Annotated in this window: 61 protein-coding genes and 1 tRNA gene (1 of these 62 running past the window's edge); 28 read left to right on the top strand and 34 right to left on the bottom strand. The window is 55.9% G+C overall.

The genetic code is table 11. From position 1 onward, the window contains the following. From H5T64_09360 to H5T64_09420, 13 genes are all read right to left on the bottom strand, one after another. Positions 1-183 (bottom strand): type I glyceraldehyde-3-phosphate dehydrogenase (locus tag H5T64_09360; GenBank protein MBC7264542.1); only part of this gene is annotated, 183 nt, incomplete at its 3' end. A 75-nt stretch (positions 184-258) separates the two neighbouring features. Then, positions 259-329: transfer RNA gene (locus H5T64_09365), tRNA-Gln, on the bottom strand. A 76-nt stretch (positions 330-405) separates the two neighbouring features. Beyond that, complete coding sequence (locus tag H5T64_09370) at positions 406-1,890, bottom strand: glutamate--tRNA ligase (GenBank protein ID MBC7264543.1); 1,485 nt, start codon at positions 1,888-1,890, stop codon at positions 406-408. A gap of 68 nt (positions 1,891-1,958) precedes the next feature. Then, on the bottom strand, positions 1,959-3,071 hold the full coding sequence (gene rodA, locus H5T64_09375; GenBank protein ID MBC7264544.1) for a rod shape-determining protein RodA: 1,113 nt from the start codon (positions 3,069-3,071) through the stop codon (positions 1,959-1,961). Positions 3,072-3,156: 85 nt separating this feature from the next. Continuing rightward, positions 3,157-3,441 carry a cell division topological specificity factor MinE gene (minE, locus tag H5T64_09380; GenBank protein MBC7264545.1) on the bottom strand — a complete coding sequence of 95 codons (285 nt, stop codon included), beginning with the start codon at positions 3,439-3,441 and terminating at the stop codon, positions 3,157-3,159. Between the two features lie 52 nt (positions 3,442-3,493). Then, a complete protein-coding gene (gene minD / locus H5T64_09385) occupies positions 3,494-4,291 on the bottom strand; it encodes a septum site-determining protein MinD (protein ID MBC7264546.1) in 798 nt (265 codons plus the stop codon). A 52-nt stretch (positions 4,292-4,343) separates the two neighbouring features. Continuing rightward, positions 4,344-5,027 (bottom strand): septum site-determining protein MinC, encoded by a 684-nt coding sequence (gene minC, locus H5T64_09390; GenBank protein MBC7264547.1) that lies wholly within the window; start codon positions 5,025-5,027, stop codon positions 4,344-4,346. Positions 5,028-5,038: 11 nt separating this feature from the next. Then, entirely contained in the window at positions 5,039-7,009 is a 1,971-nt protein-coding gene (gene mrdA / locus H5T64_09395; GenBank protein ID MBC7264548.1) for a penicillin-binding protein 2, read from the bottom strand. Between the two features lie 70 nt (positions 7,010-7,079). After that, positions 7,080-7,544: a rod shape-determining protein MreD gene (gene mreD, locus H5T64_09400; GenBank protein MBC7264549.1), complete on the bottom strand. Its 465-nt coding sequence runs from the start codon at positions 7,542-7,544 to the stop codon at positions 7,080-7,082. A 42-nt stretch (positions 7,545-7,586) separates the two neighbouring features. Further along, positions 7,587-8,405, bottom strand: coding sequence for a rod shape-determining protein MreC (mreC, locus tag H5T64_09405; GenBank protein MBC7264550.1), 819 nt, complete (start codon positions 8,403-8,405; stop codon positions 7,587-7,589). A 143-nt stretch (positions 8,406-8,548) separates the two neighbouring features. Beyond that, entirely contained in the window at positions 8,549-9,589 is a 1,041-nt protein-coding gene (locus H5T64_09410; GenBank protein MBC7264551.1) for a rod shape-determining protein, read from the bottom strand. 41 nt (positions 9,590-9,630) lie between these two features. Next, complete coding sequence (locus tag H5T64_09415) at positions 9,631-10,293, bottom strand: 50S ribosomal protein L25 (protein ID MBC7264552.1); 663 nt, start codon at positions 10,291-10,293, stop codon at positions 9,631-9,633. A 77-nt stretch (positions 10,294-10,370) separates the two neighbouring features. Further along, on the bottom strand, positions 10,371-10,910 hold the full coding sequence (locus H5T64_09420; GenBank protein ID MBC7264553.1) for a hypothetical protein: 540 nt from the start codon (positions 10,908-10,910) through the stop codon (positions 10,371-10,373). Positions 10,911-11,200: 290 nt separating this feature from the next. Between H5T64_09420 and H5T64_09425 the strand changes: the two genes are divergently transcribed. The 6 genes from H5T64_09425 (at position 11,201) to H5T64_09450 (ending at position 20,564) form a co-directional block, all read left to right on the top strand. Further along, the gene (locus H5T64_09425; protein ID MBC7264554.1) at positions 11,201-12,751 is read left to right on the top strand and encodes a DUF348 domain-containing protein; all 1,551 of its coding nucleotides are present in this window, start codon (positions 11,201-11,203) and stop codon (positions 12,749-12,751) included. Beyond that, on the top strand, positions 12,748-15,660 hold the full coding sequence (locus H5T64_09430) for an O-antigen ligase family protein (protein MBC7264555.1): 2,913 nt from the start codon (positions 12,748-12,750) through the stop codon (positions 15,658-15,660). The genes H5T64_09425 and H5T64_09430 overlap by 4 nt, the downstream gene beginning before the upstream one ends. 11 nt (positions 15,661-15,671) lie before the next feature. Continuing rightward, positions 15,672-16,385 (top strand): glycosyltransferase family 2 protein, encoded by a 714-nt coding sequence (locus H5T64_09435; GenBank protein MBC7264556.1) that lies wholly within the window; start codon positions 15,672-15,674, stop codon positions 16,383-16,385. 11 nt (positions 16,386-16,396) lie between these two features. Continuing rightward, the gene (locus H5T64_09440; GenBank protein MBC7264557.1) at positions 16,397-17,332 is read left to right on the top strand and encodes an SDR family oxidoreductase; all 936 of its coding nucleotides are present in this window, start codon (positions 16,397-16,399) and stop codon (positions 17,330-17,332) included. Between the two features lie 116 nt (positions 17,333-17,448). Next, positions 17,449-20,019: a CBS domain-containing protein gene (locus H5T64_09445; GenBank protein MBC7264558.1), complete on the top strand. Its 2,571-nt coding sequence runs from the start codon at positions 17,449-17,451 to the stop codon at positions 20,017-20,019. 92 nt (positions 20,020-20,111) lie between these two features. Further along, a complete protein-coding gene (locus tag H5T64_09450; protein MBC7264559.1) occupies positions 20,112-20,564 on the top strand; it encodes a hypothetical protein in 453 nt (150 codons plus the stop codon). Here H5T64_09450 and H5T64_09455 read toward each other — a convergent pair. Genes H5T64_09455 through H5T64_09490 form a run of 8 tightly spaced genes read right to left on the bottom strand, consistent with a single transcriptional unit; the run spans position 20,561 to position 26,386 of the window. Then, positions 20,561-21,577 carry a hydrogenase expression/formation protein gene (locus tag H5T64_09455; protein MBC7264560.1) on the bottom strand — a complete coding sequence of 339 codons (1,017 nt, stop codon included), beginning with the start codon at positions 21,575-21,577 and terminating at the stop codon, positions 20,561-20,563. The genes H5T64_09450 and H5T64_09455 overlap by 4 nt on opposite strands. Before the next feature lie 60 nt (positions 21,578-21,637). Beyond that, entirely contained in the window at positions 21,638-22,372 is a 735-nt protein-coding gene (rpiA, locus tag H5T64_09460) for a ribose-5-phosphate isomerase RpiA (GenBank protein MBC7264561.1), read from the bottom strand. Between the two features lie 3 nt (positions 22,373-22,375). Continuing rightward, positions 22,376-23,311, bottom strand: a complete 936-nt coding sequence (locus H5T64_09465) for a DMT family transporter (protein ID MBC7264562.1) — start codon at positions 23,309-23,311, stop codon at positions 22,376-22,378. Next, complete coding sequence (locus H5T64_09470) at positions 23,308-23,862, bottom strand: LOG family protein (protein ID MBC7264563.1); 555 nt, start codon at positions 23,860-23,862, stop codon at positions 23,308-23,310. Before H5T64_09470 ends, H5T64_09465 begins: the two co-directional genes overlap by 4 nt. Continuing rightward, positions 23,852-24,844, bottom strand: coding sequence for a DUF4032 domain-containing protein (locus H5T64_09475; protein ID MBC7264564.1), 993 nt, complete (start codon positions 24,842-24,844; stop codon positions 23,852-23,854). The genes H5T64_09470 and H5T64_09475 overlap by 11 nt, the downstream gene beginning before the upstream one ends. Continuing rightward, complete coding sequence (locus H5T64_09480; GenBank protein ID MBC7264565.1) at positions 24,837-25,490, bottom strand: metallophosphoesterase; 654 nt, start codon at positions 25,488-25,490, stop codon at positions 24,837-24,839. The genes H5T64_09475 and H5T64_09480 overlap by 8 nt, the downstream gene beginning before the upstream one ends. Before the next feature lie 45 nt (positions 25,491-25,535). Beyond that, the gene (locus tag H5T64_09485) at positions 25,536-25,946 is read right to left on the bottom strand and encodes a hypothetical protein (protein MBC7264566.1); all 411 of its coding nucleotides are present in this window, start codon (positions 25,944-25,946) and stop codon (positions 25,536-25,538) included. An 8-nt stretch (positions 25,947-25,954) separates the two neighbouring features. After that, positions 25,955-26,386 carry a cupin domain-containing protein gene (locus H5T64_09490; protein ID MBC7264567.1) on the bottom strand — a complete coding sequence of 144 codons (432 nt, stop codon included), beginning with the start codon at positions 26,384-26,386 and terminating at the stop codon, positions 25,955-25,957. A 173-nt stretch (positions 26,387-26,559) separates the two neighbouring features. Here H5T64_09490 and radC point away from each other — a divergent pair, with 173 nt between their 5' ends. The 4 genes from radC (at position 26,560) to glpK (ending at position 30,227) form a co-directional block, all read left to right on the top strand. Then, positions 26,560-27,261 carry a DNA repair protein RadC gene (gene radC / locus H5T64_09495; protein ID MBC7264568.1) on the top strand — a complete coding sequence of 234 codons (702 nt, stop codon included), beginning with the start codon at positions 26,560-26,562 and terminating at the stop codon, positions 27,259-27,261. Beyond that, the gene (locus H5T64_09500; protein MBC7264569.1) at positions 27,251-28,057 is read left to right on the top strand and encodes a phosphohydrolase; all 807 of its coding nucleotides are present in this window, start codon (positions 27,251-27,253) and stop codon (positions 28,055-28,057) included. Before radC ends, H5T64_09500 begins: the two co-directional genes overlap by 11 nt. 12 nt (positions 28,058-28,069) lie before the next feature. After that, on the top strand, positions 28,070-28,606 hold the full coding sequence (locus tag H5T64_09505; GenBank protein ID MBC7264570.1) for a DUF4416 family protein: 537 nt from the start codon (positions 28,070-28,072) through the stop codon (positions 28,604-28,606). Positions 28,607-28,709: 103 nt separating this feature from the next. Then, positions 28,710-30,227, top strand: coding sequence for a glycerol kinase GlpK (gene glpK, locus H5T64_09510; protein ID MBC7264571.1), 1,518 nt, complete (start codon positions 28,710-28,712; stop codon positions 30,225-30,227). Between the two features lie 72 nt (positions 30,228-30,299). Here the strand turns inward: glpK and H5T64_09515 are convergent, their stop codons facing one another. Genes H5T64_09515 through H5T64_09525 form a run of 3 tightly spaced genes read right to left on the bottom strand, consistent with a single transcriptional unit; the run spans position 30,300 to position 33,397 of the window. Beyond that, positions 30,300-30,668 carry a DUF1667 domain-containing protein gene (locus H5T64_09515; GenBank protein MBC7264572.1) on the bottom strand — a complete coding sequence of 123 codons (369 nt, stop codon included), beginning with the start codon at positions 30,666-30,668 and terminating at the stop codon, positions 30,300-30,302. A gap of 6 nt (positions 30,669-30,674) precedes the next feature. After that, positions 30,675-31,940: an FAD-dependent oxidoreductase gene (locus H5T64_09520; protein MBC7264573.1), complete on the bottom strand. Its 1,266-nt coding sequence runs from the start codon at positions 31,938-31,940 to the stop codon at positions 30,675-30,677. A 5-nt stretch (positions 31,941-31,945) separates the two neighbouring features. After that, the gene (locus tag H5T64_09525; GenBank protein MBC7264574.1) at positions 31,946-33,397 is read right to left on the bottom strand and encodes an NAD(P)/FAD-dependent oxidoreductase; all 1,452 of its coding nucleotides are present in this window, start codon (positions 33,395-33,397) and stop codon (positions 31,946-31,948) included. Between the two features lie 326 nt (positions 33,398-33,723). Here H5T64_09525 and H5T64_09530 point away from each other — a divergent pair, with 326 nt between their 5' ends. The 3 genes from H5T64_09530 to H5T64_09540 are packed head-to-tail and all read left to right on the top strand — an operon-like array spanning position 33,724 to position 35,097. Continuing rightward, entirely contained in the window at positions 33,724-34,197 is a 474-nt protein-coding gene (locus H5T64_09530; GenBank protein ID MBC7264575.1) for an aminoacyl-tRNA deacylase, read from the top strand. Between the two features lie 4 nt (positions 34,198-34,201). Further along, entirely contained in the window at positions 34,202-34,858 is a 657-nt protein-coding gene (locus H5T64_09535; GenBank protein MBC7264576.1) for a radical SAM protein, read from the top strand. Positions 34,859-34,884: 26 nt separating this feature from the next. Further along, positions 34,885-35,097 (top strand): hypothetical protein, encoded by a 213-nt coding sequence (locus H5T64_09540; GenBank protein MBC7264577.1) that lies wholly within the window; start codon positions 34,885-34,887, stop codon positions 35,095-35,097. 6 nt (positions 35,098-35,103) lie between these two features. On the opposite strand, the gene H5T64_09545 is transcribed toward H5T64_09540, so the two are convergent. The 10 genes from H5T64_09545 to H5T64_09590 form a co-directional block, all read right to left on the bottom strand. Continuing rightward, positions 35,104-35,412: a hypothetical protein gene (locus H5T64_09545; GenBank protein MBC7264578.1), complete on the bottom strand. Its 309-nt coding sequence runs from the start codon at positions 35,410-35,412 to the stop codon at positions 35,104-35,106. A 36-nt stretch (positions 35,413-35,448) separates the two neighbouring features. Further along, positions 35,449-36,912: a glycosyltransferase family 39 protein gene (locus H5T64_09550; protein ID MBC7264579.1), complete on the bottom strand. Its 1,464-nt coding sequence runs from the start codon at positions 36,910-36,912 to the stop codon at positions 35,449-35,451. A 106-nt stretch (positions 36,913-37,018) separates the two neighbouring features. Next, positions 37,019-38,764, bottom strand: coding sequence for a methionine--tRNA ligase (metG, locus tag H5T64_09555; GenBank protein ID MBC7264580.1), 1,746 nt, complete (start codon positions 38,762-38,764; stop codon positions 37,019-37,021). 45 nt (positions 38,765-38,809) lie between these two features. Further along, the gene (locus H5T64_09560) at positions 38,810-39,583 is read right to left on the bottom strand and encodes a glycosyltransferase family 2 protein (GenBank protein MBC7264581.1); all 774 of its coding nucleotides are present in this window, start codon (positions 39,581-39,583) and stop codon (positions 38,810-38,812) included. Between the two features lie 134 nt (positions 39,584-39,717). After that, positions 39,718-40,683: a glycosyltransferase family 2 protein gene (locus H5T64_09565; protein ID MBC7264582.1), complete on the bottom strand. Its 966-nt coding sequence runs from the start codon at positions 40,681-40,683 to the stop codon at positions 39,718-39,720. Positions 40,684-40,693: 10 nt separating this feature from the next. After that, positions 40,694-41,320 carry a DNA alkylation repair protein gene (locus tag H5T64_09570; protein MBC7264583.1) on the bottom strand — a complete coding sequence of 209 codons (627 nt, stop codon included), beginning with the start codon at positions 41,318-41,320 and terminating at the stop codon, positions 40,694-40,696. 3 nt (positions 41,321-41,323) lie between these two features. Beyond that, positions 41,324-42,175 carry a dTDP-4-dehydrorhamnose reductase gene (gene rfbD, locus H5T64_09575; protein MBC7264584.1) on the bottom strand — a complete coding sequence of 284 codons (852 nt, stop codon included), beginning with the start codon at positions 42,173-42,175 and terminating at the stop codon, positions 41,324-41,326. Positions 42,176-42,213: 38 nt separating this feature from the next. Next, positions 42,214-43,998: an alkaline phosphatase family protein gene (locus H5T64_09580; GenBank protein ID MBC7264585.1), complete on the bottom strand. Its 1,785-nt coding sequence runs from the start codon at positions 43,996-43,998 to the stop codon at positions 42,214-42,216. 10 nt (positions 43,999-44,008) lie between these two features. Then, positions 44,009-44,926: a diacylglycerol kinase family lipid kinase gene (locus H5T64_09585; GenBank protein MBC7264586.1), complete on the bottom strand. Its 918-nt coding sequence runs from the start codon at positions 44,924-44,926 to the stop codon at positions 44,009-44,011. A gap of 181 nt (positions 44,927-45,107) precedes the next feature. After that, entirely contained in the window at positions 45,108-46,241 is a 1,134-nt protein-coding gene (locus H5T64_09590; GenBank protein MBC7264587.1) for an MFS transporter, read from the bottom strand. 577 nt (positions 46,242-46,818) lie between these two features. Between H5T64_09590 and H5T64_09595 the strand changes: the two genes are divergently transcribed. The 15 genes from H5T64_09595 to H5T64_09665 all read left to right on the top strand — a co-directional run. Further along, complete coding sequence (locus H5T64_09595) at positions 46,819-48,351, top strand: PLP-dependent aminotransferase family protein (protein MBC7264588.1); 1,533 nt, start codon at positions 46,819-46,821, stop codon at positions 48,349-48,351. Positions 48,352-48,472: 121 nt separating this feature from the next. After that, a complete protein-coding gene (locus H5T64_09600; GenBank protein MBC7264589.1) occupies positions 48,473-49,441 on the top strand; it encodes a GntR family transcriptional regulator in 969 nt (322 codons plus the stop codon). Between the two features lie 36 nt (positions 49,442-49,477). Next, the gene (locus H5T64_09605) at positions 49,478-49,828 is read left to right on the top strand and encodes a hypothetical protein (GenBank protein ID MBC7264590.1); all 351 of its coding nucleotides are present in this window, start codon (positions 49,478-49,480) and stop codon (positions 49,826-49,828) included. A gap of 31 nt (positions 49,829-49,859) precedes the next feature. Continuing rightward, positions 49,860-50,099: a hypothetical protein gene (locus H5T64_09610; GenBank protein MBC7264591.1), complete on the top strand. Its 240-nt coding sequence runs from the start codon at positions 49,860-49,862 to the stop codon at positions 50,097-50,099. 56 nt (positions 50,100-50,155) lie between these two features. Continuing rightward, positions 50,156-50,617, top strand: a complete 462-nt coding sequence (locus H5T64_09615; GenBank protein MBC7264592.1) for a DUF3795 domain-containing protein — start codon at positions 50,156-50,158, stop codon at positions 50,615-50,617. After that, positions 50,614-51,120, top strand: coding sequence for an HAD family hydrolase (locus tag H5T64_09620; protein ID MBC7264593.1), 507 nt, complete (start codon positions 50,614-50,616; stop codon positions 51,118-51,120). The genes H5T64_09615 and H5T64_09620 overlap by 4 nt, the downstream gene beginning before the upstream one ends. Positions 51,121-51,145: 25 nt before the next feature. After that, a complete protein-coding gene (locus tag H5T64_09625) occupies positions 51,146-52,084 on the top strand; it encodes an epoxyqueuosine reductase (protein MBC7264594.1) in 939 nt (312 codons plus the stop codon). A 91-nt stretch (positions 52,085-52,175) separates the two neighbouring features. Next, positions 52,176-52,493 (top strand): cupin domain-containing protein, encoded by a 318-nt coding sequence (locus H5T64_09630; GenBank protein ID MBC7264595.1) that lies wholly within the window; start codon positions 52,176-52,178, stop codon positions 52,491-52,493. A gap of 72 nt (positions 52,494-52,565) precedes the next feature. Next, on the top strand, positions 52,566-52,946 hold the full coding sequence (locus H5T64_09635) for a VOC family protein (protein ID MBC7264596.1): 381 nt from the start codon (positions 52,566-52,568) through the stop codon (positions 52,944-52,946). 67 nt (positions 52,947-53,013) lie between these two features. Then, positions 53,014-53,724, top strand: coding sequence for a CPBP family intramembrane metalloprotease (locus H5T64_09640; GenBank protein MBC7264597.1), 711 nt, complete (start codon positions 53,014-53,016; stop codon positions 53,722-53,724). 4 nt (positions 53,725-53,728) lie between these two features. Beyond that, the gene (locus H5T64_09645; GenBank protein ID MBC7264598.1) at positions 53,729-54,451 is read left to right on the top strand and encodes a hypothetical protein; all 723 of its coding nucleotides are present in this window, start codon (positions 53,729-53,731) and stop codon (positions 54,449-54,451) included. A 159-nt stretch (positions 54,452-54,610) separates the two neighbouring features. Continuing rightward, positions 54,611-55,420 (top strand): class I SAM-dependent methyltransferase, encoded by an 810-nt coding sequence (locus H5T64_09650; protein MBC7264599.1) that lies wholly within the window; start codon positions 54,611-54,613, stop codon positions 55,418-55,420. Positions 55,421-55,476: 56 nt separating this feature from the next. Beyond that, entirely contained in the window at positions 55,477-56,292 is an 816-nt protein-coding gene (mutM, locus tag H5T64_09655; GenBank protein MBC7264600.1) for a bifunctional DNA-formamidopyrimidine glycosylase/DNA-(apurinic or apyrimidinic site) lyase, read from the top strand. A 37-nt stretch (positions 56,293-56,329) separates the two neighbouring features. Continuing rightward, positions 56,330-57,055: a response regulator transcription factor gene (locus tag H5T64_09660; protein MBC7264601.1), complete on the top strand. Its 726-nt coding sequence runs from the start codon at positions 56,330-56,332 to the stop codon at positions 57,053-57,055. Continuing rightward, positions 57,052-57,671 carry the 5' portion of a HAMP domain-containing histidine kinase gene (locus tag H5T64_09665; GenBank protein MBC7264602.1) on the top strand. Its footprint extends 277 nt past the window's final position, so only the first 620 of its 897 coding nucleotides appear in the window; its start codon is at positions 57,052-57,054; its stop codon lies off the right edge, out of view. The genes H5T64_09660 and H5T64_09665 overlap by 4 nt, the downstream gene beginning before the upstream one ends.

Genomic DNA, 57,671 nt, shown 5'->3' on the forward strand with positions numbered 1-57,671 from the left:
CTCCACACTGCCTGGGAAGCGTCCGTAGTTGGAGTCGTACTTCAGCAGGTGGGCGTTGGTTTGAGCGTCGAAGAGGTCGTTGACGGCCACTACGGAAAGGTCATCGGGATAGTAATCCAGCATGGCCTTGAAGGCCTGCCGTCCGATCCTGCCGAAACCATTGATGCCGATTTTCACTGCCATGATCTCCTCCCGGTAATGGATTGGATGCTCATAGGGTTGTATAAAGTGGCAACCAGTCTAATTCGTCACCAGCAACTGGGGGACGAGGATTCGAACCTCGGTACGCAGATCCAGAGTCTGCTGTCCTACCGCTAGACGATCCCCCAGCGCGTCCGAAATATTAGCACAAATCTTGTCAATTGGCAAATAGGAGTGGTGCACTCCGAATTAAAGCGAATGCTATCAGATCTCTAATAGCCGTGTCTCGGCCTGTTCTAACCTCCGCAGGGTTCGCTCCTTTCCTAAGATGCTCAATGTTCCGAATAGCGGAGGTGAGACTTCTTTTCCAGTAGTAGCCACCCGAATGGTCCCGAATACTTGTCGCGCTTTCATGCCCAGTTGTTCCACCAACGGCCGCAGCGCTCTCTCCACTGTCGCCTCATCAAAACAGGGGAGCCCCTTCAGTGCCTCCCGCGCTGCCCGTAACACTCGCAGTGCATCTTCCTTCGTCATATCTTTTTCGACAAGCCGTGCTGGATTATACTCGAGGCTTTCAGAGAAGAAGAAATCCACCATTGCCACCGCATCGCTCAGCCTTTTCAATCGTTCCTGAATGAGCGGCGTGATGCGCCGAAGCATTTCACGATCGGCATCCAACCCCGCTTTCCTTAGAAAGGGCATGAGACGGTCTGTCAAGTCATCGGGTGCGAGGTTGCGAATGTACAGACCATTCATCCAGTCCAATTTATCGTATGAAAAAGCAGCAGGCGATTTGCTCACTCGATCCAGATCGAACCGGGCAATGATCTCTTCACGGCTCATCACCTCGGTCTTATCATCATAAGACCAACCTAAGAGTGCCAAAAAGTTGAACATGGCTTCGGGTAGATATCCCAGGTCACGGAAATCGTGCAGGAGCACCACATATTCTCGCCCGTCCTCGCCGATGGTCTTGCGTTTGCTCATCTTGCCTTTGCCGCTGGGATTCAGTACCACTGGCAGATGAGCGTACTCTGGAGGCGTCCACCCAAAGGCGCGGTATAGGACCACGTGGCGTGGAGTGGACGGTATCCACTCGTGGCCACGCATGATGTGGGTGATTTCCATCAGATGATCATCCACTACGTTTGCCAAATGATATGTGGGATAACCGTCGGATTTCAGTAGTACCAAATCGTCCATCTGGTCGTTGCGCATCGTGATGAGGCCGTGGATACGATCGTAAAAAGAGGTTTCTCCTTCCAGAGGCACCTTGAGCCGGATCACCGGAACAATGCCCTGGGCTTCGTAGTCGGCGATTTCTTTGCGGGTCAGATTACGGCAACGCCGATCGTAGCCTGGTGGTTGTTTGCGTCGGCGTTGTTCTTCCCGCATGGCCTCTAACCGTTCGGTGCTGCAATAGCATTTGTAGGCTTGGCCTTCCGCCACCAGTTTTTGGGCGTATTCCTGATAAATCGGTAGTCGCTCAGACTGAAAGTATGGCGCGTATGGTCCACCGACTTCTGGGCCCTCATCCCAGTCCAAACCCAACCAGCGCAATCCATCGAGCAGGTCTTGGAGAGCCGCAGGCACATAACGGGATCGGTCGGTGTCCTCGATGCGCAGCACAAACACCCCCCCGTGTCTTCTGGCAAAGAGCCAATTGAATAGCGCTGTGCGTGCTCCCCCAGCATGAAAATATCCTGTGGGGCTTGGGGGATACCGCACACGAACTTTGTTGGTCGTCACAAATCCCGCCTCCAATCAAGAGTAGCGGCTGTTTAACGATTCGTCTATCTGCCTCAGAGTAATGGCAATCACGCGAAGTCCAACTTCCGGTAACGCATGACCACGTTTTCTACCAAGCCAACCCCAATGAGCATGGTGGTAAGGGCACTACCACCGTAACTGACGAAAGGCAAAGGTAGCCCAGTCACAGGGAGCAGGTTCACGTTCACGGCAATATTGACCACTGCCTGGAAAAAGATCATGGTTGCGACCCCGACGGCAATCAGCCGGCCGAAGGCGTCCTGGGCCAGGCTTGCTGCGCGGAGGATACGCCATAGAAGCACCGCGAAGAGGGTCAGGAGTAGTATCGCACCCATGAAACCGAATTCTTCTGCCAGAACGGAAAAAATGAAGTCCGTGTGACGTACGCGCAGGAAGTAAAGTTGGCTCTGCGTGCCCTGTCCATAGCCCTTGCCTAACAATCCCCCGGACCCGACGCTGATCAGTGCCTGCTGCACATTGTAACTGATGCCGGAAACATCACTGGCCGGGTTCAAAAACACGAGGATACGCTCTCGCATATAACCTTTCATTGAGGCCCAGATAGCCGGTGCGCTCACGGCGCTGATGGCTGCAAAAACGGCTATATGTGCAGGACGTAGCCCGGCCGCGAAAACCACCCCGAACCAGATGGCTAATATTACCACAGCGGTTCCTAAGTCAGGCTGGAGGTAAATAAGCCCTATAGGTGCAGCAACGAACAGGAGCGACACAAGTACAGGGACAATGGAGGTCATGTGTTCTTGGTGATCAGACAAATATTTCGCCAGGAAAATAACGACTACGATTTTGGATAGTTCCGACGGCTGAATAGGAAAAAGGCTGAGGTGAAACCAACTGGTTGCGCCAAAGGAAGTGTGACCAACGACGAAAAGCGCGGCCAGCGTTACTAACATCCCCACATACAACAGCCAGTGCATACTTGCCAGGTAGCGATAATTAAATCCAGCCACAAGAAACAATATCACCAGCCCAGCAAACCCGTAGATAGCCTGCCGTACTGCAGCCTGCTCCCACAGCCCGGCCTCGCTATCGAGTTGGGCAGTGGCGCTGTGGATCATCGCCACGCCAATGAACATCAAGACCATTGCTGTCAGCAAAAGCAGAGGGTCGAAGTTTCGCCAGATGCGTCGATCTAACATAATCTAACCTAAACAGCGCTCATTTGGGCTCTTCGTCTGCACAGGAGCCATTTAACCATTCCCAAAAGCATCGCCAAGGTATCTGCTAAGCGTCATCAGGGCCGTAACTAGGGAAATCACGTCGTGGGATAAGGGGAATCGTGGCCATTAACCGGCTGTGTCCGCGAGAGTGAGATAACTGGATCTTGATGCCTTCACGATCCACAGGTACATGTTTCGAAATCACAGCGATGATCTCCGTTTTCAGTATTTCCATCACCCGTGGCGAGATGTCCGTGCGGTCATAACTAAGTACCAAACGAAGGCGCTCTTTGGCTATCTCTTTGCTCGACGGCTCTCCCCTGCCCAGTATTCGGTTCAAGAAGCTCATGGTATTCCCCCGATCTGGCCCTTATCATGGGCCTTCTCAATAACCTGCGCTGTTATGCTCCTATCAGACGCTTCAAGCGGGACAAGAGGCTAACTGGTTCCTCTGTAAGGTCTGGAAAAGGCACGGTCTCGCCTAACAGCCTATGGGCAACGTCGTGGAACGCTTTACTGGCAGGCGAATTCTGCTCGTGGGCAATTGGCACACCACGGTTCGTGGATACGATGACCCCTTCATCTTCGGGTATGACGCCGATCAACTCAATGGCCAATATCTCAATCACGTCCGTCGTATCGAGCATGTCGCCTCGTTTCACCATGGCCGGCTTGATGCGGTTGATGATTAACCTGCCAGGTCCTTTACCAGACGACTCCAGAAGACCGATAATGCGGTCTGCGTCGCGCACTGCCGATACCTCGGGCGTGGTGACCACAAGTACCTCATCGGCTCCCGCGATTGCATTGCGGAAGCCCCGTTCAATGCCTGCGGGAGAGTCAATCAGCACAAAGTCGGCCAACTCCCGCAATTCCGCACATAAACGGGCCATGTCGTCTGGGCTGACAGCAGTCTTGTCGCGGCTTTGAGCAGCGGGCAAAAGGCTCAATTCAGAAATTTTCTTATCGCGGATCAAAGCCTGTTTCAGCCTACAGCGGCCCTCTACCACGTCCACGATAGTGTAGACGATGCGGTTCTCTAGTCCCATCACCACATCTAAATTGCGCAACCCAATGTCCGCATCCACGGCAATGACCCGCTGCCCGTTCAGAGCCAAAGCCACGCCGATATTGGCAGTAGCCGTCGTCTTACCGACACCTCCTTTTCCCGATGTGATTGTAATGACCCTACCTGGCATAGTTGCCTCCTTGTTTTCTTCTTCGGGCGGTGTCGTGCTATCCACTTTTCCCTCAAATGCTCTCCCAAGAATCCACTACGATCGTGCCATCTTTCACGTAGGCTACCTCGGGGCGTGCTCTATGCTGGGCTTGTTCTTCGGGTGCTCGTGCGATATAATTTCCAATCCGGAGTTGCGCAGGGGCCAGGTTCAGCGCACACACAACCGCCTCATCGTCGCCGATTGCGCCTGCTTGCACTACACCGCGCACCTTGCCCCAGACAATCACGTCGCCCCCGGCGACGACTTGTCCCCCGGGGTTCACATCGCCGACGATGACCACGTGGCCAGGATGTTGGACGACCTGGCCGGAGCGTACTGTGCCACGCAAAAGGATGCCCTCGCTTAGGACGGGCCGCTTCACTTCCGCTTTGGCTCCCCGGCGGTGAGGACGTGGCCGTGGCGGCTGGGCTCGCAACCCCAAGCCGTGAGCAACGGAGATCACGTCTTCGTTTGCGCTCACCACCGCGTGTAGTTCAATATCGTGCTCTCTCAGAAGAGCCATTACTGTTTTCAGCATCTCGGCGGTGAGCAGGTGCGTGCCTGGGTCCAAGCTCACCTCCGCTCCACGGAAAAAGGCAGCCGTATCTTTCAATCGTGACTGCAGTTCAGTTAGTAACGCTTGCCATTCTCCGTCTCCTAAGGAGATGAGTAGCCCTTCGCCTGTGCCCTTCAACATAACCTGATTCTCAGCCATTCGCCACCCCATCAACTGCCTGGCTCTGGTGTGGGCGAGGGTTGCGGCAGGCCGAAATAATAGCGCAGTATCTGAGCCGCGATCGGTACGGCAACTGTCGCGCCTGATCCCCCGCCGGCAACAAAGACCACGATAGCAACTTCCGGCTTCTCGTAAGGCGCAAAGCCCGTAAACCAGGCGTGAGTGGGGAGGTTGCCCTTTTCGTCGCGTGGGCCGGGGTACTCTGCTGAGCCCGTCTTGCCCGCCACACTCACCTCCGGAAGATTGATACGGTGCGCGGTGCCACTGGTAACCGCAAGTCGCATCCCTTTGCGCACGATGTCTAACGTTTTGGGCGAAAGCGGCAATTGGTGGATCACTTTTGGGGTGAATGGAACCACTGTTTTGCCTGCTGCATCCACTATTTGGTACACAAGTTGTGGTTGGAGAAGCGTCCCGCCGTTAGCCACTGCGGCGGTCATGTTGAGCACTTGGAGTGGTGTAGCCAGGATATACCCCTGGCCAATGGCGGCGTTGTAGGTATCGCCTGTTACCCAGCCCTCGCCGTAGTTAAGCCGCTTCCATCTCTCGTCAGGCACCAGACCCGCGTTTTCACCAGGCAATGCAATACCAGTTTTCTCTCCGTATCCAAACTGCTTGGCATAATAGCCCAATTTGGTTATTCCTAAGCCAGCGAAATCCCCGTAGCCGCCAGTGACTTGGTAGAAAAAGATGTCGCATGACTGTGCAATAGCCTCATAGATGTTCAACCAGCCATGTCCCCATTCATTCCAGCACTTAAAGGGTGTTGCTTTCTCAGGGTCATCTGGGAAGTACTTGTTGGGTAGGTATAGCATGCCCTTGCATTCGAATTTGGTACTCTCATTGATGAGCCCTTCTTGCAACACTCCGCAGGCCGAGACGATCTTGAATGTCGAACCGGGCGGGTAAAGGCTGCTGATGGCGTGATTAATCAGTGGGTGTTCCGGATCATTGCTTAACCGCTCGTAGTCTTCTGACGAAATGCCTTGGGCGAACAGATTGTTGTCATAGCCAGGCAGGGAAACCATGGCCAATATTTCGCCCGTTTGTGGGTTCATCACGATCACAACACCGGACTTGGAGTTGACTTGGTGCATTGCCTCACGGAGGGTTCGCTCAACGTACTGTTGTAGATCCAGGTCAATGGTGAGAATAAGGTTATTGCCTGGCGTGGGTGGGTCAATGGCCAGCACATTGACCTCCCGTTCGAAGGCATCTACCTCGATATGCTTTTGTCCTTTGATCCCGCGTAACTGGCGCTCGTAAGTCAATTCCAGCCCAGTCAGTCCCACCTGATCAGTCCATTCGTAGCCGGTGTTTTGATCGCGGAGATAATACTCAGCGTTTTCCGCAGGGATGCCGCCCGTGAAGCCTAAGATATGCGCCATCAAAGAACCGGTGGTGTATTCGCGTCGAGGCTCTACAGTGACAACTACGCCGGGCAGATCGAGCCGCTCTTCTTCCAAGATAAAGGCCGCCTCCCGTTCTACGTTAGAGGCTATCACCACCGGAGCATAAGGACTACTCGTCTGCTGATCCAGGATATCCAGAATACCTGGTCGGGTCTGGTCAAAAAAAGGACCGCCTAGTCCGGCCACCTTGGGGCTGGTGTCGGTGGCCAGGCTACGACGCACTGGCATGCGTAGCACCTCTGAGAGACGAGCGACAACTTGTGCGCGTTGGTACTCGTCTTTTGGCAGCCGGGCTGGGATTACGGAGACGGTAAAACTACCTACGTTGCGCGCCAGGAGCCGGCCCCTGCGGTCATAGAACACACCGCGCGGTGCCTCTATGGATATCAGACGATAGCGGTTTTGCACGGCGTGCTCTTGGTAAACCGCTGCATCGATAATTTGCAGCTGCCATAACCGCAGACTGAGCACGACGAAAGCGAGCAGAACGACAATCTGCATAACCAACAATCTCAGTCTCGCTTGCGCAGCGGCGGCGTTCTCATCCACGATTGCTTCACCATAATGTAACGTACATAAAATATTTTACATCAGAAATTCAAAAACGAAAAAGCGTTTCCTATAGTTCCCTCCCGCTATCTTCTGGGCGTGAACACGCCCAACGTATTATCCAATAAACCGGGATCATGAAAAGGGTATTCAGCACCGCGGAGGGTAGTATTACTTGCCCGATACTGCTGCCCCAGACAGTGGGATGACCAAGCGCTTGCAAGAATGCCAGAATGACGATATCGTAAACAAAAGTGGATGTGGTGGCTGCGACGATGGGTAAAAAAATCCCCATTCCGAAAAAGAAACTCTGCATTGAGCCAACGAGGAGACTCGTAGCCAGCAAAGACACGGTAAATGCACCGAAGGGTGCGCTGGATAGGAGATCCAAAACAAGCCCGCCAATCAGTGCCCACCCTAGACCTTCGCGGTAGCCCCGCGAGAGCGCCCACGAAACCACGACAATCAGCATTAGATCTGGATGGACCCCCCAAATAGCGAAACGGGGCATCAGAGAAGTCTGCATGATGCCCACGCTAAAGAGAATGGCGAGGGAGACGTAGAGGTTAATGATGACTCACTCCGTTGGCAGAAAATTCAGGATCACCATGACCATTTCCAAGCGGCTGAAATCGACGGCAGAACGTATTTCTGCCTCCTGAAACATCTCATTGTCGCGTTGATGCACCGCGATAACTTGTCCGATGACCAGGCGCTTCGGAAACTTGCCTCCTAACCCGGAGGTCAAGACAATATCACCCACGTTTACCGCGTCGCCTTGCTGAATGTAACGCATCAGCAAGACTGCCGAAGATTGCCCTTCCACAACGCCTGTAGCCCGCGAACTCTGGATGAGTGCACTTACAGAACTAGACGGGTCGGTGAGCAACATCACCTGCGCCGAGTTAGCCGTGGTGTGCGTCACACGCCCCACCAATCCCGCTGCAGTGATGACTGGCATTCCTGGCGCTACACCATCTCGGCTCCCACGGTCGATGATCAGATAGCGCAAGATGTTGCTAGGGTCACGTCCGATGACTTCTGCGGAGAGCAAGGTGAAAGTTGGATGCGCTTGCTTGAAGTTCAGTTGTTCGCGCAATGTGGCGTTCTCGATAGCGGCTTCTTGCAGACGAACATTTTCGATCATGAGCAGATCTACCTGTTCTTGCAATTCCTTGACCCTGGTCCGTAGTGTCCCAATATCGCGCATTGTGGCCCAGAGTTCTCCCACGCTGTCACTTAAGCGGGTCAGGCTGTACTGAAATGGGGCTACAAAGACAGAAACCACATCCTCTACTGGGCCGAGTCGTCCGAATTGAGACAGGACCATCAGGGCGGCTAAAGTGACCAGAATGAGGAGGCTGGCTGTCTGCCTACTTCGCATAAGTTTTCGCACTCGACTCCTTAATTACCCAGGTCGCACGACGTGTCTCCCAATACAGAAAAAGGGTCGGGCGACAGTGGCGCGCTGGGATGTCCTTATAGGAATCACGCGCTCGCCTCGCCCGGCCCTCTCGGGTTTGATACTTTGGCGTCTCTCTATCTGACCCGGCGAGGGCGTTGTGCCTCCGCCAGCACGTGTCCCAGCGTGTCCAGGCTTTCCAGCACCTGACCAGCCCCACGCACTACACAAGTCACTGGGTCATCCGCCACATACACGCGCATCTTGGTCTCTTCTGAGAGCCGTTGCGCCATTCCTGGCAATTGAGCCACACCGCCGGTGAGGGCTACGCCTCGCTCAATCAGGTCGGCCACGAGTTCCGGCGGCGTCTCGTCAATGGCGTTTTTGATGGTTTCGACGATCAGATCGAGTGGCCCGCTAATCGCCTCCCGGATTTCGACACTGGAGGCCTCAACGGTTTCTGGCAAGCCGGTGATCAGGTTACGGCCATAAAGGGTCAGGGTTTTCTCTTCAGGTAGAGGATAGGCCGAACCAATGGCGATCTTGGTGCGCTCGGCCATGCGCTCACCAATGAGCAGGTTGTATTTTTGTCGCGCATACTGGATGATTGCCTCGTCCATCTCATCACCAGCCACGCGTAGAGAACGGCTGGTGACGACGCCTCCCGAGGAGAGAACAGCCATTTCTGTGGTACCCCCGCCGATGTCCACCACCATACTGCCTACAGAGTCGTTAATAGGCAGCCCCGCTCCAATAGCTGCGGCGATGGGTTCCTCGATCAGATAGCACTCCCGCGCCCCAGCACTCAAAACCGCATCGTGGACCGCCCGCTTTTCCACTTCTGTCGCGCCACTAGGGATGCCAATTACCACCCGGGGCCGAGGAATGGGCATCCGGGTCATCTCATGAGCCTTGTTGATGAAGTAATGAAGCATACGTTCCGTTACGTCGAAATCTGAGATGACCCCATCACGTAGCGGGCGGATGGCCACGATGTTACCTGGAGTGCGCCCCACCATTTCCTTAGCCTCAGAGCCAATGGCCAATACTCGTCGGGAACGCTTCTCGATGGCCACCACTGAGGGCTCATGGATGACGATGCCTGCGCCTTTCACCAGCACCAACACCGTCGCTGTCCCCAGGTCTATGCTCATGTCGCGGGAGAAAAGACCAAACAGGCTATTAAGTGGGCTAAACAAGCAGTGTCTCCTCTATCAGATTATTTTCCTGGCTCCTCAGCCGCCTCTTCCTTCTCTTTGCCCTTGCCGATCACTTCCACTTCCGCGGGGGCAGCCTCGGCTACGACTTCCTCGATCTCTTCCTTTTCCATTGGTAGGATCTTGACCACAATTTCCTCGGGCTCGGTCAGAACCTCGATGGCCGGACCTAACTGCAGGTCTTTCACCATGATGGTCTGGTCTACCTCTGTAAGAAGGCTCAGGTCCACTACAATTTCCGGGATGAGATCGCTGGGCAGGCATTCCACCTCGATCGCATCTAAGCCTTGGAACAGAAGTCCTTGGCCTTTCTTCACAATGGGCGACTCGCCACGCAGTTCGATGGGCACTTCAGCAGTGATCCTCTCGGTCATCACGACTTCATAGAAATCAACGTGCAGTAAATCCCGAGTGATTGGGTTACGCTGTATCTCCCGCGCCAGGACCATGTGTGGCTCATCGCTGCCTTTGACCCGCAAACTGATGAGTCGCGTGCCTCCTGCCTCCTTGAGCAAGTGTTGTAAGGAGCGTGCTTCTACTTTAAGGTTCAGTGTCTTGGTCTTGTGCCCATACATTACCGCCGGTACCCACCCCTCGCGGCGCATGCGTCGCACTTGTTTGCCAGTGATATCCCTGGTTTCAGCTTCCAGAATCAATTCTTCCATATGCTTTTATCGCTCTCCTCGAGATATAGAGTTTCTTGATGATAGTACAGCGAGAATCGGGCTTCGTCTAACAGTCACTATTCCTCCGAGACCAATAATCTGCGGAGAATGAGGAACAGGCCCAATATCGCACCGATAGTGCCACCTAATACAGCTGCCGTGCGCGTATCTAACGCCGTCTGCACATCACCATGTACCTCACGGGCCAATAGGATGGCTGTCTTTCCACCATTCACGTGCACACTCCGTCCCGCGACGAGCCCAACACCCGAATCTTGTAGAGTCATCTCCTCACCGATGGTCGCCCCCACGGCTGAGTTGTGCACGGTTATGTGGGTTCCCTGAACACCACAGGCCAGACTTCTCTTTAGCGACACTTCGGTAGCCTGGATCCCCTGGACGGCGCACTGTTCGAGATTCGATGTCTCGGCCGAGAATGTGCCTGCAAAAGACTGGTGTAGCTCGGCACTGCCTGCTTCGATGGTTTCAGCAGCGCTTTGGCTTAGGACCACCGATTGGGCTGTCACATCGCCGACTACCTCTCCCTCCAATTCACGCGAAATTTCTTCCTCCGGGGTAGGCGCAGGCTGCTCTACACTCCCTTTTCTCTTGGCCATCGGAACCCCCTTGTCAAACATATATGGGCCTTCTCGCCCAGTGGTGATATGATACATCAGAGGCTGGATAATGTCAAACAACTTGCCCCCTTGACCTGCTTGTTACGCTCTATGTTCAGGGAGGCTAACCTCTTGCCAAATGCCCCCTACGCTATCCGGAATGCCCCCATAAGCAATTTGGGGATAAGTGTTCTAACCTCACATTTTGTCAAGAGAAGAACTTAGCATAGAATGAATTTATTCTTTATGAAACGACCCAACTAGTCCTGCACACATCGCAAGGAGCGCATGTGGAAAGTCACCGCTTTCGGAAGGCACTGTCTTTTACCTTTTTGGTTTTGCTCTTGTTATCCTGTGCTCACAGGGCTACACCACAGGCCCAGGAGGTTATACTTCACGTAGATGGCCAGGACTTCGTTGTGCAGGCCGCTGGCCCCACTGTACGCCAAGTGTTGGAGCAAGCAGGAGTGACACTGGGTAGTCTGGACCGTGTGACCCCAGACCTCTGGGCAGCAGTGGAACCGGATATGCGCATCGAAATCATCCGGGTGCGTGAAGAACGCCAGACACGCGTCCTGGCTTACCCTCGCCAGGTAGTTAAGGATGAGGGAGTTGCGGTGGGTGAGCAGCGCCTCTTGCAATTGGGAGCCAATGGCACGGAAGAATTGCTCTATCAGATCAGTTATGACGGGACTGTGGTGTTAGGCAGCGAGTTGATAGCCTCGCGAGTTATCACTCCTCCTCGGCCGGAGATCCTGATGGTGGGTGTCGCCCCACCTACCGTTACAGTTTCATTCAGTGGCACACTTGCTTACATTGCCAACGGTAACGCGTGGGTAATGCGTGGCTCCAGTGCCAGCCGGACACCACTGACCTTCTCTGGCGACTTAGATGGGCGTGTCTTCGCTCTCTCGCCTGACGGCAACTACCTGCTCTATTCCCGACGGCTTCCACAGGGCCATCACAGTGGTGCCTTCAATGAACTTTTCGTGATAGACACTCAGTTTACGGTGCAGGGAGAGCAGTCGCTTGGCTTGCGTAACATTCTGTATGCCAGTTGGTCACCTGACGGCGAACGGATAGCCTACTCAACAGCCGAGCCGGCTGACGGGGCGCCGGGTTGGATAGCGCATAACGACCTGCAAGTCATGCGGCCCGATGGCTCGATGAACCACGTTATCTTGCCGCCCTCTTCCCAAGGATTATACAGTTGGTGGGGTACGCGCTTCTTTTGGTCACCTGAGGGCTCGCAATTTGCCTATGCTAATGGCAATGAGGTGGGTTTGATAGATGCGAAATGGGGAACAAGGGTAATACTGACCCGTTTTCCGCCTTATCACACTTATAGCGAGTGGGTGTGGACACCCACACTGGCCTGGTCCCCTGATGGGCGTTACCTTTTGGCCGTGGTCCACGGCGGTGAGGGAAGCACAGTGCCTGAGGAGAGCCCTGACTTCGATCTCTGGCTGTTTGACATAGAAGGCGGAGGACGTTATCTTCTAGCGAGAGGGGTGGGGATGTGGTGTGTGCCCGCCTGGTCGCCGATACCGGGCGGACGAGGGCATCGGTCGATCGCGTACACCGCGGCTGTCCACACCGAGAGTTCGGACAGCAGTCCTTATGCACTTTATTTGGTAGGCCGGGATGGCACCGGTGCGGGGCGCGTATTCCCCCGCCAGAATGAACCTGGGACAGTTGGGCAAGGGCTGGCTTGGGGGCCTGATGGTCGTACATTGGCCTTCCTCTGGAATGGTGACATAGTCTTGTGGGATATGCACGCTGAACCGCAAATTCTAACGGCCTCTGGTGCTTGTACTGCATTGGTCTGGGGAGGACCATGACGGAGATAAGCGTGGGTATCAACAGAACCCCCAGAGTGAAAGGGGTGTTGCGAGCACTGGCGGGTCTAATAGGGCTGCTCAGTGTGTTGCTTCTGGCCTGGGCTGGGGCCAACGTATCCAGCATTGTTTCTACACATCGAATGGCGGTGCGAGGCATTACATTCGGTTTGCCCGAGCGGCTTCCTGCCACTGTCGCACCGCTCTGGGGCGTGAATACCGCCCTGGAGCAATACGACGATGCCGAGATAGAACGCGCCTTGGATATGATCCAGGAAGGTGGTTTTGTATGGGTGCGCCAATCTTTTCCCTGGGCGAGCATTGAGCCAGAACCCGGCGCTTTCGAGTGGGGGCCATGGGATCGCATTGTGGAGGCCGTCACCAGCCGGGGCCTGCACCTCGTAGCAGTGCTGCATACCGCACCGCCTTGGGCTCGGGCGGTCATAGATCAATCCAATCCATTCGCTCCTCCACAGTATATGGCGACATACGCGCTTTTTGTGCGAGCCTTTACGCAGCGCTATGGTGACCGGATAGACCATTATGAGATTTGGGATGAGCCCAACATCTATCCGCATTGGGGAGAGCGTCCTATTGATCCCTCTGCTTATGCGCGTCTTTTACATTTGGCAGCAGCGGAAGTGCGAGCCCATGATCCGAAAGCAGTAGTGTTGGCCGCAGGGTTAGCGCCGACCTCGGAATCCGGCGGTCGTAATATGAGCGACATACTTTTCCTCCGCGGTTTGTACGCGGCTGGTGCAGGACCTGATTTCGATATCCTGGCTGCAAAACCCTACGGTTTCTGGTCTGGTCCAGACGACCGGCGTGTGGATGCCAATGTGCTCAATTTCTCACGGGTCATACTCTTGCGCGAGGAGATGGAGCGTCATGGCGATGTAGATAAACCCCTCTGGGCAGTAGAGTTCGGCTGGAACGCGCTGCCGCCTGATTGGACAGGCCAACCCTCACTGTGGGGTACGGATATTGCAGAGAAACAGGTAGAGCGGGTAACGAATGCCATCCGCCGCGCCCGCGAGGAATGGCCGTGGATGCATGCTATGTGCTGGGCTGAATTTCAGCCTGTTGCCCCGGACGACGACCCGGTTTGGGGATTCGCTCTGGTGCGACGCGACTTCTCACCCACACCTTTCTATGTAGCCCTACGCGACTTGGCGCTGGCTCCGCCGGTGGCCTACCCCGGCCGCTACCCTGCCGATGCTTGGAGAGACGGGTTGGTGAGCCGGTCCGGCGATGCACTGCACCTGCGCTTCTGGGGGACAGACTTGACCGTAGAAACCGATGGGCACCTCTCTGTAACCGTGGATGGCGAACCCACAACATCTAACCTATCCCTGGGCGAGCACGAGGCCGTGCTGAGGGGGGAGGGAACACTGCGCGGGTTCACCATTTGGAGGCGAGCACAGTTCAGCGGTTTTTACAAGCAACTCTCTATTTACATCGGGCTGCTGGTTTTGGCGCTCACGGGAATAGGCGGAACAATCTGGGCTCTGCGACTGGATGGCTGGGCGATGTGGCTAACCAGTCAATACCGCGATTTATCCGATACAATGGCCCTTGCGCTCATGACCTTGCTGCTTGTGGGCTTTTACCTAGTTCCGTACGTCTGGCTGAGTCTGATTTCGCTGGTGCTCCTGGCTTGGATGGCGTATCTGCGCCTTGAACTGGCCTTGCGCCTCCTGGTGTTCAGTGTGCCCTTTTTCCTGTATCCCAAGGCTATCCTCGGCAAGGCCTTTTCGCTGGTCGAGATATTGACCTTGCTTTCTTTTGCAGTATTGGCTTTGCGCAATCTCGAGAGGTTTAGAACTCTTGCCCTTTCCAAGGCTGGGCCAGTGAAGTGGCGGCTTTCCGCGTTGGATTGGGCCGTGTTTACATTCGCAGTCATCGGGGCGCTCTCGCTCTTGACGGCCGTATTTCGAGGAGTTGCTATTCGGGAATTCCGCGTGGTGGTATTAGAGCCCGTTCTGCTCTACATTCTGTTGCGCTTCGGTCGCTGGCGCGAACGCGATCTGCTGTTGTTGGGCGATGCACTGATGTGGTCAGGTCTGGCTGTCTCATTCATAGGTCTCTATCAGTATTTTCTAGCCGGTGATGTGATTGTAGCAGAGGGTGTGCGGCGCATGCACAGCGTCTATGCCTCTCCCAATAATCTAAGCCTGTTTCTGGGGCGTGTCTTTCCAGTGGCGTTTGCCATCGCCTGGCTGGGTTACTCACGAGGACGACGGTGGCTCGGCGCTGCTACTGCATTGATTATGTTGCCCTGTCTGTTCCTCACCTACTCGCGTGGGGCGTGGCTATTAGGCGTGCCTTTGGCCCTGTTGACCATTGGCCTGATCCGTGGCCGGAAATCGCTTATCGCCATGACAGGGGCAGTGGTGGCTGCCCTCTTAAGCCTTTTGCCATTGGCGGGGACGCAGCGCATCGCGTCGCTGTTCAATTTCTCGGCCGGCACATCCTTCCTGCGCCTTAAGCTCTGGCAGGCTGCCATTGCCATGATCCGTGACTATCCCCTCACAGGCATCGGGCTGGACAATTTTCTGTACCTCTATCCTCGTTATATACTATGGGAAGCCAGAGATGAGCCCAACCTCTCACATCCGCATAATATTCTGCTGGACTTCTGGACCCGGTTAGGCATCTTGGGTGTGTTGGCAGGCATCTGGCTGCTCGTCGCCTTTTTTGGGGCAGCAACCCGTCTCTACCGACGCTTGGCGGAAGGAGACATGCGAGCATTGGTGTTGGGGCTGATGGCGAGCATGGTGGACTTCTTAGCCCATGGATTGGTGGATAATTCCTACTTCCTGGTGGATTTGGCTTTTGTATTCATGTTCACCCTAGGTATCGTACGGGCTGGGGAATTCATAGTGACAGAGAAGGAGGCTATCCCTTGGTAGATCCGTCCAAGATCAGGGTTGACGTAGTAATTCCCGTTTACAATGAGGAGAAGGACCTACCGACCAGCATAGAAACTCTACATAAGTTTATGACGGACAACGTGTCCTATGACTGGCGTATTGTGATTGCGGACAATGCCTCTGTGGACCGCACGTTGGAAATCGCTAAGGCATTATCTGAACGTTATCCCCGCGTGAAATATATCCATCTGGATCAGAAGGGTCGTGGGCGGGCACTGCGCAAGTCCTGGCTGGAAAGCGATGCCGATATTGTCAGCTACATGGACGTAGATCTCTCCACCAACCTCGATGCCTTTCCGCCCCTCATCGCCGCACTGAGCACAGGTGTCTATGATGTGGCGATCGGCTCGCGCTTGTTGCCTGCCTCGCGGGTGACACGCCAACCCAAGAGAGAGATCATCTCCCGGATTTACAATTTGCTCATCAAGTTGATGTTCCGGAATCGCTTTTCCGATGCCCAATGTGGTTTCAAGGCCCTCACACGCCGCGCCGTACAGACCCTGGTACCCTTGGTCAAAGATCAAGCCTGGTTCTTCGATAGCGAATTGCTCCTTTTGGCCGAGCGCAAGGGGTTCCGCATTTTCGAGGTGCCGGTGGAATGGGTGGAGGACCCAGACACCCGGGTGAAAATCCTTAGCACGGCCTGGGAGGATATCAAGGGGTTGGTGCGAGTGAGATTCAGCAAAGAGTATAATCGAGGATAGGAAGGTGGGTCATGCGCGTACTCATCACTGGCGGGGCTGGTTTCCTCGGCTCTCATCTGTGCGATCGTTTTTTGGCCGAGGGGCATGAAGTCATCGCCATGGACAACCTCATCACCGGTTCTACGCGCAATATTGCGCATCTGGCTGGCCACGAGCGGTTTCAGTTCATCAAGCATGATGTGACCAACTATATTTTCATTGACGGGCCGGTGGATGCCATCTTGCATTTCGCTTCACCCGCCAGTCCGATTGACTACCTGGAATTGCCTATCCAGACGCTGAAAGTTGGGGCACTGGGCACGCACAAAGCCTTAGGTCTTGCGCGGGCGAAAGGGGCACGGTTCCTGCTGGCCTCGACCTCCGAGGTCTATGGCGATCCGCTAGTACATCCCCAAAGCGAGGACTATTGGGGCAATGTGAATCCTATCGGTCCCCGTGGTGTATACGACGAAGCCAAGCGCTTTGCTGAGGCCCTGACCATGGCATACCATCGCGTGCACGGCGTTGATACCCGCATTGCTCGCATCTTCAACACCTACGGGCCACGTATGCGCTTGGATGATGGGCGCGTGGTGCCCAATTTCATCGGCCAGGCCCTCCGTGGTGAGCCTCTTACCGTTTATGGCGACGGCTCACAGACGCGCAGCTTCTGCTACTCTGACGATCTCATCGAGGGCATCTACCGACTACTCCTCTCCACAGAGACGGAGCCCGTGAACCTGGGCAACCCATCTGAGATGACCATTCTGGAGTTCGCACATCGGATCAACGAAGCGGTGGGCAGTAAAGCAGGTGTGGTGTTTAAACCGCTACCGGCAGACGACCCGAAGAGGCGCCAACCTGACATTACGAGGGCGCGCCGTATTCTGGGGTGGGAGCCCCGGATATCCCTGGATGAGGGATTACGACACACCATCGCCTATTTCCGCACCCAATTGATGGTCTAAGAGTTTCGCCCAGGGAAACTTTGCCGGCGTACCCCTTTGTTCCTTGCTTGCGTATCTCCTCCTCTTGACTATAATACTATTTGAGATGTTCTGATCCAGGGATGGGAATCGCGCAGATGAAAGTGATCCTGACCCACGAGCGTGCCGATGGAGATGCGATTGCCTCCATGTTGGCCGCATCAAAACTATATCCTGATGCGATCCCTGTTCTGCCGCGCTTGGTAAACCGCAATATTCAGGAGTTCTTGACCCTCTACGGCGAGCAGTTGCCCTTTGTGGCAGCGAAAGACCGGCCCCATGGTCGCATTACCGAAGTGATTTTGGTAGACACACAGACCATTGTGCCAATTAAAGGCATGGGCCCGAAAACACGTATCACTATCATTGATCACCACCCGCCAAGCGAAGAACTAGATAAGCGCGCTACCTACATAGGTAGGACAGTTGGCGCAACAGCAACCATCCTTGTCGAGCGGTTGCGTGATGCTCGCATCTCCCTGTCTCCGGTCGAGGCTACACTGCTACTGATAGGCATCCACGAGGATACGGGTTCGCTTCTTTACTCTACCACTACTCCCGCTGACTTGCGCGCCGCAGCCTGGCTAATGGAGCAGGGGGCGAACTTAAATGTGGCAAATGCGACCTTGCACCATCCCCTGGATAGTCGCTATCGTGCTGTTTACACGGAGCTAGCCAAAAACGCGGAACTCTTTGAGTTCCACGGCCACAGCGTTTTGATTGCCACTGCTCGGCCCAACGTGTACTTAGATGAGCTCTCCAGCCTGGCGCACAAGTTGGGAGATCTTTTCGAGCCCGATGCAACTTTCCTGATCATTCAACTGGACAGCAGCATCCAACTCATCGCCCGCAGTTCCACCGATGACATTGATGTGGGTGAATTAGCCAAAGCCTTTGGAGGTGGTGGGCACTCCCGGGCCTCAGCGGCCCTTATCAGCGGCCATAGCATCGGTGAGATCCGTGCCCGATTGCTCCAATACCTACAGAGTGCCGTTAAGCCGATGATAACCGTTCGTGACATCATGTCTTACGGCGTGCACACCCTACCAGCAGACCTTTCCTTGGCCGAGGCTCAGTCTCAGGCCCGCCGTTACGGTCATGAGGGATTCCCAGTTGTGGACGAAGGACAAGTGGTGGGTGTGGTCACCAGCCACGAGATTGATCGTGCCATGCACCATCGGCTGGGCCATGCCCGGGTGAGCGCCTATATGCACAAGGGCAACATTTATGTCAGTCCCTCAGATTCGGTAGCGCGAGTGCAACAAGTGATGATGGAATACGGCGTCGGTCAGGTACCGGTGGTGGAAAATGGTCAGATTATTGGAGTGGTCACTCGGACAGATCTGATCAAGGCGTGGGGCGGGGTGCCCGAGCCTGCGAGGCGAGCCGAGATACAGGACCGGCTCAAAGCCGCCCTGCCCGCTCCCCTGATCGAACTACTGCTGCAGGCACGGGATGTTGCCAATGAGATGGGCTATTCGCTTTACGTCGTGGGCGGGTTCGTGCGTGATTTACTTTTGGGGGTCCCCAATCTGGACCTGGACCTGGTGGTGGAGGGAGATGCCATTGCCTTGGCCCGCGGTCTGGCACAGCGCGTCGGTGGGCGAGTCCGGGGACACAGCCGTTTTGGCACCGCTAAGATCATCCTGGGCGAGAAGCGGGCCAAGGGTTTACCGCCCTCGCTGGACTTCGTCACCGCACGCACGGAGTTCTACGAACATCCAAGTGCTTTGCCTGAAGTAGAACGCAGTTCCATCAAGCAGGACCTTTATCGCCGTGACTTCACCATCAATACGATGGCTATTTGCCTCGACCGTGATCGCTATGGCGAGTTGCTGGATTTCTATGGCGGCGAGCGAGACCTACGCAACAAACTGATCCGCGTCTTGCATAACCTGAGTTTTGTTGAAGATCCCACCCGGATGCTACGGGCAGTGCGTCTAGAACAGCGGCTGGGCTTCCGCATTGAATCGCGCACCGCTGAACTAATCACCAACGCTCTTGACCTGCTTGATCGTGTGACGGGTGACCGGCTGCGCCACGAACTCAACCTTATATTCGCTGAGCGTGAACCGGAGAACAGCCTCCGTCGTCTCGCTGAATTGGGCATCCTCTCACGACTGCACCCAGCCCTGCGTTGCGATACATGGTTGATGCGAAAGTTCCGAGACCTACGCGAGCGAGCCACCATGACCGGGGCCCCGGGTATGTACATGGCACTGATGTGCTATCGCCTTTCGTCAGAGGAGTTAAAGAATTTCGCTGCCCGGTTGCATATTTCTAGAGAGGACCTACGCCTCTTGGAGGAAGTCAACGCCTTGAAGAGCCAAGAGGAAAAACTGGCTGCACGCTCCATGTCCAATAGCACCGTCTATCGTATCCTGGAGCCGTATCGAGACGAATCCGTTTTCGTTTTCGGTGTGGCGACCGACCAGCGCATGGTGCGGAAGCGGGTGGATCTATATCTCTCGCGACTGCGCTACGTCCAGGCCGAGGTGAGTGGTGATGATTTGCGACGTCGAAAGGTGCCGCCAGGGCCGCTCTATCGGCAAATATTGGATGCAGTGCTCGACGCACGACTGGACGGACGGGTGCGAACACGAGAAGAAGAGGAACGCCTGGTGGATGCGTTGCTCACCAGTGCGGGGTGGAAGCCTATGCCTATCTGATCAGAAGGGCTCCCGCTCATTCTTTGACGCCCCATTATTACGAGTGACCCAATAGCAAGTTCTGCCTATTGCTTAGCGATGCGGAGAGTGCGTTGGCCAAAAGGACGTTGAACGGAAAGTGCGCGATCTGTGGTGCGGAGCGAGCGACGCGATTTATCCATCCGTCTTTGCGCGACCGGATCTTCAGCCGCTTAGGCCACTGGGAGTATCCTGATGTGCCCGTCTGCACGTCCTGTGAGCGTGGTTACAAAACCCAGCGGGCACGTCAACTTCATACCTGGCTCTTTTTTCTCGTGGCTTGGAGCCTTTTCCTCGGATATGTTTTCTGGCAAAGTGAACTGCCTTTTCTCATCTATGGACGTCAGGTTGTGGAAATACTGCCTCGTCTGCTCGTTCATGGCAGTATCATCCTGCTCATCGCGTTAGTGTGTGCGACATGGGTTTGGTATGTGGCCTATGCCCTCTACTTCCGACCCGTGGAGCGTGAATACCAGACCCGAATCCTTGATTGGATTGCGCGGCAGAAGACAGAGGAGGAAACCTAAAACAAGCGAGTGATTTCGTCAGCGTCAAAACGGGGGAGATCGCGCGTAACTCCCCCGTTTTTGATTCGGATGCCCTCTTCAGGCGGGGTGACGTGGCCGATAACAGAGCAGGGGATACCTGCCTGGGCATACAGATGTTGTAGCCGTGCACTGGTGTCGGGCGGCACGGCCACCAGAAGGGCTCCGGAAGCAATGAGTCCCAATGGGTCTAAGCCGAACTCTCGACAAAACTCTATACATTCTGGGAGGATGCGGATACGCGCCCTGTCCACCCACAGGCCGGTGCCCGAGGCATAGGCTAATTCATGCAAGCCCATTGCCAAGCCACCCTCGGTGGGGTCATGCATAGCATGGACCTTTTTGGTCTCTGCGGCGATCTGTGCCGCGGCCACAACGCTAATGCCCGGATCAAATAAAAAATTGCGGGCCCGGCCAATGACATCCTCGGAATAGCCGCGAGCGCGCAGTTCGTCCCCGCGTTCGCGAGCGATAATGGCTGTGCCCTCAATAGCAATGGACTTAACGAGCAGGATCTCGTCGCCGGGTTGTGCGTTGCCCGTATGAATTAGCCGGTCTTTCTCTACTTCCCCAAGCAGCGTGCCCACCACAATGGGCCGCGGCAGTGCCGGCGTTACCTCAGTGTGCCCGCCGACGAGAGCGATGCCCAAGTCTTTACAAGCAGCATCCATTTGGGCGAAGATACCCTCTACCAGACCGAGGCTGGCTTTGCCCTCGGGCAGCAGGATGGTAGCCATCATCCAACGGGGTGTTGCACCCATAACGGCCACGTCGTTAGCATTGACATTCACGGCGTACCAGCCAATTTGATCCGTAGCGAAAGTAATGGGATCTGTCTTAGCGACAAGATAACGATCACCAATGTCTAAGATAGCAGCATCTTCGCCAATGGCGCCACCCAGGATAACATGCTTATCGTCTGCGCCGCGATAACGCGCCAATAGCCGCGCCAGAATCTCCAAACGTAATTTGCCCAACGGAAAGATGATGTCCACACGATGCCTCGGGATCAGTAGGGTGTCACAGCGAACAGGGAAATTGGATTGCTCGGGATCTCAGATGCCTGTGGTCACGCTGTTTTTGGCACGCTCCAGCGTTCGAATACCCTCTGCCGATGCGACGATAACCCGATGTGTCAGGTCCAAGAAGAGGCCATTCTCTATCACCCCCGGGATCAAGTTTAGGTCTCGTTCCAGCAGGTACGGGTTATCTATTCGAGCGAAATGGCACAAATACAGGTAATTACCATTGTCTGTAACATAAGGCCTGCCATTGGCTAAGCGTAGTATGGGGTCCGCGCCAAGGCTGCGTAATCTGTCCTCGTAAGTGCCTAATCCAAAGGGGACGACCTCTACAGGCAGAGGGGAACGCATGCCCAACACATCTACTAATTTAGAGTCGTCCACTACAATGATTTCCAGGCTTGTGGCTGCTGCTACGATTTTCTCCCGCAAGAGTGCGCCGCCCATGCCTTTAATGAGATTTAAATGAGGATCTACCTCGTCCGCCCCATCAATAGTCAGATCCAGGCGAGGGTGCTCGGCTAACGTGCTCAGCGGGATGCCGACCCGACGGGCCAGCGCGGCTGTTGCTTCTGAAGTGGGAATGCCAATGATATCTCGCAGCCTGCTGCGTTGGAGTGCTTCTCCAATCAATTCTATAGCGTAGCGGGCCGTGGAGCCGGTGCCCAGACCTACTACCATGCCACTCTGCACATACTTGACCGCCTCGGCGGCAGCCTGTTCTTTCAATCGCTCGACATTAGCGTCTTTTGGGGTAGATGGATGCATATGTCAACCCCGATGGTAATGGGTTAGGACAATTCCTATTAGGATCACAAATGCGCCGATTAACTGAGACGGGCGTAGGCTCTCCCCAAGCAGCAGCGCCGACGACACTAAGGTCACCACGGGGGTGAAGTTCGAATATATCGCCGTCCGGGCACTGCCAACGGCACGGACACCTGTAAACCAGGCCAGGTAGCCGAGGGCAATGGCGAAAACTGACGAGAAAATTAACCCCAACCACCCACTCTGTGAGACAGCCGCCCAGTTCTGGGAGAAAAGACTGGGTAGACTAGCGAGGAAAATGAGTCCCGCCCCGGAGGCCATGGATAGAACGGTGACGCTCAGAGTAGAATAGCGTCGTACATAAGGCTTGGAGAGAATCGTGTAGGCTGACCAGCACATCATCGCGGCGAAGACAAGCAAATCGCCTACCAGATGATTCTGTGCCTGGCCATCCTCTACCCCGTTACCCAGGATGAGGAGGCACAGGCCTGTGAAAGAAAGTGCAATGCCAACCCAGGCCCACCAGGGGATGCGTTCCAGACGCAAGGCCGCCCCCATAATGGCCACTGTGATGGGCACCATGGCTAGGATGAGCGAAGAATTAGTTGCGGTGGTGAAGGCAATACCGCTGATGAAGAGGAGTTGATAGATCCCGTTGCCAAGTAAGCCCAGCAGAGCGATGCCCAGTAGATCGGGTCGGTGTACTGACACCGTCTGGCCCGTCAAGCGCACGAGCAGATAGAGTAGGATCGTCGCGCTGATGAATCTCAGCGCGTTGAAGGCCAGCGGCTGCATCTCCGCCAGCGCCCCTTTCACGACCGGGAAATTGACTCCCCAGATAAGTACCATGCTGAGTAGCAGTAGATCAATGCGCCCGAACCGGCGCGCCTCCTTGTTCTCCGATTCTGAAGACAGAGCCGTAGGCAGTAGCGATCTCATAAGCGAACCTCGTTTGGTGGAGGTAATAAACTCACAGCCTCAGGAGCACTGGCCACCCATCGTAAAAGGGCGAAATCTTGCTCCCGAATGATAAGGCGACGGCGGAAAAAAGCCAGTGCTTCGGCCCAGACTTCACCCACTACAATGCACGGTCGACCATGCACTTCGCCGATCTGCAAGAGGCTCCATGTCAGGCCGAGTTCGGCCAGTGTGCCAATGCCGCCGGGCAAAATGATGTAGGCCCGACCCATTTCAGTCATCGTGCGCAGCCGTGTGATGAAATCAGGTGCCTCGATCACTTCATCTATCCACGGGTTTGCTCTTCCCCACACAAAGGTCTTTACAGTAACGCCGATGGTGTGCCCTCCCGCTTCTTTGGCCCCCCGGCTTACGGCCTCCATCAGCCCCCCATAGCCACCAGAGCACACCGCATATCCCCGCTGAGCCACCGCTTGCCCCAGAGTGCGTGCTTCTTCGTAAAGATTCGCCTCATCAGGTATTTGAGAACTTCCGAACACGGTGACGATAGGTCTTTTAGGTCTATTGCTCATCTTGTTCGCTCTTTGAACGGGATTTTTTCGCGATGGATGTCGGCTTGGGTTGGGGCAATATGCCGTTTTCCCGTGCCCCTTCCTGCGCCTGCTTTCGGAGATCCTCGAAGAAATCAGCCAATTCGCGAGCCACTGCTGACCATAAACTGTGCTGGCCGAATTTTTCAGCGTAATCGCGGATGGCCTCCTCTGCGCCCACATCTGCCCCATAGGTTTCACTCAGATAATAGCGGTGATCCATGATCCACAGATAGAGATCAGCCTCGGTGCGTCCAGGGAACTGGGACAAGACATTCTGCTCCCGAATCAGGCGGATAATAGGCATATACACCGTATCGTACCAACTCATCACTGCCTCATCCTCAGGAATGTGGCGGCCCTGGTGTTGACCGAGGAAATAGCGGTGCACAGCGATGTGCTCTTCGAGTGCCTGATAGCGGCCAATGGTGGTGAACTCGATGCTTTGATCGGGCCGCAATTTGTCTAGTTTGGTCCGCTCCAAGAATTCGGCGTATTCGCTTTTGATGAGTAATTGTTGGGGAGTGACCTTCTCGTCGAAAGGCACGGAGGTGTAAAACTCAGTTACCTCAGCATCAATGAACTGCGCGCCATGTTCCCGGGCTACAGAGACGCGGTGGTTGCCATCGCGCACGAAGTACACGTCGCCGACCTTGTAGAGTTCTACTGGTGGGAGTGCCTCATCGCGGTCCATGGCTGAATCTATGCGCACCCATCGCTCCTGGGTATGCAACTGAGTGGGCAGGAAAGCGCGGTCGAAATCCCGGTAGCGGCTGACACTGCCCACGATTTTGTCCAGAGGTACCGATTGAAGCCCACGGTAGCTCTGGCTGTAGGCGCGCAGTCCCTTGCGTACCTCTTCGAACGAGAATAGTTCATTGGGTTGCCGCAGCAATTCGGACGTGATATCGCGCAGGAATGCTTTGAAAAGAGCACGGTTGAAGTCGGCCTTGTGGTCAGACATTCCGGCCCCCTGAATTGGCCAGCGGTACGTCTATTAGCCTGTGCCCATATGCATTGATAACCCTCGTTTCCCGGTACATCGATTCCATTGGGTTAGTATTGTAATGCGAGTGCGTGTGTCCGTGTATCAGGAAACGCGGTTTGAACACTTGCATAACTGTGAGGTAGGTTTTGAAGCCTTGATGACAGAGGTCACCCTGATCATGGATGCCGCGCGGCGGGGCGTGAGTAACGAGGATGTCCAAATAGCGTCCATAACGGATCCGATTCCAGATCAAACGGGGGACCAGTTCGAGCGCGTTTAGTGCCATATCGGTTTCCGTGTACTGAAATTCACCTCGCTCTTTATAGCGCATGGAGCCTTCTAACCCGGCGATGATTAGCCCACTGTGGTGGATCACGCGTTTATGCAAATTGACGCAACCCCCAGGGTATTGAGGCTGATTGTGAGGTCCATACTGCAACTCGGTTCCGTGGTTGCCAATCACATAAAACACCGGCACCCTCAACATAGTGACGATAAATTCCAAGTAGAAATAGGGTAGGTCGCCACAGCTCAACACGAGATTCACATCGGTGAATCGTTCTGCAATTCTCACATCATATACGATTTCGACCACTCTGTCGCTGATCGCCAGTATCTTCACGTTGCCCTCTCGTGCCATTTGAAAAGCACTGACTCCATAAGGACTTCACTGCCTGCCATGCTCTTGCGCATAGGCGTCTAATAACTCGCGATATTCCATCAGCCGACTAATCCCCCAATCTACCATGAAGTTAGCCTCGGCTACCAGCACGTTGTCTCCTGGCGCGGGCAGAAGCGAGAGCCCCTCGTAGATATAATTGAACGCTTCCAGCGCTTGCAGGTGCAACTGGCGCAGATCAGGTGGCGGAACGATGGCTTGCATGGCCATCTCCATACGTTGTATTTCGTCCGGGGCTCGGTCCCGCATTTGGACGATGGTATTCAATGAAGTGTAATCGTCCACCAGTATCAGGTAGATGCCGAGTGCGTCTGGGGTAGGAATAGGAGTAGGGGTGGGTTTTAACTGGCATCCTACCAGGGCAAGTCCCAAGCCCACTACTATTAACGCCTTTCGCATGGGTTTGCCTACGCTGCTGTGCTCTGACTGGCACTCATCGAGGTGCTTTGGGTGAAAACGGTCAGCAATTCCAGAAGGCTTTCGCCAGCATTCGCCAACCCGTGGGGAATTCCCGCTGGGGCATAGCCACATGCGCCCGCCGGGAATGGCATTTCCTGGCCTCCCATAGTACAGACACCGTTCCCAGAGATGACGTAGAATATCTCTGCTTCTTGCTCATGGGTATGCACTGTGATCTGGGCCCCGGGTTGCAGGTGTACTACTGCCACACGCATAATGGGATTATCCTGGTGAGTGAGCAGATTCCGAACGCTCACACCACTGTAATTGCGATGGGGCGCCCACTCGCTATCCGTAGGATAAATGACTTTGCCTTCCATCATATCTCCTCTTTGGCCCAGCATTGGCCTCTGCGCGAACTCATCCCGTTCGGTTGCCATTATACTGTTCTCCTGGGAGAGGAGCAAACGATGCCCCGCTCGTGCATTCCGAGTGTCTCGCCTTTGACAACTCTCCCGAATCTGGGGTATAGTCCAGTCCAGGCGATCCATATTTGGAGGAGAATATGCCAAAGCAAGCGACTGGTGAGGAACGTGTGGAATATGGCCCGTTGATGAAGGACACCCCGACGGGCGAACGCCCCCGCGAGCGTTTAGAGAACTACGGGCCTGGCGCTCTTTCCAACGCCGAACTGTTGGCCATCATCCTGCGCACGGGCGTGGGAGGCGAGAGCGTAGTTGCCGTGGCCCAGCGCGTCCTGGCCAAATACGGCGGGCTGGCTGGCTTAGCCCAGGCCACGATCGGCGAACTCTGTCACGAACACGGCCTCGGCAAGGCGAAGGCCGTCACTCTAAAGGCCGCTTTCGAACTGGGCCGCCGTCTCCTCGCTACTGCGCCTGAGGAGCGACCCCAGATACGCTCCCCTGCCGATGCTGCCAATCTGCTAATGGCCGATATGAGCCTGCTAACGCAGGAACACCTCTGCGTTCTCCTCCTGGATAGCAAGCACCGCGTTTTGCGCCGGCACGAGGTCTACGTCGGCAACGTCAACACCTCTGTTGTGCGCATCGGGGAATTGTTCCGCGAGGCGGTGCGTGATAATTGCGCCGCTCTTCTGGTTGCTCACAATCATCCCAGCGGCGACCCCACGCCCTCACCAGAGGACGTAGCGGTTACTGAACAAATGATCGAGGCCGGCAAATTGCTTGGCGTTGACGTGCTGGATCACCTAGTTATAGGCCACCAGCGCTACGTCTCCCTCAAAGAGCGTGGCCTGGCCTTCGACAAAGGAGGGAAGATCTCCCATGCCCATTAATATCCCTACGAAGGAGAATGACAAATTACGCCAAGTTGTGGAACGTATCAACCAGGATGCAGAATTACACCAGTTCTGGCGATGTGCCAATATTACTGCTGTGGATCGGCTGGGTCTCAGCGACCACGGTGAGGTGCACGTCCGCATCATCGCCAATATTGCCCTGAAGTTGCTGCGCTTGCTCCTCGAAGCCAATATCCAACCAAACGTCGTCCATAATTACGGGCTGACAAACGATGACGCCGAGGTAATTGTGGTGACAGCATCTTGTCTGCACGACTTGGGCATCAGCATTCACCGTGACCACCATGAGGGTTACAGCCTATGGCTGGCCTACCCCAAACTCAAGGAACTCTACGCCGAAATCTACGACGTCTCAACCTGCACGATTATGATCTGCGAGACACTGCACGCTATCATTGCACACAGCCGCGAAGAGCAGTGCTTGACCCTGGAGGCAGGCGTAGTGAAGGTGGCCGACGCACTGGACATGACCAAAGGTCGCTCGCGCATCCCCTTTGAGGCGGGCGTGGTCAATATTCACTCGGTGTCTGCGGCTGCCATTGACCACATCGAGCTGAAGAAAGGAGAGACGCGTCCGATTCGCATCGAGGTGCAGATGAACAATTCTGCCGGTATCTTTCAGTTAGACGAACTCTTGAAAAACAAATTGGAGCGGTCGAGCATCGCGCCCTACGTAGAGGTCGTGGCACGCATTGAGGGCGAAGTGGAAAAGCATTTGATCGAGGTCTACAGTCTGGGCGCTGGAGCGAATCCGACGCCGCCACATTCCTGACGTGGGGCAGTGATGGGGCAGATCAGACAACCGGAGCCAGTGAAACTATTCGCCAGCCTGTTCGCCGGGCGAGTCGAACTGTTAGACGAGGCCATCGTGCATCTGGCCGCGGAATTCGGGTCAGTGGACTTCTGCAGCGACATCTTGCCATTCGACCACACCGATTTCTATACCCCGGAGTTCGGGCCCGATCTGGTGCGCCGCTTCGTAACCTTCGAGCCACTGATGGACCCTGGTGATCTGGCGGCTGTAAAGCGACGCACAAACGAGATCGAACTCCTGTGGGCGGTGAATGGACGGCGGCAGGTGAATATTGACCCCGGCTACATCTCGGCTGGCAAGGTGGTGTTGGCCACCACGAAAGACCATGCCCACCGGCTATATTTGGGTGGGGGCATCTACGCCGAGGTCACGCTCCACTATCACAAGGGCACCTTCGAGCCCTGGTCATGGACCTACCCGGACTACGCCAGCCCTGGTTACATCGCCCTATTCAACGATTTGCGACAGCGATATATGAAACAGTTGCGAGGCAGCAGCAGGCACTGACCCCACATAAACATCGAACATCCGTTCACTGGAGTGAACAGTTCGTCACTCACCACTATGGAGAAGATTTCTTCTGTTTGCAGACGAAAGGCGGGTTAGACTGATGCAAGGAGAATACGCGGCAGCAGTGGATCAGGGAACTACAGGCACTCGGTTCATGATCTTCAGTCGAGATGGCCACGTCGTGGCGTCAGATTATGCTGAACACAGGCAGATTTACCCGCAGCCTGGGTGGGTGGAACACGATCCGCTGGAGATATGGGAAAAAACGTGCCAGGTCATTGCTGGAGCACTGGCGAAAAGCAAGATAGATCCCAGGCGGATTGCGGGCATCGGGGTCACGAACCAACGCGAAACAACAGTCATCTGGGACCCTGAGACAGGTCAGCCGTATTACAATGCCATCGTGTGGCAATGCACACGCACTCGTGAGATCTGCCAGCGCTTGATGGACGATGGTCTGGAAGCAATGATCCGCAGGATCACCGGCCTGCCTATCGCCACTTACTTCTCCGGGCCTAAGATCAAATGGGTTTTAGACCACGTGCCGGATGTGAGGCAACGGGCCCAGCGAGGGCGCGCCCTTTTTGGCAATATAGACACCTGGATTATCTGGAACCTCACTGGCGGTCCGAGAGGCGGAGCCCACGTGACGGACGTTACCAATGCCTCGCGCACTATGCTCATGAACCTGCAAACCCTCGATTGGGACGAGGAATTGCTACGCCTCCTTGATATCCCGCGCCAGATGTTGCCCTCCATCCGGCCGTCAAGCGACGTAAATGGCTATGGTATCACCGAAGTCCAGGGACCAGCGAGGGCCGCCATCCCTGTTTCTGGTGACCTGGGCGACCAGCAGGCTGCGCTTTTCGGTCAGACTTGTTTTGACCCCGGTGAGGCAAAGAATACCTATGGCACCGGGTGCTTCATGCTCTTGAACACCGGCCAGCAAGCCGTTGCCTCTAAAAGCGGTCTCTTGACGACAGTGGCCTATGGACTGGCTGAGGGCAAAGCTACGTATGCCCTGGAAGGCTCCATCGCCATCACTGGCGCAGCCATCCAGTGGTTACGTGACAACCTGGGGCTGATCAAGGACGCTGCCGAAACAGAAATCGTTGCCCAGTCTGTAGAGGATGCAGGGGGGATTTACTTTGTCCCGGCATTCTCTGGGCTTTTCGCGCCTTATTGGGATATGTACGCGCGTGGAGTGATCGTTGGTCTCACCCGATACGTGACTAGGGCTCATCTGGTTCGGGCCGCACTGGAGGCTATCTGCTATCAGACCGCCGATGTGTTGCACGCTATGCGTGCTGATTCCGGCATTAGACTAAAGGCACTGAAAGTGGATGGTGGGGCGGTGGTCAATAACTTCCTGATGCAACTCCAAGCGGATATCCTGGGCGTACCGGTGGTCCGCCCGGTGGTAAATGAAACAACGGCACTGGGTGCGGCCTATGCAGCGGGCTTGGCCACTGGCCTGTGGGCCAATCTGGACGAACTGCGAACTAACTGGAGCGTGGACCGCATCTTCCAGCCGCTCTGGCCTGAGGAAAAGCGGGCTGCCGGGTACGCAGGTTGGCAGAAAGCCGTCGCCCGGGCCCGTGGCTGGCTGGAGAAATAACCAGCGTGGGTGGGTTCCTTCACCACTCGTAATCCCTCTGTACGGCCTCGTTTCCGTATATTGAGGGTGGCTCTATCTAACCGGCATGTCTCGGCTGGCAATCACATCAATCCCGGTCCCTGCAGCATCGGCGAGAATGACCTGGCCCAGTGTAACCGGCGCTTGTACCTCGATCTCTCTCAGCAAGTTCAGTATGGTAGGGATGCCGGCTTTTGGCACAGGAGCCGCAGTGCGCACTGGCACAAGGGGCCAGCGCCCGCCACGGACGCGTACGGTTGTCGCGACCATGCGACGAGGATCGGTTAACTCCGTGCGGACGTATTCCAGGCCGCGCTTGCAAGCCTGACCCTCGGCATCCCGCAACTCTCCGTTTTCGCAAATGGCTCGAATACGGCAGCCCATCGGGCAAGTAGTGCAGATAAATTCTCGTACTTGGCTCATGCTCTCTCAATCTGCCTTAGCGATGTCCACCACTACGCTATCTGTATTCTCCAGCCATCGACCTACTCGCGGCTCCATCTCAATCTGGATCATCTCACCCGGGCGCACGTAACGGAGCGTTTTTCGAAATAACTCTTTGGTTTCGGCAGTGACAGTCAACCTCGTCTTTTCCTCGATGGGTTGCCGGACACGCAACTGAAGTTGAACTCCTTGCTCTAACAACGCGTCAAGTCCAAAGACCTGGGGCACGACGAGCCGTACATTCTTGCCGGCCACAGTTCGTATTCTCTTCCCACTCGCCCGGTCTAAGCCCAACACATGCTCAGCGGCACTGCGCCCCGCTACTTCTCCAGCCCGGGTTACCCAATCCACTAGGTCATAGACGTGTACCACATTGCCTGCTGCGAATACCCCCCTTAACGACGTTCCCATCCGCTCATCTACTATCGGCCCACCTGTTGCCGGATCCATGTGTATTCCCATACGCCGTGAGAGTTCGTTCTCCGGGATCAAGCCCACCGAGAGCAACAAGGTGTCGCAGGGGATAACCTCTTCGGTACCAGGGATCGGACGTCTTTGCTCATCCACTGCGACACTGACCACAGCCTCCACCCGCTTGCGCCCTCGGACTTCTGCAACCGTGCGACAAAATTCCAGCGGGATGTTGTAGTCGCGTATGCACTGGACATAATTACGGCTGAGGCCATTTAGGTAGGGCATGTTCTCCAACACGCGCTCTACCACCGCGCCCTCAAACGTCAGTCGGCGGGCCATAATCATGCCGATGTCCCCAGAGCCTAGGATAACGAAGCGCCGGCCTGGCATATAGCCCTCGATATTGACTAGCCGCTGTGCTGTGCCCGCCGTATATACCCCCGCCGGACGGGTGCCAGGGATGGCAAGTGCGCCTCGTGTCCGTTCGCGGCAACCCATTGCCAGCACAATGGCCTTGGGATGTACCTCCACGATGCCATCGCGGGGGTTGGTAACGTAAATGCGTCGGTCAGGTAGGACATCCAGCACCATTGAGTCGAGCAGTGCCTGGACACCAGCCTGTCGCGCGCGTTCGATGTAACGTTGGGCGTATTCTGGCCCAGTTAAATCTTGGGCGAAAATCTCAACCCCAAAACCATTGTGGATACACTGCTGGAGGATGCCGCCCAACTCGATTTCGCGCTCGATGATCAGAACGCTAACCTCCCGTTCCGCTGCGGCTGTGGCAGCGGCCAGACCCGCAGGTCCGCTACCGACCACGGCGACATCAGTAGTCATGGTCTTCAATGATCCACCTCCTTTGTGCCGCGCACCACGAGTTCTGAGCCAGGTCCGTTCAATGTTACTTTCGTCGCAGGACAACCCAATTCCCTGGCCAGGATCTCAAGCACGCGGGGGGTGTCGAAACCGCCTTGACAGCGACCAGAACCGCACCGTGTGCGCCGCTTGATAGCGTCGTAATTGCGGGCTGGGACAAGGCCATGAATGGCTGCTACGATCTCGCCCTCCGTGACGGTCTCGCAACGGCAAACGATGCGCCCATAGCGTGGATCAGTGGCAATCAGAGCCGCCCGTTCGCGATGCGAAAGTTCGCTGAAGTCGGGCGGAGGAACACGGATGGGGTTGTAATCCGATTTCGGGTATAAAGCCAGGCCCTCCTCTCGCAAGATCTCCACCACCCTCTCTGCAATGGCTGGTGCAGCCGAAAGCCCGGGTGATTCAATGCCTGCCACGTTGATCAGCCCAGGTGCTTCCCGCGCAGCCTCGATGAGGAAATCACCCGTGCTACCCACTGCACGTAGCCCGGCGAAAACTCGGATGACCGCTCGTGGGTCGAGAGAAGGCACGAGCCTTTGTGCGCCGTGAAGGACTTCGTCCAAACCCTCGGCAGTGACTCGTGTATCCTCTTTACTTTCGATATCCTGCGCGTTGGGGCCGACCATAGTGTTGCCGTGGGTGGTGGTGGTTACCACAATGCCTTTGCTAACAGGTGTGGGACAGGGGAATAGGACGCTACGCACCGGGCTCATTTCGCGATCGAAAACGAAATATTCGCCCCGGCGTGGACGGATGGTGAATCCGTCCAGCCCGGCCATGCGCATGATCTCATCTGCATACACTCCAGCGGCATTGACTACAAAATGCGAACGAAATGACTGCGTACCAGCAACCACACCCTTCACACGCCCTTCGTGGCGCAGTAGGCCGGTCACTTCGGTTTCCAATCGGACTTCGACTCCGTTTGCTACTGCGTTCTCCGCCGCGGCTATCGTCAGGCCAAATGGATCTACAATCCCACCACTGGGAGTATAAAGTGCAGCCCTGACCTCTGGGTTGATGTGAGGTTCGGCCCGGATCATTTCCTCTCTTGAGATAATGCGCAGCCCCGGCACACCATTGCGCTGGCCACGCTTGAGTAAATCGTCAAGCGTCTGCACATCGTCATCTGAGAAAGCCACGACATAGGTGCCACAGCGCAGGAAATGCACGCCCAGTTCTGTACAGAGTTGGTCATACATTGCGTTCCCGCCCACATTCAGGATGGCTTTTTGTGTGCCGGGCTTGGGATCATATCCTGCGTGGACGATGGCTGTGTTGGCTTTGGAAGCGCCACAGCAAACGTCTGCCTCTTTATCCAAAAGCAGGATTTTGAGTTGGTAGCGGGATAGGGCGCGGGCGATCAGACAACCCACGACTCCAGCACCAACAACGGCGACGTCATAGACCTCGGACATAATTACCTGACTCTCCACCGGAGGGTGATCTCGAGCTCCGTAATTGGGCAGTATGAATGTGGGATGACCAGAGGGTCCTTTTGTTCTTGAGTGTATTCCTTGCTACGCGGGATTGTAATCGGAGGGAGCAGGAACGTCAATAACCCATAGGTGCGCAATGTGACTCCTCTAGGAGTCTGTGTGCATCGGCCCTTTGACACACCCGAAACTATAAATTACAATTCGTTTACGTAGGGGGATGAAGCCGTAAGGCAATTGTGGACTCTATATATGGAGTGTCTGCGGCAGAGAACCTCCTAAAGGATGTTTCTGGTTGTAGCGACGCAATGGCCGAGAAGACCAACTCTATGCGCCTACTGGAAGCGCGGAAAGTATCCTACGAAGTCTATACCTTTTCACCAGATATCCACTCCGCTCAGGGACTGGCTGAAGCGATAGGCCTCCCCGCCAGCCAAGTTTTTAAGACATTGGTGGTACAACGCGAACGAGGGCGTCCCCTCTTGGTTATGGTACCTGGGGACAGAGAACTCGACCTCAAACGTCTGGCCCAATCCATCGGGGAGAAGAAACTGCGGATGGCGACACAAAAAGAAGCCGAGACGCTCACCGGACTGCAGGTGGGGGGTATCTCCGCACTGGCACTGCTCCACAAAGGCTTCGAAATATATATTGACCGCTCGGCTCTAGCGCTCTCTCGGGTGGTGGTGAGCGCCGGACGACGCGGCATCAACCTGGGGCTGGCGGTGAGTGACCTGATTCGCGTGACCGGCGCGAAAATGGTGGATGCGGCGGAGGGATGAGAATATGCTGACCGGAATCCATTTCCTCCTGACGTATGCTTGCAATCAAGAGTGCGACCATTGTTTCGTCTACTCTGGCCCAAATGCCAAGGGGACGTTCACTTTGGACCAGCTGGAACAGGTGTACGAGGAACTGGTCCGCTTGGGAACTATTGACTGGGTCTATTTTGAGGGTGGTGAGCCTTTTCTCTTCTATCCCTTGATGGTAGAAGGCATCCGAATGGCCCGTGACCGCGGCTTTAGGACTGGCATTGTTACCAATTCATACTGGGCCACGTCGGTAGAAGACGCGGAACTTTGGCTTCGTCCCATCCAAGCGCTCGATCTGGCTGATCTCAGCGTGAGTGATGACGCCTTTCATAGCGACGATGTCGAGCATAGCCTGGCCAAGAACGCGCTGACAGCAGCACGGAAGATGGGTCTACCTGTGGGCTCGATTTGCATCGAGGAACCCCGAATCGAAATGCCAGTGGGCGAGGCCAAAGGGTCACCGGTGGTCGGGGGCGGCGCAATGCTGCGCGGCCGGGCGGTGGAGAAACTCGTCGGTGGCCTTCCCACCCGGCCGTACACCGAGTTCACCGAATGCCCCTATGAGAACTTGCGGGACCCCGAACGGGTTCACCTGGATGCTACGGCCACGTACATCTATGTCAGGGACTGAGTATGGGCAACATGTGGGAGACTCCATTGTCACGTCTCGTTGCTGCCTACGATCCCGATGCCCACCCCATTTGCGGTCCCCTCTTACGCGGCGGGCCAGCCAGACTTATTAGTGAATACGACGTTGAGCATACTGCCGAGTATGTAGATGCTTGCCATTGTTGCTACGTGACCCGTTTGGCTCTACTCGATCGCTTCCCGGAGTATCTGGCACCGCGGCAGGTATACGGGTTGGAGTAGGGCAATTCAACCCGCCTTTGCTTTCTCGTACTCATCCTGGGTGATAAAGGTGCCGCCGCTGATCTCTTGCGCGTCAATGCGCATGTTCTCATCCAAGTGTATCTCCGCCCGCATCAGTTGGTAGCACCGATCGTCCATGATCTCCTTGACGAGCGTGTAGCCGGTGCCCGTTTCATCTGGATTCAGGTCATAGCGGCAATCAGCGCGCACGCGGACTACACTACCACATCGTTGGCACCGCACATAGAGCCAAATCACGTCAGCGTTCTCATCCTCGCCGCCGAATAATGCCCCCAAACGCTTCAGAAAACCCATGTTCTACACACTCCTCATCTGGACTCCGCAGCGATCTCACGCGAACGCCGGGACTACGAAGCCGAAAAGACACACAACGTCGAGCACCGCCAGGGCGAGGTAGCCAAGACCAAGCACTACTGGCCGGGCGCGCTCTGGCAACGCACTGATCACCGCGAAGCCCACACTCAGGCCGCCTAACATAGCAATAGCCCATCCGCCTATGTCATCTCGTGCCATGCCCCATAAAGCCAGCACCGCTACAGTCATGCACCCGAGCGCTGCTATCATCCGCGCTGGCTTCGGACGTAGCACCTCCCGTGCCCCCAGGGCTCCAAAGATGCTCAGCGCGGTCAGGGCGGGGAAGAGATAGCGACCCTGGTGTTGCACAAAGCCAAGGTTGTACCAGAGATAGGCGATGGCAGTGAACATGATGGATAGCAGAAGCAAAACGAGGGCGCGGCGCTGACTATCTGAGAGGAGATTTGGCTCGTGGCAAGCGCGGGCCAAGAAAAAGGCCAGGCCACCCATCATAGCGGCGCTGGTCAACGCCAGTGCTATGTAGATGCGCTCATCCACCAAGACGCCCATCCAGCCGAACTGGGCCCAGAAACTGCGAAATGTGGTCAGCGCGAAGCGACTGAGATAGCCCTGCATCCCATACTGAGCCAGCCATTCGGCAGTGCGCGGTTGACCTGTAACCACCTGACTATGTCGCCCCAAGGCCAGTAAGTCATTTGCTCCGTACACCAAAGCGTTCCGGACCAACCACGGTCCGGCCAGGAGCAACGCCGGTAGGAATATCCATGATAGAACCTGCACGAGCCGCCGGCGCCGCCCGGGAGCAACGCTGCCCGGCGTGAGCAGGATAGCACACAGGGCCAACGGAATGGCGACATAGGCTGTGGTTTTGGTGAGTAGGCATAGCCCGATCAAGAAGCCCAGCGCCAGGCACTCTTGTCGCCGGTTGCGGCCGTTCATTATGCGCAGAGATTGCCAAATAACTAGCGCTAACAGCAATTCGGCCAGGGCGTCATTGTTCACGGCCGCGGTCATGGCCACATGTTGGGGAACAAAGGCAACCCCCGCTGCTGTTGCCAGCGGCATGAAGGTATCGGTAGGGAAGATAGTGGCAGCAACACCATAAGCGACTAGGATGAGGAGCGCGCCCAAGACCACGGAGAACACACGGAGCACCAGTACCGAATCGGTGAGTTGGTAGAGAGGCGCAGTCAGGAGGTAATAGAGCGGCGGCTGGTGAGACTCGTAGCGGAGCGGATCAATGCTCATACCAGGGGGGAACTGTCGTGACACGATGGCTTTCAGGTAGGATTGGTCATAGTCGCCCACCTGAAGAACGGGGAGACGGCTGTTTTCCGTAATGTATTTGACATAATTGAAATGTGCAGGCTCATCTGGCGCTTCCCAGAGGGGCGTGAAAACAGCGTAGAGCACCCCCAGCACAAAGTAAGACATGACAATAGCAACCAGCGCATGTCTGGTGGCTATTCGGATGCTCACAATATCGCTCCTTTTCTCCCCCGGATGACTACTGAGGTCATAAAGACGGCCAGATTCTCCAAAAGGAGAGGGAGCGGCAAGGCCCTCTCGCTCCCTCTCATACCTGTCACAGTGCTGTTCTCCCCAGCCTCGCTACTTCTTGCTCTACGATCTCCTCGTCCAGTTTCTTGAAAAGCGGGACGGGCTCACGTAACCTCTGGCCAACAGGCAACTCACTTGGCGCCCATTTCGCATGGATGGGGCGCGGGTCGTAGCGTAACACCTGGTGGGTTCTGGTCGTCTCCTGGTGAGTCTCAGTGAACTGTCGGCCCAGCAAGTCATTTTCGTAACCCAGCATCTCATGCAGCCGCTGTGATGAGAAGGGCAGGAAAGGATAGAATAGCATTTTGAGATTGTCCACCACACGCAAGGTGACATAGCAGGCAGTAGCAGCACGAGCCCGATCCTGTTTGATCACCAACCAGGGCGCGGCTTCGTCCAGGTATCTGTTCGCCTCATGGGCCACGGCCATGACCTCAGTAATGGCTGCCTTGAATTTACAACTTGCAATCAGTTCGCCCACCGGCCCAAAAGCGTTCTCGGCCCGCGCCAGAATAGCCTGATCCTGCGCCGTCAACTCTCCAGGCTCAGGCACGCGCTCATCGAAGTTGCGGAAAGTGAAAGTGAGCACACGATGAGCGAGATTGCCATAGGTGGCGACTAACTCATCGTTGTTCCGTCGTAAGAACTCGCCCCAGGTGAAGTTTGTGTCAGCCTGCTCAGGCATGTTGATAGTCAGTGTATAGCGGAGTGGATCAGGGTCATAGCGGCTTAGGTAATCAGGCAGCCACACGGCCCAGTTTCGACTGGAGGAGAATTTCTGCCCCTCCAGATTTAGAAACTCATTGGCAGGCACATCGTACGGCAGGTTCAGTCCACCATAGCCCATAAGCATACTGGGCCAAATGATGGTGTGGAAAGGGATATTGTCCTTGGCCAGGAAATAATAGGCTCTGCTGGGCCCCTGCCACCAATCCCGCCACGCCTCCGGTTGGCCGATGATGACTGCCCACTCTTTGCTCGCTGCCAGGTAGCCGATTACGGCGTCGAACCAAACGTAAATCCGCTTGTGTTCGAAGCCCTTCACCGGCACCGGGATACCCCACTCGATATCACGGGTAATGGCTCGACCATGCAGACCCTCCCGCAATAAATTCAGGGAGAAGTTGAGAACATTGGGCCGCCAGTGGGTCTGCACCTCAATCCAGGAATGAAGTCGCTCGCTAAATTGCTGTAGATCGAGGAAGAAATGCTCGCTCTCCCGGACCACAGGGGCATGGCCACAGATTTTGCAGCGCGGATGGATGAGTTCGGTCGCATCCAGCGGCTTGCCGCATTTATCACATTGGTCGCCACGTGCATCCTGGAAGCCGCAGTAAGGGCAGGTGCCCTCCACATAACGGTCTGGCAGGAACTTCCCGCAAGATTCACAATAGAGCTGGCGCGTTTTATCGCGGTAGATGTAGCCCTTTTCCAAGAGGCGGAGGAACATATCTTGTGTCACTGCCCAGTGGTTCTCGGTGTCGGTGTGAGTGAAAAGATCGAAGGTGATGCCCAGATCCATCCACGATTTCAGGAATCTCGTGTGGTATCGTTCCACCACTTCCGCTGGGGAGATTCCCTCCCTCTCGGCTGTGATAGTGATCGGCGTACCGTGGCTGTCGCTGCCTGATACCATTAACACCTCATTGCCAATCAGTCGGTGGTAGCGGGCAAAAATATCAGCGGGGAGGTAGACGCCCGTAACATGCCCCAGGTGGATATCGCTGTTAGCATATGGCCAGGCCACTGCGACCAATATTCTCTCGCTCATTTTCTCCTCAGCACCTCTTCAAAAATAAGAGCCGTGGGTCTTTTACTATGCCTCTGCTGCCGAAATACGGTGGTAAAGGCCCCGCCGATCGTTTATCCGCACTTGGGCCAGGTCGCGAAGCATGGCGATAGCATCCTGCAATGGGCGAACGCGACTGCCAGGCATATAATACCAGTGGATAGGAACCTCCACAACCCGGTATCCCCTCTTCCGAGCGATGTAGAGTACCTCCACATCGAATCCCCAACCGTCTAGACGCTGCACTGCGAACAAGTCACGAGCCACCTCGCGCCGGAAACATTTGTAGCCACACTGGCTGTCTTGAATACCAGGCAAAGCCAGCAGACGGACCACGAAGTTGTAGATGCGACCCATGATATGCCGATATTCGGGCTCATTGTATCGAACCGCACCCGGGGCCTCGCGAGAGCCAATGGCCACATCATAGTCGTTCAGTTGAGGGGGGAGGAACTTAGATAGCCCCTCGATGGGCATAGACAGATCTGCATCGCAAATGAATAGATAATCGCCACGGCCATTCAGCATGCCAGTGCGCACTGCGTAGCCTTTACCTCGATGCACGTTACACAATAGGCGAACACAGTCTGCATGTTGAGCAACACTCTGGACAACCTCCGTGGTGCGGTCCGTGCTGCCATCGTCCACGACCAACACTTCCGCAGGATACGGCTGCTGCTGCAGGTAACACAGGATCCTATCCAGACTCTTGGGTAGCCGCTTCTCCTCATTGTAGGCTGGGATCACCAGAGTCACGAGAGGTGTTCCGTTACTCAGATTATGAGGGACAGAGTTGATCATGATCCTTCATAAGTGTAACCGCACCGTCACGGTGCGGCCCTTTCCGATGCGACCTAATGATACTTGTGACTGTGTTTTCAGTCAACCACGGTGCTAACTTTAGGCCCCTTGCCAAGCACCTGGGACCGCCGAGGCTAAGTTCTACTCACTGGACGCGTTAGGATTGCATCCACATAGTCAACGGATACCCGGCGCGTGGCTTGGACTTTGGGGCGCGCCTGCAGGGCACGCGGGAGAAGCAGCAAGCCTGCTATTTGCCCACGCAACCGCGCCCGTGCCGCTTCTCCTCTCCAGGCCCGCAGTGCCTCTATGAAAATGCGCCATTGTGCCCGCGCCATCTGCCCCCAATACCGCCGCAAGATGGGGCTGGGCACATCTTTGAAAAGTACATACAGCGTGTTACGTCCCACATAGAAACTGGCAATGGGCCCACCGCCAGTTGCACTCAATTTGTGGTAGACGATGGCTTTTGGAGCGAATACGCAGCGATACCCCGCCAGTTGTCCGCGCCAGGCTAAGTCCACATCCTCCAGATACATGAAAAGGCTTTCGTCGAATAAACCCACCTCATCTATCATTGCCCGGCGGTAGGCTGCTGCTCCCCCACACGCGCCAAAACAGTAGGTATCACCATCGAATTGCCCCTTGTCCACTTCCCACACACCCCGGTTGATGGGTATGCCATCGATCCCATAGCCGTCACCTGCGGAGTGCAGCGTATTTCGGCGATCGAAGAGCAGCATCTTGCTGGCTGCCATCCCGGCCTCAGGATGCTCTGCGAGTGCTCGCTCTATTTCTTCCAACCAATGTGGGTCGGTCTCGGTGTCGTTGTTCAGTGCTACTAAAATATCGCCTTTCGCTGCAAGGAAACCCGCGTTTACGCCGCCCGTTAACCCGCGGTTCTCTGGCAGGGGCACGACACGCACCTCAGGGTAATAGTTATACACCAAGTCAAGTGACTCGTCAGTGGAGGCATTATCTACCAGGATGACCTCGAAGTTGGGGTAAGTCTGGGCGCGTAGCGAGGATAGGCAGGTTGGCAGATGAACTGCACCGTTCCAATTTGGTATGATGACAGAAATAAGCGGGTGGGCCGCCATCGCGCTATACCTACTTGTAGATGTGTGCCAGGGCAACTTCGGCGGGGGCGCGGCGTGTATCATCGGCCAGCCAGTCTTCGAGCAGCGGTACCACTCGGCGCGGATAGGTCCGGCCGATATTGCGCAGACTCGAAGCCACGGCCCGCCAAACGAAGCGGCGTGGGTCAGTGGCTAGAAGTCTAAGAATAGCCAGCCCCACGTCTGGGTAGCGTCTGCCGAGTGCTTGGGAGAAAGCCATTGCTACGTTCCAGCGCACGACTTCCTCCTCGCGGTGGGCCCATTGGGCAATACGTGGCAAGGCTACATCAGGTTGCACGTGAGCCAGGCTGGCCAAGGCGAAAGGGCCCACATTGACCCGTACGTAGCGCTCCCGTTCTAACAGCGCAGGCTCCATAGCCTCTAGGAGCAGTGCCACTTGGCGTGGGGTGCAGCGACCCCGGCGCATCCGGCAGACGACTACACCGGCGCGACGTAGATACGGATGTGAGTTGGCGATCCACGAGCGGACGACGGGAAAAGCGCGATCGAAATCGGCTTCCAATTCATCCCGCAGACCGAAAGCCCCACCCTCGCGAGCCTCCCAACGCTCGCTCAAGGCCCATGATTTCAACTCGGCAACACGACTCCGCCAGTCCATCGATCAGTTCCCCCATTCCGCTCCCCGGTATTGAGCAAACCAATCCGCCAGTGCCTCTTTCCATGGGCGCAAGGTAATACCTAGTTGCGTCGCCCCCACGAAATTGCGCAATTCACATCTGGCAGGCACCTTTGCCGCTCGCGTGTAGCCTTGTGTCGGGTAAATGGGATAATCAGGCTTGCCGGCCAGGCGTAATATCTCGACCGCCCACTCGTAACGGGAACACGTCCCTTGGTTGGTGAAATGATAGATACCGTAGAGGGGATGTTCGATCAGTTTAGTGATGGCCTGGGCCAAGTCAGGAGCGTAGGTAGGCGAGCCCACCTCGTCAGTGACATATTGCAGGGTTGGGTGCTCCGCAGCGTTGCGTAGTACCTTGGCCACAAAATTGTTGCTGCCTGTGCCATAGAGCCAGGCTGTGCGCACGATGTAAAATTGATGTAGGAGCAGCTGGGTGATCAATTCCCCCGCGTATTTAGACTTCGCGTACACGCTCTGGGGATTGGGAGTATCCCATTCCAGATAAGGCTCACCCTTGGTGCCGTCGAAGACGTAATCGGTGCTGATGTACACCATCGGCACATTGGAGCGCTGACAGGCCAAGGCTATGTTTTGGGTGCCTAGCGCGTTCACTTTGTAAGCGGTGTCCGGTTCACCCTCGCAGCCATCTACGTTGGTAAACGCCGCTGCGTGGATCACCAGGTGGGGTTCGAAGGATGGGATAAGACGGGTCATTTGATCGTAGTTCGTGATGTCGTATTCTGGCAAATCTATGTTGAGTAGGGTGTGGTGGTGTAGAATCGCACGCAGTGCTCGTCCCAATTGCCCTTCGCTGCCCGTGATGACAATGCGCATTTTCCTTCCTCCCTTTGCTCCCTGGGTATGCGCTTTTCTCAGGTATGTCTTCGGTGGAGCAGAAGATTCGCCAACCGCCGTGTGCCGAGGTTCGCTTGATATGCTGTCCAAAGGATGACCAGCGCTAACCATGGCACCACCAGACCCGCCATCGCGACCAATATGGCTTGCAACAATAAAGTGCCTTGGACGAAAACCAACCGGAAATCGGGCAGATACCAGGTGATAAGCGGCCCGTTGAGGTACACCGTGACGGCCAGGCCAAGTGAGAGCAGGTACAGGCTCAGCCCGTTGAAGCCCAACCCGCTGTAGATGACGTCCACCACAGTGATCTTAGGATCGCGTCCGGTTTGCCACAGTAAGATCGCCAGACCGGGGAGCAGAGCGATGGCCTCTCGCCTAATCGCTGCCTCGGCGAAACCCCTCAAATCTCTGAGGCCACTTAGTGAGTACACAAGGCCCTCGTTTACATAAAGCAGGTGGAGGGCTATTACGGATAAGGTGGCGGCTACGATTAGCCAGAGGATCCGCCTGCTCCGTGCTCGCCAGATGAAAAGCAGTGGGAGTAACACGGCAATTGTGATTGGTAGAGCGCGCCGCCGCCGTTCAGCCAAAATGCGATCTTCGCGTGCCTCGCTCATCTCGAGGTCTGCCTGTTCGACCGAGAACCTGGCTAACCAATACGCTGAAGGATAGTTCCGCACTTCTACTGAACTACGTGCTACTAGAGCATCACCCTCGGCAGTCTCGCTGAGCGTACCCATGCCGATGCTATACAGATACATGTTCGCTAATCGCACCCGCTGCTCAGCCAGGATAACAGCTTTCTCGGCCCGATTTTTCTCATCCAGATCAAGCATATCAAAGAGTATGTGACCGTTTGCTGCACTGGGAACCGAGGTGCCCAATATGGCTGCAATCGTGGGCGCGATATCCTCCCCAGTAATAGGACCGTACTCACCCGGCCGGACCCCTTGACCGAGCATGACGAAAGGCACTCTGCTTACTACAGGCTCATCACCGCCGCGCCCCCCCTCGTCCAGGTGGCCGTGGTCGCCTACTACTATGAGCACGCTACGGCGTAAATTCAGTTCACTCGCAATCTGACTGACAATGGCGTCGCAGACCAGAGCCGTTTCCAGATACTCCTGGCTCGCCCCTCCATGGGCAAGACCCACCGGATCGAGCTGCCCTAACTGTACCACTAACAAGTTGGGGCGGAAATAGCGCAGGAAGCCAATGGCCCGTGAGGCTACCCAAGCATCCGCTTCCGCATCCCTGGTTTGGACGTAAAAACGCGTATATAAAAACTCTGGGGACACGAGTTTTGCCCAAGCCTGATGTCCTACTATGCCGCTATTCAGACCAGCCCGCTGGGCAGCAGCGAACAAGTGATCCACCTTGATCGGTTGGATGTAGTCGTGATCCTTCTCCATTTGTGGAGCATTGCTAATCTCCGGGTGTGCTCCCGTCACCAAAGTTGTCCAAGTGCTGTAAGGGTAGGTTGCTGGGTGCTGAATCATGGTAGCCCACGCCCCGTTCTGTCGCAGGGCTGCCAAGCCAGGTAACTGTTGCGACACATCCTCCCGCAGGCCACTGACAATGACCAGCACCACCTGAGGGCTCACTGGCTCGGTCTGGCCCTCTTCCACAGGGTGCGGTAGCCCCCGTAGGGGTGTGCGGTATGTATAAAGCGAATCCACATAACTGAGCAGCCAGTAACACGATGCGGCCCCAATTGCAGCAAAGGCCAGTAGACTAATGACGACGAGGGAGAGGCGAGCCAAAACGGCACGTCGATGCCGACGTAGCGCTTTCTGCATAGAAAATTCCTTATACCTTCACTCGAAGTGCCCGCGGAATCACGCGGAAAGAGACCGGGGTTTCACCGATGAGTTCGCCTTCCGCTTGGAGCAACATGCGTTCGCGAGACGTTACTGTGACCTCTTTTGAGCGATAGGCATCCACTTTCGGGTGGGTCAGGTGCGTGCCGCGGTAGATGCGAGGCAGGTTCGCGATCAACTCGGCTTTGGACACATCACCTATCACAATCACGTCGAACATTCCATCGTCGAGGACAGCGTTTGGACCCACATACATTCCACCACCAAAGTAACGGCCATTGCAGACCACGATCGAGTTGACTCGCTGGTGAAGGTGTGCGCCGTCCAGTTGTACTTCCGCTTCTTTGTTTTGGTAAGAAACCAGGGTCGCAAACAGACCGACGAGATAGGGTATCGTCCCTCCCAAAATTTTCGTGCTGGGGTTGACACGCTCCCAAACTTCACCATCAAAGCCCAGCCCTGCTACATTTGCGAAGTAGCGGCGCTCTTGCTGTCCCCCTCGCATGTAGACCATCTCGCCCAAATCAATGACCCGCTCACCTGTACCACAAGCACAAGCGATAGCCCCCTCGGTTGTGTGGGGGATACCCACCGTTTTCCTAAAATCCGCGCCCGTCCCACTTGGGATGAGGCTCAGGACAACCTCGGGGTTTACCTGTCCATCGTCCACCAAACCGTTGACCACCTCATTCAGCGTGCCATCACCGCCGACAGCGACGATATGCCGGTATCCTGCTTTCATGGCCTCGCGTGCCAGTTGAGTGGCGTGGAGTGGACGCTCGGTGTGCACTGCCTCAAACTGAAGGCCCGCTGCCAGTAGCCCATCTGCTGTACAGGGCCACTGCCTGCCAACTTTGCCATTTGAGGCCACCGGGTTTACAATGACAAACGTTTTGGGTTGGTTCATCTCCATTGCTTACGCTACGATCCTCGATTCTTTGATGCCAAACTTCCCTGTGCTCTCATCGTTAATTCTAATGATAAAGCAAGGGAATGCGAAACCATCGCCCGATCTACGACTCCACTGCGCTAAACCCAAATGGGAGCGAGCGAACAGGACCCTGTTCGCCCCCCACTCGAATTGAGGACTAGATTACAATCGCCAATCCCACTGCTGCTATTACCCCCATCAACCCGCCGAAGTAGAACGGCGCCTGTGGCCCCAACCAATCCCAAAGTAACCCAGCCAGCGCCGATGCTGGAAGCAATCCGATGCCCACTACTGTTGCATGCAGGCCGATCATTGTTGCTCGTAGTTCCTGTGGCGCGATATCTGTCACTAATGCCTTCTCTACCCCCTCGGTGAAAGCCATATACAACCCGTAGACCGCGAAAAGAAGCCAGACTTGAAGCGGAGCTTTCACCAGTGCGAACCCAAGGTACACTAAGCCGTAGACCACATAACCTGCCACAAGCAAGGTCTTGCGCCCAAGGCGATCTGACAACCGCCCCGCTGGGAGAGAGACCGTCGCAAAAATGATGTTATAAGCCAGATATAGCAGAAGTACTGTCGGCGCATCGAAGCCAACATTCTTTGCTCGCAAAAGGAGAAACTGGTTGGATGAATTGCCCAGGGTAAAAGCGAGGACAACGAGTAAGAACGCTTTGAGTCGTGGGGGCAAGGTGGACCATTGCAGCGAGGGCCTCTCCCCTTTGGAGAGCCCTTCCCGTTTTGTTTCGCGCACTAAAGTGAGGATCAAAATAGCCGCCACGGCCGGGATAACTGCCCATAGAAAGACGGCAGCGAAGTTCCCTTGGTAGCGGGTCAGGAAAAAATAGGCAAGCAAGACCCCCGTGGCGGCCCCCGCCGTATCCAATGTCCGGTGCAATCCGAAGGCTGCCCCCCGGTGATCCGCTGCGGTGCTATCGGCGATAAGTGCATCCCGCGGTGCAGTGCGTACGCCTTTACCGAAGCGGTCTACAATACGTCCTGCCAATACCCAGAGCCACGAGGTTGAGAGGTAAAGCAGAACCTTGCCCACAGTGGAGGAACCGTAGCCCACCATAGTGAGCACCTTACGCTTGCCCAAACGGTCAGAGATGTAGCCGGAAAATACCTTGAGCAGACTAGCCAGACTCTCAGCAATACCCTCGATGATGCCGACGATGCCCGGACTGGCACCGAGCCGCGCGGTGAGGTAGAGCGGAAGAATGGGGTAAACCATCTCGGAACTGACATCGGTGAGAAAACTCACTAGGCCGAGCACAATGACATTGAACACAGAGACCTCCTATTTCTGTCGGATCACTTCGCGAATTCCACGATCCTGGGTCGTGCTTCAGAACTCTACCCCGCCTTAGGGAATAGTGTGGTAGTAGCTGGATGCTTCCTCACCCACCGCTCGCCCCTCACTGGCTCGATACCTTTTTCCAGCGAGCGCAACACAGAACACAGTATACCTGGGCTAGTTTGATAGCCGGGGCCTGCTCGTTTTTCCACCAACTAGATGCCGTACACAGGACACAGCGTTGCGTGTCAGAGGACGTGTATGCGCGAATGAACCCCAAAAGAAATCGCGGGCTATCTTTTCCCGGTCTAGGATAGCGATATTGTAAACCTAACTTCACCCTTGTCAACTATCCCACGCACTGTCTCAGCGGGTTTGGGAGTGATCCGTTCTGGCCTAGATCGCTCCTGATTCCGAAAATGATCCCGCTTGCGCAAGTTTGAGAATTTCGAGTTCGAAAGGGATGGATTGGCATATTTTGAGCTAAATTGGATCTATACAAAGAGCGGAAAATGTGCTAATATTGATATGCCAATAATCCAATTTGGACTAATCTCTTGAGGGAGGGGTTATGCGTATTCCTCTGGATCGCGAGAGTTCTGTTCCTCTTTATCAGCAAATCAGGGATTTCCTGCGCAGGGAGATCCAACGCGGGGATCTGGCTCCGGAAACGCGATTACCTCCCACTCGGGAATTGGCTGCAGCGTTGGGGGTAAATCGTCTTACTGTCTCTAGCGCCTACGCTGAACTGGAGGCCGAAGGACTTATCTATGCTCATGTGGGCCGCGGCACGTTCGTTGCTTCTTCGCCCCAGTCCGCTACCACTGGCATTGAGAGGCGGACTGCTTTGCGAACGGGAGAATGGCCCTCATGGCAACAGGCGTATCCCCGGCCCCTCCAATACGCAGGGAGAACGGAGATAGAGCGTCTCCTAACGTTGGCCGCCAACCCGGGGGTTATCTCCTTTGCCCAGGGCACTGGTGCCAGCGATCTCTTTCCGGTCGCTCAATTCCGGCAGGCCATGAATGAAGTGTTGCGTCGAGATAAGGCGGATGCTCTGGGCTACGGCGAACGAGCAGGTTATCCGCCACTGCGGCTCACTATCGCACGGGTGCTGGCTAGCCAGGGGCTCGCTGTCTCCCCCGACGAGATCATTATCACCACTGGTTCCCAGCAAGCCTTAGACTTGGTGGCCCGCACGCTGCTCCGCCCTGGCGACCCGGTGCTGGTGGAAAGCCCAACTTATTCGGGAGCATTGGAGGTCTTCGAGGGCGTTGAGGCCCGCCTGATAGCCGTGCCTATGGACGAGGAAGGAATGCGCGTGGAGGTCGTGGAGGAGTTGATCCAATATGCGCGCCCCCGTTTGATCTACACTATCCCCACCTTTCACAACCCGACTGGGACTGCGTTAGGCAATGCTCGACGGCGACAACTGGTGGCGCTCTCTGAATGTTACAATATCCCCATCTTGGAAGACGACTTCGTTGGTGATCTGCGCTACGACGGTCCCGCCCAACCTGCGCTCAAAACCATAGACGCGCGTGGCAACGTGATTTACGTTAGCACCTTCTCTAAGATGCTAATGCCTGGCTTGCGGATAGGCTTTTTGGTCGCCTCTGGCCCTGTCTATGACCATTTGTTGATCCGCAAAAGGGCCACAGACCTCGCTACATCTAATCTAATTCAGAGAGCACTTGAAGCATACATTACTGTGGGGCGCTATCAAGCACACTTGCGCCGTGCCTGTCGGATCTACCGTCAGCGGCGCGATGTGATGGTGCAATGCTTGCGAGAACAATGCCCCAGTGAGGTTACTTGGAATATCCCCAGAGGCGGGCTTTTCATTTGGGTGCGTCTTCCGGGGTCGGTTTCCGTGCCCCAATTGTACCTGGAAGCAATACAGGAGGGAGTGGCCTTCTTGCCTGGTACTTTTCTGTTCCCTGGCAATGAGGAATACCCAGCCATACGCCTTAACTTCACGGTGCACCCACCCGACATCATTACAGAGGGCATGCGGCGGCTTGGACGAGTGCTGGGCCGTTTCTTGGCCCGCGCGGAAAGCGGAACGATTCCGTCCCATGATCAGAAGACTGTTGTGGTGTGAGATTGGGACTAATAGTGGAGGATAAAACCCTGGGAGTCGAATTTGACAAATTCAGCGACACGTGTTATAATGTGTTTTGTCATATTGTCCTATGACAATAAACCATATGGAGGATTAGTGGATGCAAATCAGCATTGAGCCAGGTGATCTTTTACCGATTCACGCTCAACTTAGGGAGCAGATCAGATTCCTAATCCTCAACGGAGAGTTGGCTCCTGGGACCAAACTGCCGACGATCCGTCAGTTGGCTGGCTTTTTGAGAATAAATCGTAACACGGTCCTCAAGGCCTATCAAGAACTGATGCAGGACGGTCTGATTGAGTGCCAGCGGGGTCGTGGTTGTGTAGTGGTGGATCGGCCTGTGGCCATTGCCCAACCTGTGTCCGCCCAACTGCTCGCGGTTATTGATTCCGCCATTGAGCAGGCCGGGGAACTCGGAATTAATCCGGATGACTTTGCGGCCTTCGCATACGCACGCGCCAAACAGCGCCGCGATGTTCCAGTCAAGCGTCGGCTTGTGTTTGTCGAGTGTGCGGCACGCATTGCCGAAACATTCGCCAAGATCATCCAGGACAGGCTTGGCATGCAGGTAACACCCATTGTCCTGGAAGACCTGCAGCAACCTACGGCTGAGATAGAGCAGTGCATTCGTGAGGCCCATGTGGTAGCGACAACCTTCTTCCACCTTCAGGAAGTGAAGCACCTGCTAAGCAAAACAAAGAAGATGGTGGTGGGACTGGGGCTAAAACCGCATTTGGAGAAACTGGTCCAGATTGCTGCGCTTCCTGAAGGTACACCTACTGCAATGATATGTGCCAGCGAATGCAGTGCTCTGAACATGAAGCGATCACTAGAAAACGCGGGCATCCGAGTGTTAGATGCCGCTGCCTCTGGTGTGGATGACCCGCAAAGGCTGGCTCAGACATTGTCCGGGCGCGCTGTGGTTATCGCTTCGGATCTCGTCGCCGCTGAGGTACGCCCCCTGTTGCAGCCAGGCCAAGAGTTAATCGTGCTGGATTACCTGGCGTTAGATGAGGGGGGTATCAGCCTGTTAAAGTCTATGGTAACTGAGGAACTGGCGAAGGTGTAGGAGCCATGTTATTCAGAATCAGAGGAGGGGATCGAGGTGTCCGGACTTAGCAATCCCTTCCAGAGGTCGGTTATGGCAGTAGATCAGTATCCGCAATTAGAGCCTTGGGAAGCGGCAGCGGGAACCAAGGACGAGAGATGGTTGGCCCCCATGATTCGTGGGCTCTTGTGGTCATGGGTGGGCAATGCGGAGCCGTCGCCGACGACCTGGGCCCGAATCAAAGAGCGCCTACTCCGACTGCAGCGGAGAGGGCAATCAGGTCTGGCAGCACCGGTCATCTCCGAGACCACTAGTCATAGTGTAGCAGAAACGCGCAATTTAGATGCAGCCTCACGATCCAAGGACATAGACGTGGATAAATCGCAGCGGAGTTTCATCGCGGTGTGAAAGTCCGCCACAGGAGCATGGGAGGAATAAAATGCTAAACGCGAAAGATATTCTGACACAGCAGGAGTTGTACAAGGACCTATTACGCGAAGCCGAGCGGGAGAGGCTCTGTCGCCAGGTAGCGAGGAGGAAAGGAGAGGGCGATCGCTTCTACTGCCAGGTTTTGATCTGGCTGGGTCGTCGGCTCGTGGCCTGGGGATGGTATCTTCAGGAACGCTACGGCGCTGTAACGGAGAAGCCCGTGACTCTCGTCGCACACCGTGTACGGTGAGCCGTGAACGCAGGCTGACGTGGGAGAGTCTAAGCAACGCGAGGAGGGACGAAAACATGGATCTTGCGGATGTGACGTATTGTGGTCTGTACTGTGGCTTGTGCGCCTGTCGTCGGCGCATCCCACAACAAGCAGCAGCATTGCGAGATACATTGCATCGGGAGGGCTACGACCAGGGTTACTTTGACATTCCCGGCTTAGAAGGGGCTTTCACCGCTTTCTGGGAAGGGTTGAATTGCCTTGCTGAGACCCCTTGCCCTGGCTGCCGATCTGGAGGAGGTAATCCGGAATGCGCTATCCGGCGCTGTGCCCAAGAGCGGGAGGTGACTGTCTGCCCGCTATGCGCCGACTACCCTTGCGCACGGCTGGAAGTCCTCCGCAATTATCCATTACTGCTGGCTGACGGGCGGCGGATGCAACAGATAGGGTTGGAAAAGTGGATCGCCGAACAGGAAGAGCGAGCCGCGACCGGTTTCGCCTATGCGGACATTCGATTTCCAGCAGGTATGGGGCAATGATACCGGTCCGGACAGTAGTGTTCGATTGGGGAGACACAGTGATGCGTGTTTTCCCAGAATGTCAGGGACCGATGGCTCATTGGCCCCGAGTAGAGGCCGTGCCAGGTGTCATTGAGACACTTCAGGCTCTCCATCAGCGCTATTGTCTCGTCCTGGCGACGAACGCCGCCGAATCAGGCGCATCCCTGGTGCGGGAGGCACTGGGACGAGCAGGATTGGAAGGATGCTTTGATGTTATTCTGACAGCGCAGGAATTAGGAGCGCGCAAGCCCGATCCGGCCTTTTTCCAGCGGGTCCTGGCCGCCCTGAACTGCACCCCGGGCGACGCAGTAGTGGTAGGAGACGATTATCAGACAGACGTGATCGGTGCTAAAGAGGCTGGGTTAAGGGCCATCTGGTTTAATCCGAGCGGGGCCTCTTGCCCGCTTGCTCATCCGCTACACGATGCGGAGGTGCGGACAATGGCCGAACTGCCTACTGCGTTAGAGAATTTGTTCACGTGAAGTCTGATTTGAAGGGCAACTAACCATGACCATGGTGAAAGCGAAAGACTTATTCCTGCAATTGGAAAAACGAGGTTACAAGGGCCGCATTGTATCTATCCGGCGTCTCCCCGATCTACAGAAAGAGATCGAAGGCCTCTACAAACAGGGTCTATTGGACGAGGGATTTTATCAGGAACGACTGGCCTGGTTCACTTTTAGCCCACCCGATAGTCTGCCAGAACCCCGATCCATAATTGTGATCGCGATCCCACAGCCGCAGATTCAGGTTATCTTCAGTTGGAATGAAGGAGCGTTAGCACTCCTTGTTCCCCCAACATATGTAGCCTATCGTGAGGTGAATCAACGGGTGGAGGATCTGCTCGCGGCGTTTCTGAGGCCAGAGAGATATCAGGTGACTCAGGCAGCGCTACCGTTGAAACCCTTGGCCGTGCGTAGTGGGTTGGGTTGCTATGGGAGGAACAACATCTGCTACGTTCATGGAATGGGGAGTTTTCATCGGCTGGTGGCTTTTTACTCTGACTTTCCTTGTCAGGAGGACGAGTGGCGAGAACCAGAAATGCTAGAGCGTTGCCAGAATTGTCAGGCCTGTCTCCGTTCGTGCCCTACCGGAGCGATCGCTCCTGAGCGTTTTCTCCTCCATGCAGAAAGGTGCATCACTTTTCACAATGAGCGCTCCGATGACTTTCCCAGTTGGATAGACCCTTCCTGGCACAACTGTCTGATCGGCTGTCTGCACTGCCAAAGGGTCTGCCCCCAAAATCGGGATTTCCTAAACTGGGTCGAGAGAGGAGAAGAGTTCTCTCGGGAGGAGACCGCTTTGATTTTGGCCAGGGTTCCATTGGATCAATTTCCCAGCGCCACGGCAGAGAAACTGGAACGCCTCGACTTGGTCGAATATATGGATGTTCTACCTCGTAACCTGAGAGTTATGCTCACCAGGATGAGCCAACAGCGGGGTTGATGATCACGTATCTCCCAACTAACGATCATCACCTAAGGCCGGTTTGACAGCGGAAGTGCGCCTGGGGTGAAAACAAAAGGAGGTCCTTCGCATGATTGTCAAAAGCGCTCAACGTCAGGTACGGACGTTTAAGGGGGTTGACTTTCTGGTGGGAGCAACTGGAGAACGCACGATGGTTACCCTTATGACGTTCAAGAAGGGCCAGGAAGTGGGCGTGCATCGCCACACCCATGAGCAGGCCGGCTATTGCATCCAAGGGCGTTTTCTGTTGACGATAAACGATGTAGAGGCGCTCATCGAACCAGGTGACAGCTACGTGATACCAAGTGGTGCCCCCCACAGTTACCGTGTGTTGGGAGATGCCCTGGCTGTTGAAGTCTTTTCACCACCTCGAGAAGACTACCGATAAAAGGCTCACAGGCTATGTTGGAGCGTCTTCTCTTCAGTGTTTCCGCTATTGCGGAGTGTGGGAGGTATTCAAGTGATTCTACGCGTATGGGATATCACTTTCACCGTATCGGACTTGGAGCGAGGGGTGAATTTCTACGAGAACATTCTGGGGTTGGCTAAGAAGTACCAATTCGCCACCTACGCTGGTTTCGATTGCGGCGGGGTAGAAATTGGATTGCAGCCCGGCACCCCCATTCGCACGCCAGAAAGCACTCCCTGCGTGAATTTCCTGGTGCGAGACGTGGACGAGGCATACCAAGTGCTGCGCGAACGGGGCGTGCAGTTCCTCCAGGAGCCGCATGATACGCCCTGGGGTGGGCGCATCGCCCTGTTCGTCGACCCCGATGGCCACCCATTGCAACTGGTGCAAATAGACTGGCGTAAGTACTTCGCAGTCTGTGCGCCGAAGTAACACACTGTGGAAAAGGCGCCGTGGCAATATGCGATTCTCCGTCTAGCGTTCAGAAGTGAGGATGCCCATGCTTCCCACGAAAGATGAGAGAGGGACTCGTGGGGCGAACGTTGTGATACAGGCGCAACGCGAGGCCCTGATTGGCCTGCTATTGGTGATTTTGCCCAATTTGGTGCTAGTTGGGGTAGGGCTCCTGATGCGCAGGCAAGCCCAACAGGTGACCGAGGCCCAGGCAGCAGGGGTATTCGGCATCGAACGGCTCCTGCGCCAGGTGGGATTGAACGCTTTCCTTTTGTTGCCTATGGGCATCTGGCTGTGGCGACGTCGGACTGGATTGGCGGCATGTGGCTGGCAACAAGTACGACTGGGGCGAGCAGCAGGGGTAGGTGTGTTGTTGGGGGCGGCAGTATTGTTCCTGCGAGCGCAACCCTTTGCGCCAGAGCGACTGGCCTTGTCCGACACTTGGTGGGCATTGGCCACGTACAGCGTGGTTGCCGTGTCCGAGGAGACCCTCTTCCGGGGTTTCTTGCAAGGCCGGTTAGAGGCCTGGTTGGGGCGTTGGTGGGGGTATTTCGCGACAGCCCTGCTTTTCTCCGCCGTTCACCTCCCGACAAGGCTGCTGGGCGGAGAGCCGTTGGCTCAGGCTCTGACCTACGCGACGGTGCAACTCTTGCCCATGGCCTTACTCTTCGGCGGGGCAATGTCGGTAGCGAATCATGCCGCCGCGCCAACCCTGTTGCACTTGGCCTGGAATTGGGCCAGCGTGATTAGGAGGTGAAATTGTGAATCCGAAAGGCAATCGGGGGCTTTTTGTCGCCGGAGGCGCGTGTGCCGTCCTCTGGCCTATCCTTTCCTTAGCCTTTTTCGCCGCTTATCCCGTGGCGGCCGGTGGAGCCATGCTTGCCCTGCCCGGCGGACCGGGGGCCTATGCTACCCGCCTGGCCGAACTGGGTCAACGGCCAATGGTGGTGGCCCTGGAATGGGGCCAGGACGTGCTTCCGCTGATGTTGTGGCCCTTCCTGTTGGCGCTTTACCGACTGCTAAGTTGGCGAAGCCAGTGGGACCTAACCTTGATAGCCGTCGGGCTGGGGTTGCTGGGGATGAGCCTGATGGTGCTCAGCAACACTTTCAACCCGACTCTCAGCCATACCCTGGGGCAGGCTTACGTGGAAGCCGGAAGCCCAGCCGAAGGAGCGGCGATCCTGGCTGTCCTGCAAGGGTTGCTCCTCTGGCGGCTAGGACTGAACCAACTGGCTGGACTGCTCTACCAAGGTTGCGTAGGACTAATCGGTTTGGGTCTGATCCGCAGTTGCACCTGGCGAGTTTTGGGATGGGTGGGCCTAGTGGGAGCGCTGCTGGCCCTGCCGGCCAAACTGCCCATCGGCCTGCGAGCACCCTCAAACATCATCTGGACCGGCCTGGCCTACGGCATCTGGCCCATCGCTATGGGCATTGGGCTGCTGCGATATAGGGAAGGGCAAGGCGTCAACCATTCCTCCTGGTGAGTTTCATCCCCACCCGGTTGATCAGGCGGCCTTGATCTGCCACTCTTGGCAGGCTCGTACCGGGTTTGAGAGAGGTATTGATTGTGAGGGCCAGGAAGCGTCCAAATTGTCGCCAGAGTACGAAACAGTAAAAGGCATCATCACGTTATTAAGGATGAAATGGACTGGTTGGCCAACATGAGCGACGCTCTGGGAGAAACCGCCATCATCGAGCGGGAAGAGAAATTGCGGACGTGGTTCACTCGTGAGTGTGACCCGATCTTGAAGGTCGTGGATGGTCTGGATATCGGCTGGGGTGGAGTGCAGCGTTGGGCTACAGCGCGGATGCCAGTGCCTACCGGCGGGCCACATCTCGATTTCGGCTGCGGCTATGGCACCTTTTTGGCTCAATTGGGCTGGCGTTTCCCCGGCGTCCGGCTGGTTGGCCTGAATATTGACTACGCCGGGCCGCACGCCCTGATAAGCGAATTGCTGGCCCAGGCGGAGGTGCACGCTGTGCTAGTGCAGGCCGATGCACGACAGATGCCCTTCGCTGATGAGAGCTTCGCATCGGCAAGCTGTTTTCTGGGGCTGCAGGACATCGCGATCGGATTCGGGGAATCAGGTGTGCGGACAACGCTCTCCGAAGCCGTGCGCGTGCTGCGCACCGACGGCACACTAACCCTGCTGGATGAGTTCCCGTTCGAGAAATTGGATGTCTTGCTGGAGGGGCTGCCGTTGGTGGTGATTGACCGGGAAGAACGTGCACTGGATGTGCGCTGGGACCGCCGGGTGGCGGAGCGAGCGATCATGCTCTACACCGAGGGGTGGGTGGCTCAAGCCCGCCTCTCCGATGAGGCAGCGCAACAGCGAACCCGTGTCGAAGTTCGCAGTCGGATGGTGGCAGAGATGGAACGCCAGTTGAGCGCACAAGGGTACTATGTCCCCTTTGGGCCGGTGCGGATGCTGGTGGCGCAGAAGATCGGGTAACCGGCAGATTTGATGTCGAATTACTGCGCTGCCGCAATATTAAGGAGAACCCTGCGATGCCTGAACTCCCCGATGTTCTCATCTTAGCGTGTAGCCTGGATCAAGCCCTTCGTGGCCGACGCATCACTGCGGTAAACATCTATCAGCCCAAATGTCTGAACCGGCCGGAGGGCGAATTTCGCCAGGCTGTTGTCGGTCGCGCCTTCCAGCACGCCTGGCAACGCGGTAAGTGGGTCTTAGCAGACTTGGATCGGGATTGGACGCTGGCCTTCAATTTGGGGATGGGCGGCGAATTGCGCCTGCATGACCCAGACGAGATACCTGATCCGCGGCGAGAGCGTGTAGTCTTTCACCTGGACGACGGCACAGGGCTCTGGGTGCACTTCTGGTGGTTCGGCCATGTACACTTGATTCCTTTGGGTGACCTGACTGCCCATCCTATACTAGCCCGCCTAGGGCCAGAACCACTGGCGGATGATTTCACCCCACAGCGTTTGGAGCGGATGCTGCAGGGTAAACGCGGACCAATCAAGAAGTACCTGCTGGATCAAAGGTTCATCGCCGGTATTGGCAACGTTTACGTGCAGGACATCCTCTGGTATGCCAGGCTGCATCCCCTGCGTCCGGCAAACACGTTAGAGCCAGCCGACGTGAAACGGCTGCATCAGGGCATTCGTCGTGTATTGGAGGAGGGCATTCGTTGGGGAGGTGGCCCACGAGAGTATGATGTGTGGGGTAACGAAGGACACTATGTCGAACACCTACAGGTGGGTTATCGAACGGGCGAGCCCTGTCCGGCCTGCGGAACGACGATCGAAACCTTGCGCGTGGGCTCCACTACCAGTTACATCTGCCCCCGCTGTCAGATCTGAAGTGCAGGATAATATCCAATAGATCGGGAGGCAAGGGATGGACGAGGAGAAACGTCCTTGGCGCATTTTGTTGGTGGATGACGAAGAGGCTATTACGGTCCAATTGGCTTCCTTCCTGGAGCGGACGGGGTTTACAGTAACCGTGGCCCACAATGGTGAGGTAGCCTTGCGCCGCATCACTGATTTCACCCCTGACCTCATCGTCCTCGATGTACTGATGCCTCACCTAGACGGCCGGGAAACTCTGCGCCGTCTGCGCCAGGCTGGGGACTGGACGCCGGTAATCTTGCTCACCCAGGTGGGATTGCCGGCCGAACGAGCCATGGCCCTCGATGAAGGGGCCGATGATTACCTGAACAAGCCATTCGAACCGTACGAACTGGTGGCCCGCATCCGGGCAGTGTTGCGGCGAAGTCGCCGCGGCGTTCCCTCCCTCGCAGGTGCGCGCCATTTGACCTGCCAGGCGCTTGTTCTCGATCGTCAGGCTCGTCGGGTTAGCCTGTCTGGTAGAGAGGTTGCTCTCACGGCGAAGGCTTTCTCGGTCTTAGAGTATCTAATGTTGCACCCCGACGAAGTGTTGAGTCGAGAGCGCTTGCTGGATGCAGTCTGGGGCTGGGACTATCCGGCCGCCACCCGAGCAGTGGATACACGCATTGCTGAGTTGCGCCGCGCGCTGAATGACGACGTCGAGGATCCCCAGTACATCGAGACGGTGATTGGAGAAGGGTATCGTTTTGTTGGACGGGTGGAGGTGGGGATGTGAAGAAGTTCGTTTTGCCACTCCTGCCTTTGGGCCTGGGATTAATCCTGGCTGCCTTGTTACAGGCTGGGCTATGGCCTAATCCCGTTCTCTATCTGCGTGCCGACGTGGGCACTTTAGTCCTCCTCCTAGGGCTTGCTGGTGCCATTGCCTGTGGATTGGGTCTCGCTTTGTGGGCTCTGGTGGATCGTCGTTGTGAGCAGGCGCTGGCTCGCTTTCGACAGGAACAAGCCGAATCTCATCGTCGTTTCATCCGCCGCCTGGATCACGAACTGAAGAATCCTCTCACTGCCATCCGTGCCGGCTTGGCTAATCTGGCCGACGGGGGTGACGGCCCTACCTTATTGAGCGTGCAGGCCCAAGTGGACCGTCTGGCTCGTCTGAGCGCCGACCTGCGCAAACTGGCTGATCTGGAGACACAACCTGTGGAACAGGAGCCGGTGGATCTCGCGCAGTTGTTGGCAGAGTTATTGGAATTGGCTCAGGAACGGCCAGAAGCATCTGTTCGCCAACTCCGACTGACCCTGCCCCGTGCTCCCTGGCCGTTGCCGGCAGTGGCTGGTGATCGCGATCTGCTCTTCCTGGCCCTGCACAATTTGGTGGACAACGCTCTCAAGTT

The sequence above is a fragment of the Chloroflexota bacterium genome, from assembly GCA_014360825.1.
Lineage (GTDB): Bacteria > Chloroflexota > Anaerolineae > UBA2200 > JACIWT01 > JACIWT01.

Bases quoted from the DNA above. Each gene is read 5' to 3' on its own strand.
- rodA (MBC7264544.1), bottom strand. From the start codon at position 3,071: ATGTTAGATCGACGCATCTGGCGAAACTTCGACCCTCTGCTTTTGCTG.
- minE (MBC7264545.1), bottom strand. From the start codon at position 3,441: ATGAGCTTCTTGAACCGAATACTGGGCAGGGGAGAGCCGTCGAGCAAA.
- minD (MBC7264546.1), bottom strand. From the start codon at position 4,291: ATGCCAGGTAGGGTCATTACAATCACATCGGGAAAAGGAGGTGTCGGT.
- minC (MBC7264547.1), bottom strand. From the start codon at position 5,027: ATGGCTGAGAATCAGGTTATGTTGAAGGGCACAGGCGAAGGGCTACTC.
- H5T64_09415 (MBC7264552.1), bottom strand. From the start codon at position 10,293: ATGGAAGAATTGATTCTGGAAGCTGAAACCAGGGATATCACTGGCAAA.
- H5T64_09420 (MBC7264553.1), bottom strand. From the start codon at position 10,910: ATGGCCAAGAGAAAAGGGAGTGTAGAGCAGCCTGCGCCTACCCCGGAG.
- H5T64_09430 (MBC7264555.1), top strand. From the start codon at position 12,748: ATGACGGAGATAAGCGTGGGTATCAACAGAACCCCCAGAGTGAAAGGG.
- H5T64_09440 (MBC7264557.1), top strand. From the start codon at position 16,397: ATGCGCGTACTCATCACTGGCGGGGCTGGTTTCCTCGGCTCTCATCTG.
- H5T64_09445 (MBC7264558.1), top strand. From the start codon at position 17,449: ATGAAAGTGATCCTGACCCACGAGCGTGCCGATGGAGATGCGATTGCC.
- rpiA (MBC7264561.1), bottom strand. From the start codon at position 22,372: ATGCATCCATCTACCCCAAAAGACGCTAATGTCGAGCGATTGAAAGAA.
- H5T64_09465 (MBC7264562.1), bottom strand. From the start codon at position 23,311: ATGAGATCGCTACTGCCTACGGCTCTGTCTTCAGAATCGGAGAACAAG.
- H5T64_09470 (MBC7264563.1), bottom strand. From the start codon at position 23,862: ATGAGCAATAGACCTAAAAGACCTATCGTCACCGTGTTCGGAAGTTCT.
- H5T64_09475 (MBC7264564.1), bottom strand. From the start codon at position 24,844: ATGTCTGACCACAAGGCCGACTTCAACCGTGCTCTTTTCAAAGCATTC.
- H5T64_09485 (MBC7264566.1), bottom strand. From the start codon at position 25,946: ATGCGAAAGGCGTTAATAGTAGTGGGCTTGGGACTTGCCCTGGTAGGA.
- H5T64_09490 (MBC7264567.1), bottom strand. From the start codon at position 26,386: ATGGCAACCGAACGGGATGAGTTCGCGCAGAGGCCAATGCTGGGCCAA.
- radC (MBC7264568.1), top strand. From the start codon at position 26,560: ATGAAGGACACCCCGACGGGCGAACGCCCCCGCGAGCGTTTAGAGAAC.
- H5T64_09500 (MBC7264569.1), top strand. From the start codon at position 27,251: ATGCCCATTAATATCCCTACGAAGGAGAATGACAAATTACGCCAAGTT.
- H5T64_09505 (MBC7264570.1), top strand. From the start codon at position 28,070: ATGGGGCAGATCAGACAACCGGAGCCAGTGAAACTATTCGCCAGCCTG.
- glpK (MBC7264571.1), top strand. From the start codon at position 28,710: ATGCAAGGAGAATACGCGGCAGCAGTGGATCAGGGAACTACAGGCACT.
- H5T64_09515 (MBC7264572.1), bottom strand. From the start codon at position 30,668: ATGAGCCAAGTACGAGAATTTATCTGCACTACTTGCCCGATGGGCTGC.
- H5T64_09520 (MBC7264573.1), bottom strand. From the start codon at position 31,940: ATGACTACTGATGTCGCCGTGGTCGGTAGCGGACCTGCGGGTCTGGCC.
- H5T64_09525 (MBC7264574.1), bottom strand. From the start codon at position 33,397: ATGTCCGAGGTCTATGACGTCGCCGTTGTTGGTGCTGGAGTCGTGGGT.
- H5T64_09530 (MBC7264575.1), top strand. From the start codon at position 33,724: ATGGCCGAGAAGACCAACTCTATGCGCCTACTGGAAGCGCGGAAAGTA.
- H5T64_09535 (MBC7264576.1), top strand. From the start codon at position 34,202: ATGCTGACCGGAATCCATTTCCTCCTGACGTATGCTTGCAATCAAGAG.
- H5T64_09545 (MBC7264578.1), bottom strand. From the start codon at position 35,412: ATGGGTTTTCTGAAGCGTTTGGGGGCATTATTCGGCGGCGAGGATGAG.
- metG (MBC7264580.1), bottom strand. From the start codon at position 38,764: ATGAGCGAGAGAATATTGGTCGCAGTGGCCTGGCCATATGCTAACAGC.
- H5T64_09560 (MBC7264581.1), bottom strand. From the start codon at position 39,583: ATGATCAACTCTGTCCCTCATAATCTGAGTAACGGAACACCTCTCGTG.
- H5T64_09565 (MBC7264582.1), bottom strand. From the start codon at position 40,683: ATGGCGGCCCACCCGCTTATTTCTGTCATCATACCAAATTGGAACGGT.
- H5T64_09570 (MBC7264583.1), bottom strand. From the start codon at position 41,320: ATGGACTGGCGGAGTCGTGTTGCCGAGTTGAAATCATGGGCCTTGAGC.
- rfbD (MBC7264584.1), bottom strand. From the start codon at position 42,175: ATGCGCATTGTCATCACGGGCAGCGAAGGGCAATTGGGACGAGCACTG.
- H5T64_09580 (MBC7264585.1), bottom strand. From the start codon at position 43,998: ATGCAGAAAGCGCTACGTCGGCATCGACGTGCCGTTTTGGCTCGCCTC.
- H5T64_09585 (MBC7264586.1), bottom strand. From the start codon at position 44,926: ATGAACCAACCCAAAACGTTTGTCATTGTAAACCCGGTGGCCTCAAAT.
- H5T64_09595 (MBC7264588.1), top strand. From the start codon at position 46,819: ATGCGTATTCCTCTGGATCGCGAGAGTTCTGTTCCTCTTTATCAGCAA.
- H5T64_09600 (MBC7264589.1), top strand. From the start codon at position 48,473: ATGCAAATCAGCATTGAGCCAGGTGATCTTTTACCGATTCACGCTCAA.
- H5T64_09610 (MBC7264591.1), top strand. From the start codon at position 49,860: ATGCTAAACGCGAAAGATATTCTGACACAGCAGGAGTTGTACAAGGAC.
- H5T64_09615 (MBC7264592.1), top strand. From the start codon at position 50,156: ATGGATCTTGCGGATGTGACGTATTGTGGTCTGTACTGTGGCTTGTGC.
- H5T64_09620 (MBC7264593.1), top strand. From the start codon at position 50,614: ATGATACCGGTCCGGACAGTAGTGTTCGATTGGGGAGACACAGTGATG.
- H5T64_09625 (MBC7264594.1), top strand. From the start codon at position 51,146: ATGACCATGGTGAAAGCGAAAGACTTATTCCTGCAATTGGAAAAACGA.
- H5T64_09630 (MBC7264595.1), top strand. From the start codon at position 52,176: ATGATTGTCAAAAGCGCTCAACGTCAGGTACGGACGTTTAAGGGGGTT.
- H5T64_09640 (MBC7264597.1), top strand. From the start codon at position 53,014: ATGCTTCCCACGAAAGATGAGAGAGGGACTCGTGGGGCGAACGTTGTG.
- H5T64_09650 (MBC7264599.1), top strand. From the start codon at position 54,611: ATGGACTGGTTGGCCAACATGAGCGACGCTCTGGGAGAAACCGCCATC.
- mutM (MBC7264600.1), top strand. From the start codon at position 55,477: ATGCCTGAACTCCCCGATGTTCTCATCTTAGCGTGTAGCCTGGATCAA.
- H5T64_09660 (MBC7264601.1), top strand. From the start codon at position 56,330: ATGGACGAGGAGAAACGTCCTTGGCGCATTTTGTTGGTGGATGACGAA.